Origin of the sequence: Acinetobacter sp. YH12241, assembly GCF_013417535.1 — a bacterium.
Lineage (GTDB): Bacteria > Pseudomonadota > Gammaproteobacteria > Pseudomonadales > Moraxellaceae > Acinetobacter.
Window position 1 is genome coordinate 1 of sequence record NZ_VPDQ01000019.1, and the last position, 50,904, is coordinate 50,904.

Here is a 50,904-nt window from a genome sequence, read left to right on the forward strand (position 1 = left end):
TGAAATACGGTATTCTGATGGGACAAAACCTGAATCCTGGTCGTTAAAGTGTTTGTTTGCACTCATATTTTAACTGTTAGGACTCAGGTTTTTTTATTTAAAGCAAACTATGGGACAGCAGTGATCTTTCGATTCCTTTTTTTATTGCTGAGCAGTTTAGCGCTGCTGGATGACTTTTTTACTTTTCAGCTCTTCCATTTCAGCAGGGCTTAAATACTGGCTCAAGATGGCGTCGGTATCTTCACCCAGACACGGTGGTGCTTTTTTATATTCTACCGGGGTCTTGGAAAGTTTAATCGGCGAACCAATCGAGGTGTAATCGTCACGTAGAGTATGCGGCATATGAATGACCATTTCACGCGCCAGAACCTGTTCTTCTTCCAAAGCCTGTTTCAGGTTATTGATCATGCCCACTGGGACTTTGACTGCATGAATCAGATCTACCCAGTGTTTTGCCGGTTGAGAGTAGAAATGAGCCTGTAAGAGAGTGGTGAGTTCTTCACGATGTGTAACCCGGCCTGAATTTTTCAAGAAACGCGGATCTTCTGCCACTTTGGTCAAACCCACGGCCTGACACAGCGCTTGAAATTGCAGGTCATTCCCACAAGCAATAATGAATTCACCTTCCTGTGCTTTAAACACCTGATAAGGCACAATATTGGCATGGGCATTTCCGAAGCGGCCAGGGACTTTACCTGAGGTCAGATAATTCATGGCTAGAACAGAGAGGGAAGCGACCTGGGTATCCAGCAGTGCCATATCAATATGCTGACCTTCACCAGTTTTTTCACGGGACAATAAAGCAGCTTGAATCGCAATTGCAGCATATAAGCCAGTGGTCAGATCAGCAAAGGCTAGACCTGCTTTTTGCGGACCACCCCCTGGAAGGTCATCACGTTCACCCGTAACACTCATCATACCGCCCATACCCTGAACAATGAAGTCATAGCCTGGTTCTTGCGCACGCGGGCCATTCTGGCCAAAGCCGGTAATTGAACAGTACACCAGACGCGGATTTATCTGGCTCAGACTTTCATAATCCAGACCATATCTTTTCAACGAACCCGCTTTATAGTTCTCAATCACTACATCACTCTGTTCTGCGAGTTTCTTGATAATGCGTTGACCTTCCGGAGTAGATAAATCTACGGCAACTGAATGTTTACCGCGATTGGCTGAAAGATAGTAAGCCGATTCATGGGTATCTTCCTGCTGATTATTTTTAAGCCAAGGTGGTCCCCAGATGCGTGTGTCATCTCCATGATCAGGCTTTTCAATTTTAATCACTTCCGCACCTAAGTCCGCCAGAATCTGGCTACACCAAGGACCAGCCAAAATCCGGCTTAAATCCAGTACACGAAAGCCTGTTAAAGCACCCATCGTTACGCTCCTTGTTCGATGTTATTTAGATTACATGTCATTTTAATAATCGCTTTAAAGCTATATGAAAATGGAAAAACAAGCAACTTTACGATACTTAATTTCGTCTAACAAAATAAAACATCTAAAATGATTGAAAAATCATCCTAACTTCTTTAGCCTGATGACGAGAATAAATACGATTCAAAAATAACAGGAAAGGGAAAAGTCTCGGGAATGAGACTATAAGAACAGGAGTAAGTACTGTGCTTTGAAAACGGATCGCGCTTAAAGCGCATGCATACAGAAGTGTGCATACACAAGATCAGAATGAAAAAACCTAAGGATAGGAATAGAGATTTAAATATGACGGAATTAGTAAGAGAACAACTTTTAGAAAGAGAACTCGCAAAGATAAAACCCACTACCAAACGAACCCAGCAGATTGCCTTTGTCTTTGCCTTTTTGGCACTCCTGGTCGATGGCGCGGACATGCTACTGCTGTCCTTCAGCTTAAACAGCCTGAAAGCAGAATTTGGTTTAAGTAATTTACAAGCCGGTACCTTGGGTAGTTTTACACTGGCGGGTATGGCGATTGGTGGTTTTATTGGTGGCTGGGCTTGTGACCGTTTAGGCCGGGTACGTACAGTCGTTATTTCAATTCTGATCTTTTCAGTATTAACTGCAGCCTTGGGCTTTACCCAAAACTATGAACAGTTCGCGGTACTACGTTTCCTGTCTGCGTTTGGGATCGGGTCTTTATATATTGCAGCCAGTACCCTGATGGCTGAATATGTACCAACCAAATACCGGACTACAATTTTAGGTACCTTACAGGCAGGTTGGACGGTCGGCTATATCGTAGCTACTGTATTGGCAGGTTGGATTATTCCTGAATATGGCTGGCGTACACTGTTTTTTGTCGCGATTATCCCATCCGTCATGGCGATTTTTATCCAGAAACTGGTTCCTGAACCAGAATCGTGGCAGCGTGCAAGATTACTGCGTTTATATGCACCCGCTGAAGAAACCACCAAACAACCTGTTAAGAAAAGTACCGTTAAAGAAATCTTTGCAGATCCTGCGAATCGTAAAATGTTTATTTTATGGATTTTTACGGCTGGGTTCCTGCAGTTTGGCTATTACGGTGTAAATAACTGGATGCCGGCTTATCTAGAATCTGAATTACACATGAACTTTAAATCAATGGCGGGCTATATGATCGGGACTTATGTCGCCATGATTTTTGGTAAAGTTCTGGCCGGTTTTGCTGCAGACCGTTTAGGTCGACGCGCCGTTTTCTCTTTTGGCGCGATTGGTACGGCGATTTTTCTACCCGTAATTGTGCTGTTCAACACCCCAGATAATATTGCCTATCTGCTAATTTTCTTTGGTTTCCTATATGGTATTCCATATGCAATTAACGCAACTTATATGACTGAAAGCTTTGCGACGTCAATCCGCGGTACAGCAGTCGGTGGTGCTTATAATGCAGGGCGTATTGGGGCCATGTTTGCGCCTGCGATTATTGGCGCAGCAGCGAGTGGTGGTTCAATTGGCTTGGGCTTCCTGATTATGGGCGGTGCCTATTTCTTGTGTGGTGCAGTGTCTGGGATCTTTATCAAAGATCGTCAATATGACCCACAAAAAGCATAATGATCATTTTAAACAATGATGTTAAAAATGAGCCTCATAAGGGCTCATTTTTTATCTATTTAATTTAAAAATAAGATTTCTATTTTTTATTGGTCCGACTCTTTTTGCAGATGAATACTTTTCAGACCATCATTTACTTTATTGAGTAAATGAATCAGGGTAATCACATCATCAAAAGCCAGTTTATTTAAGGCTTGTCCATAAAACTCAAAAAAATCATCCTGCAGGCTATCCCAGGTCTGAAAACCTTCCGTGGTAAGCGCAACAATTTTGGCACGTCGATCCTGTTCATTGATAACACGCTCTACCAGTCCATCACGTTCCAGTCGTTTTAAGACGGCATCCAGATTTTGTCGGCTTACACCCAGATATTCGGTCAGATCTGAAAAAGACATACCAGACTTAACTTTAGGACGAGACAGGGCACCGAGCACCGCCCAATGCACGGGAGATATTTTTAGCTCATTTAAGCATTTTCGATCCAGACTGTTTCCCACCTGAAACAGCCGGAAAAACAGCCGGTTATGAGCGGAATATAAGGATTGATCATATTTTTTTGACAAAGTATCACTCACTATATGCAACATCCTCAAAACTGAAATAGCCAAACGGCGCAAAGTATAACCTATCGCTTTTTCGCATAAATCAGTTTCTTTTATAATTTGTTTTAAAAATCATAGTGTTTTAGCAGAAATCTGCATCTTTAAATCCTGAACTAAGCGATTAAATCATTTAAAAATATCTTTCTTGATATTCACAGTTTCAGTTTGTTCTCTAGCTGAATATCAAGGCAGTCATCTAGCAATCTAAAGAAATAAAACATCCTTCATGAAACAGAAACAGCTTAGTAATATGCTGGGACTAGATATGGGTTACTCTAAAGATAAAAGTCAATATAGGTCAATACATTGAATAAATAAAATTATTAACTAATTGTTATTTAAATATTTATAAAAATATAAATATTATTTTATGTAAATATATTGACATAAATTCAATCTCTTTCTATTTTAGATAAAACACACCGAATTAGAACAACAGCTGATTAAATTCGACAACGAATAGCGTAGGGATAAAACAATGAAAGGATTAAAAGATAAGGTCGTGATTGTAACAGGCGGTGCTGGCGGAATTGGTTCTGCAACCTGCCGACGTCTGGCTGAAGAAGGCGCAAAAGTTGCCATTTTTGATATGAATCTGGAAGCTGCCGAGAAGCTGGCAAATGAAATTAATCAATACGGTCAGGCGTTAGTAATTCAGTGTGATATTACCCAAAGTGACGTCGTTGAACAGGCAGTCCAAAAAACGGAAACTGAATTAGGCCCGATCGATGGACTAGTGAATAATGCTGGTTGGGACATTTTTAAACCCTTCATTAAAAGCACCCCAGACGAATGGCAGAAACTGATCCAGATCAATCTGGTCGGTATGCTGAATATGCACTTTGCTGTGCTGAAAGGCATGGTCGAACGTAATTCCGGCAGCATTGTTAATATTGCCTCAGATGCAGCCCGTGTCGGTTCTTCGGGCGAAGCTGTCTATGCCGCCTGTAAGGGAGGTTTGCTATCTTTCTCCAAAACTCTGGCACGCGAACATTCACGCCACAACATCAAAATTAATGTGATTTGCCCAGGCCCAACAGACACCGCTTTACTTGCAGGCGTGACTGAGGGTGCATCGAATCCCGAAAAATTACGTGAAGCCTTTGTTCGTGCCATTCCACTGGGCCGTTTGGGTCAACCGGATGATTTAGCCTCTGCGATTGCCTTTTTCTTGAGCAAAGATGCCAGCTTTATTACCGGACAGGTGCTTAGTGTCTCTGGTGGCCTGACCATGAACGGTTAAAGCATCAAATTAATCGACAATAAATTAGATAGATAAAAACAGTACAGGACGTAATGAATATGAATTTTGAAGATATCTTATATGAAGTAAAAAACGGTGTGGCCTGGATCACAATTAACCGCCCAGAAAAAATGAATGCTTTTCGTGGTACAACCTGTGACGAACTGATTAAGGCCTTAAACAAGGCTGGTTATGACCGTAATATTGGTGCGATTGTATTGGCGGGTGCCGGTGAAAAAGCGTTTTGTACTGGTGGCGACCAGTCTGCACATGATGGCAATTATGACGGTCGCGGTACGATTGGTTTACCGATGGAAGAATTGCATACCGCCATTCGTGATGTCCCAAAACCGGTAATTGCGCGCGTACAAGGTTATGCGATTGGGGGAGGTAATGTACTGGCCACGATTTGTGATCTGACGATCTGTTCAGATAAAGCAATCTTTGGTCAGGTCGGACCAAAAATGGGTTCAGTCGATCCAGGTTATGGCACAGCATTTTTAGCACGCGTCGTGGGTGAGAAGAAAGCCCGTGAAATCTGGTACATGTGCCGCCGTTATTCTGGTCAGGAAGCGGTTGAAATTGGATTGGCCAATAAATGTGTACCAGCAGATCAACTCGATGCAGAAGTTCAGGCATGGGGCGAAGAAATCTGTCAGCGTAGTCCGACCGCAATCGCGATTGCCAAACGCAGTTTCAATATGGATACCGCACATCAGGCAGGGATCGCTGGCATGGGCATGTATGCGCTAAAACTTTATTACGATACTGAAGAGTCTCGTGAAGGCGTGAATGCATTGAAGGAAAAACGTCAGCCTGAATTCCGTAAGTATGCTAAATAAGGAGACTGATCAATGAAAAAGAATCCTTATATCACCGAAGATCTAGAACTTTTAGCTGAAACGGCAGAAAAATTTGCCCAGAAATATGTGGCTCCCGGTTTTCTGGAGCGTGATCAAAGCCGAGTCTTTGATCGTGATCTGGTGAAAAAAATGGGGGAAATGGGCTTTATAGCCCCCGAACTCCCTGAACAATACGGTGGTCAGGGTATGGGCCGACTGGCAGCAGGGATTATCCATGAAGCCATTGCCAAGGCTGATTTAAGTTTTTCCTATATCAATCTGCTTGCATCGTTAAATGGCCAGATTCTGGCAGAACATGGCCAACCTGAAGTGGTGGAGCCGTGGTTAAAAAAACTGACAGCTGGTGAAGCGATTTTTTCAATTGCGTTGACCGAGCCGCGTGGTGGTTCAGATGCTGCCAACTTACGTTTAAAGATTGAACGTGATGGCGACGAATATGTGATTAACGGCGAAAAGACCTCAATTTCTGCGGCCGATCAGGCAGATGCTTCGGTGGTTTTCGGTCGCACTGGCACCCATGAAGATGGTGCACATGGCGTGACAGCGCTCTTGGTTCCAATGAACTTACCAGGCATCAGCACCACACGTTTTGACTGTCACGGCCAGCGTGCGATTGGTCGCGGTTCGATCTTCTTTGACAATGTCCGTGTACCAGTAAATCATCGTCTGGGCAATGAAAATAAAGGTTTCGTTCAGGTTATGCAGGGCTTTGATTTCTCGCGTGCCCTGATTGGTCTGCAAGTTTTGGCGGTTGCACGCGTCAGTCTGGATGAGGCTTGGGAATATGCTGCGCAACGTGAAGCTTTTGGTCAGCCATTGACTGCTTTCCAGGGTGTTTCCCATCCGTTAGCAGAATATGAAACGCAGGTTGAAGCTGCGCGCTTACTTTGTCTGCAAACATTATGGTTGAAAGACAACCATCTGCCACATACCTCTGAAGCAGGCATGTGTAAATGGTGGGGGCCGAAACTGGCCTATGATGTGATTCATCAATGCCTGCTGACTTTTGGTCATGCCGGTTATGATCGTGGTGTGATGGAACAGCGCATGCGTGATGTACTGGGCTTCCAGATTGGCGATGGCACAGCACAGATCATGAAAACAATTATCGCTCGGCATAAGGCAGGACGTAAGGCTGTACCAGCTTAAGGAAAGTATGCCCCCACCAAAATAAGACTATTATAAAAAATAAGGAGTAAGCGAATGGATTTCGATGCGGTTCTGATCCCGACAAGAAAAGAGGCCATGCTCAAACAGGGACACTGGCTCAATCAAACAATTCTCGATTTTTTACGCAGTGCGGTAGAAAAAAATCCGGACAAAACCGCTTTAGTGAGTTTTAAGGTCGAGAATCAAACTGAACAGACTTTCAGCTACCAGCAGATTTGGGACATGACCAACAAAATTGCGCTGGGCTTGAAACAGTTGGGTATTGAGAAAAATGATGTGGTGTCTTGCCAGTTGCCGAACTGGTGGGAATTTACCTTGCTGTATCTGGCTTGTAGCCGTATTGGCGCCGTATTGAATCCACTCATGCCGATATTCCGTGAACGTGAATTGGAATTCATGCTTAAACATGGTGAATCTAAAGTATTTGTTGTACCTAAAATCTTTCGTAATTTTGGCCATGAACAGTTGGCCAATCAGCTACACAACAAGCTGGACACCCTAAAACACGTAGTTGTAGTGAATGGGGATGGCGAGAATAATTTTGATCGCCTGTTACTGAATCATGGGCTAGAACAGAATGCTGCAGCCATTGCTGCGCTGGATGAGCTTGAGTCTAGCCCCGATGATATTACCCAACTGATCTTTACCTCGGGTACCACAGGTGAACCGAAAGGCGTGATGCATACGGCCAATACCTTATTTTCCAATATTGTGCCTTATGCAGAGCGACTGCATTTAACTGAAAATGATGTGGTGTTAATGGCGTCACCTATGGCGCACCAGACCGGTTTTATGTATGGTCTGATGATGCCGATTCAGCTCAATACCAAAGTGGTATTACAGGATGTTTGGGATGTCTCCAAAGCCGTGGATCTGATTCATCAGCATCAGGTGAATTTCACCATGGCTTCAACACCATTCCTGAATGACCTATCCAATACTGTGGCTGAACAACATGACAAAGTCGACTCACTGAAAATTTTCCTTTGTGCCGGTGCGCCAATTCCTGGACCACTGGTACAAAAAGCCCGGGAAATTTTAGGGGTTAAAGTGATTTCAGCTTGGGGGATGACCGAATGTGGTGCGGTCACTACTACCTGTCCAGAAGATGACGATGAACGTTCTTTTAATACTGATGGCATCGCCTTGCCGGGTGTAGACGTCAAAATTGTCGATAAAACAGAGAAGACCAAGCCGGTAAATGAGTCTGGTCGCTTGATGATTCGTGCTTGTTCCGGTTTTGGCGGTTATCTTAAACGTGCTCATTTAAATGATATCGATGCAGATGGCTGGTTTGATACGGGCGATATCGCCTATCAAGATGAGAAAGGTTATATCCGGATTTGTGGCCGTAAAAAGGATGTAATCATTCGTGGCGGTGAAAATATTCCGGTCGCAGAAATTGAATCACTTTTATATAAACATCCCAATGTGGCGGTGGTCGCTTTAGTGGCCTATGCAGATGAACGGCTAGGTGAGCGTGCCTGTGCGATTATTAAGTTAAAAGATCAAGCACAGTCTTTAAGTTTTAATGAGCTGGTGGATTTTCTGAAAACCCATAATCTGGCAATGCAATATATTCCAGAACGTTTGGAGATTTGGGACGAGATTCCGATGACGCCATCGGGGAAAATCCAGAAATTTAAACTCAGAGAATTACTGGCCCAGCATATTGCATCAACTGTGGCAGTAGCAAATTAGAACTGAGAATAAAACTGAACAAACCCTGATGTGACATCACATCAGGGTTTTTTACCAGCAAATAAGTAAATGAACAAAATTACTTATATCTGGATGAAATTATTTTAATAACTTTAACAGCGCCTCAGCCGTTGCGGCAGAAGATGCCGGATTCTGTCCGGTAATTAACAGGCCATCTTGCTGTACATGCACTTGCCAGTCCTCAGCCTTGGAATACTGTCCGCCTTTTTCTTTCAGCGTATCTTCAACTAAAAATGGCACGATATCAGTCAGGCCAACACCATCTTCTTCAGTGTTACTAAAGCCAGTTACTGATTTACCTTCGACGATAGGTCGGCCTTCTGCATTTTTAACATCGCGAAGCACACCCGGTGCATGACAGACAAGTGCCACAGGTTTATTGGCCTGTAGAGTCTGTTCAATTAAGGAAATAGAATTCTGGTCATTGGCCAGATCCCATAACGGTCCGTGACCACCCGGATAAAAGATCGCATCAAAATCCTGATTCAGCACATCACTTAATTTATGCGTATTGGCAAGAGCCTGCATGGCCACTTCATCTGCTTCAAAACGTTTGGTTGTTTCGGTTTGCGCATCAGGTTCATTGCTTTTTGGATCAAGTGGTGGCTGGCCACCGGCTGGAGAGGCCAACGTTACGTCTGCGCCTGCATCAATAAAAGTGTAATAAGGAGCAGCCAGTTCTTCGAGCCAGAATCCGGTTTTTTTACCCGTTTCGCCAAGTTGATCATGGGAGGTTAATACAATCAGAATTTTCATATTTTTCCTTAAAATTATCTTGAATGATTTGATGGAATAACAAAACAGAGGAAAGAATCTGAATACCTAAGGCCATCAGACTTTTTCGATTGCTTAAAAATAAAAGGAATAAAATCTAGATAGTTGAATTGATGCTAAATCAATAGCATCACTTTCCTTGAACTTTGGATAGCTCAGTTTTTCTTTTTCTTGCCACCGCCGTCCTGCTTATTCACAGTCGACCAGGCAATACGCTCTGCTTCGTCTTCAGGGCGACCACGATCTTTTTCACTGTCTTCAATATGCTTAGCCTGTCGTTTTTGCTTTTCGGTATAAGCTGATTTATCACCTCTAGACATTTTACTATCCTCATCAGGTAGGGTCTGAAATCACTATAACAAGGGATTATTTTGGCGCGAGTAATCATCTGTCAGGATTTGTTTGAATTGTTTTATAGCTTTAAGATGAATTTTATAGATATCCATCAAATTCTGTTTTTCAAAGATTTTAAAACTAAAACGTATTAAATATTTTAGAAAAAAGTAGATAACAGCTAGAAAGGCTGTTATCTACTTTCAAACTTTGATTAGCCGTTAATAATACTGCCGCCATTTACATGAATGACCTGACCTGAAATATAGCTAGCTTCTTCACTGGCCAGAAATAAATAGGCAGGAGCGACTTCACTCGGTTGTCCCATACGTCCCATTGGTGTCTGTTTACCAAAATCTTCCAGTTGTTCTTCATCAAAGCTACTTGGAATGAGTGGTGTCCAGATTGGGCCTGGTGCAACACCATTCACACGAATTCCGGTTTTATTTTTCGCCAGATTGGTAGATAAGCTGCGGGTAAAAGAAGTAATCGCACCTTTGGTGCTTGAATAGTCTATCAGTGTGTCATGTCCATGATAGCTGGTGATACTGGTGGTATTGATAATACTGTCACCTGCCTGCATATGTGGAAGTACCGCCTGAGTCAGATGGAACATGGACAGGATATTGACATTGAAGGTCTTGAATAACTGGTCTGGAGAAATATCGGTAATACTGTCCTGCGGATACTGCACACCTGCATTATTTACCAGAATATTAATGGTTTTAAATTCCTGAAGGGTCTGCTCAACCATTTTCTTGATTTCATCAGGATGCTGTAAATCGCATTGAATCAGCAGACAACGGCGTCCTTCTGCTTCAACCATTTTTTTTGTATCAAGCGCATCCCGGTCTTCATCCAGATAGCAAATGGCAATATCAGCACCTTCGCGGGCAAACAATACTGATACAGAGCGACCGATCCCGCTGTCACCACCTGTAATGAGTGCTACTTTGCCTTTTAATTTATCGCTACCTTTATAATTTTCTTTAATGACTTCCGGGGTAGGATCCATTTTAGTCTGGTCACCCGGTTGATGGGCTTGGGTTTCAGTTGAAGCTGGAGTTTCAGGATAGTTATTCATATTTTTTCCTTGATTGCTCTTGAGGAAAAAATATATTAGGAGCTTTTAGTTGGGATTGAATTAGACTCAACATTTCATAACAGAACCTGTGCAAGATTTAGCATTTATACATTTAGCTTAAATTGACACTTTAGAACTGCCTGTTTTAGTTATTTAAAGTCGACTTCTAGAATGAAATATCGGGTTTCTTTTTAAGGAAAAGAGCGATAAGCAGGAATATACCTTCAGTGGATTACAGAAGAGTTAAGTCGATTTAGGAACCAATCTGCAAAATAAAACCAATAACTTATTTACAACCAAATAAATCTAAAATATACAGCTAGATAAGCTACAAGTATTTCTTTACAACTGCGCTTTTAACCAGAATGGAGAAGCACATTGCGCGCTATCCGCTATAAATATATTGTCCTGATCCTTTTACTTTTGCTCGTTGCATTTGGCGTATTTCGCTGGTGGCAAGGGCCACAAGTCACAGGTTATACCTTAGAGCCGATGCCGCTGGTGCAATCAGTGGTTGCCACCGGGCAGGTCATCACCGTTTCACGTGCTCAAGTCGGTAGTGAAGTAACCGGCGTGGTACTAGAACGTCGGGTCAAGGAAGGCGATCGGGTCAAACCGGGCGATTTGCTGGTTGTACTTAAATCGGATGAACTGGCAGCCCAAGTTCGTCAGGCAGAAGTCGCATTGAATGAACTGGCAACCAATCGCCGTCCACAAGCCTCAGCAGAATTGGCTTCAGCAAAAGCTCAGCTGGAACAGGCCAGCCGTGAAGCGACGCGCCGTCGCAATGCCGAAGCAGGCATCCTTTCGGCAGAAGAAATTGAACAGGCTGTAGAGGCAGAAAGGGTAGCACGCAATAATTATGAAACTGTGCGTTTAAAAGCAGCTGCACTGGCACCTGGTCAGGTAGAAGAGGCTTCATTACGTGAGCAGCTTTCGGTGGCACAGGCTCAACTGGCTAAAACTAAAATCCGGGCAACTGTTGCTGGAACGGTGCTGACCCGTGATGTTGAGCCTGGCGATCTGGTTCAGCCAGGACGTACCTTATTTACCATTGCAATGGATGGCAATACCGAAATCCGTGTACCACTGGATGAACGTAATCTGTCACGACTGGCGTTGTCCCAGAAAGCGGCTGCAATTGCCGATGCTTACCCGGATAAACCTTTCCCAGCCCGGATTAATTTTATTGCACCGAGTATCGATCCTCAACGCGGCACGGTAGAAGTGCGTCTATCGGTTGATCCGGTACCTGATTTCCTGCGTCAGGATATGACGGTATCGGTTAATGTCGAGACAGGTCGCCGTGATCGTACCTTAGCGATTCCGAATGATGCGCTAGGGAAAGTACAGGGCGATCAGGCCACCGTATTACTGGTACGTGATAGCAAAATCCAGCGACAAAAAGTGCAACTGGGTCTGCGCGGACTTGCCATGTCTGAAGTGATTTCCGGTTTAAAAGCGGGTGATCAGGTATTGTCAGATGCAACTTCAACTTTAAAAGATGGCACACGAGTTCGATTTAAGCCCGAAGAAATCAACTATGCCGACCAGAATAATGATGCCAGCAATAAAAATGAATTACCGGTGAAATTCGAGTGAAAAAATTACTAGGGCGTCTCTGGATTGAATGGAAGATCGCAATCAGTTTTTTGCGAGAAGGCCGAATGCAGTCTCTGATGATTACAGTGGGTGTTGCTGTAGGGGTGTCTGTGATTGTTTTTATCTCGGCACTGATACAGGGCTTGCAGTCTAATATCATCGAAAGGACTTTAGGGACACAGGCACATATCCGTTTATTGTCTCCCGATGAAGTGAACCAAGTTATACCCGCACCCGCAGGCACTGTGCAGCTGGTTCTAGAAGATAAACGGACCCAAAGACTACGCTCTATCAATAATTGGCAAGAGGTCGTGACGACCTTGGATCAGGTGCCTTTATTGACAGCTGTTTCTCCAGTAGTTTCTGGACCTGCATTCGCACAGCGCGGTGAAGCTCAGGAATCGGTTGCGCTGGTGGGCATGGATCCAGAACGTTATCAGAAAATAATTCCACTCAAAGAATATATGATCAGTGGGCAGTTACGTGTCGGTGCAGATGATGTAATGATTGGCAGTCAGCTGGCTAAAGATCTGGGTGTACAGGTGGGTAGCAAATTACGATTAGACACCGGTCAGGACAACAGTACTGTCGTAAATATTTCCGGAATTTTCGAACTTGGAGTACGTGAGCTGGATTCGCGCTATGTCTATATGGATTTAAAACAGGCACAGTCCTTACTCAGCCTGCCAGGCGGGATCACTGTAATCGACCTGACGGTAGAAGATATTTTTGAAGCAGAAAATATTGCAACGCAGGTCGGGCGTTTGACTTCCTTACAGGCAGAAAGCTGGATTAAAACCAATGGTCAGTTAATGAATGCCATCTCAGCGCAGAGCCTTTCCACCAATATGATTATTATTTTTGTGGCCATATCCGTTGCTTTTGGTATTGCTAGCGTCTTGTCAGTCAGTGTCGTACAACGGACTCGTGAAATTGGCATTTTAAGGGCGACAGGGGCTACACAAAGACAAATCCTGCGCGTTTTCCTGTTTCAGGGCGCAATTTTTGGCTTGTTGGGGTCTATTATCGGCAGTGCAGTCAGTTATTTACTGGTCTGGATCTTTAATGAATTTGGCCCAGGCCTGTTCTATATTCCAATTTCAATCAATCTGCTATTGCTGGCTTTATTGCTGGCCACATTGACTGGTGTAGTGGCAGCGGCTATACCATCCCGTCGTGCTGCGGCACTTGATCCTGTGGAGGCAATTCGTCATGTCTGATTCATCGAATGAAGTCTTGCGGCTGGAAGCACTACGTAAATCTTATAATATTGGTCAGCCTAATGAAGTCGAAGTTCTGCATGGCATTGATTTGTGTATTGAACGTAGTGACTTTGCAGCACTAATTGGTCCTTCAGGCTCGGGGAAAAGTACTTTATTGAATATTCTGGGTCTATTGGACCAGCCAACTAGCGGTGAACTATATCTGCTTGGTCAACCCACCAGCCGTATGGATGACGCTGCACGTACCGCATTACGCGGCAGCAGTATTGGATTTGTATTTCAGTTTCACCATCTGATTCAAGCTTTTAATGCATTAGACAATGTCCTTATGCCGTTAATGATGGCGCATGGAAAGCCGGATCAAAAGGCTCTAGATCGTGCCCATGAACTACTGGCTGCAGTCGGACTGGAAAAATATGCACATCGAAAACCGAATGAGCTTTCCGGCGGGCAACAGCAACGTGTTGCAATCGCTCGAGCACTCATTACAGAACCCGCCTTGTTACTGGCCGATGAACCGACCGGGAACCTGGATACCCAGACCGCGTCTGAAGTTTTTGAACTGTTTCGTAAAGTAAATAAGGAACAGGGCTGTGCCATTTTGCTGGTGACTCATGATCCGCGCTTGTCTGTTAGTTGTGATCGCACCATCAAGTTAGTTGACGGCCTGATTCAAAGTGATACCAGAACAGCTCCAGCAGATATTCCTGAGAATTCTTAACTTTTAAATATTTTAAGAATTTGTATTCTCCAATTATGGATAAATAAAGATTTTTCTTATCACTTAAGCCTTGCAATAAAGCTGATATAAGGTTTGCATCAGGGTGAGTAATTTGGGGTCGGAAAGCTGATAGAAAATCTGCTTTCCTTCACGACGCGTGCTGACCATTTCGGCTTTTCGGAGCACCGTAAGTTGTTGTGAGAGAGTGGGTTGGTGAATATCTGTTTGTAGCTCAATCTGTTGCACATTCATTTCACTATCGACCAGTACACATAGAATTTTCAGTCGGTCAGAATTCGACAACACTTTTAAGCGTTCGCTTACCACATGAGCCTGAGAAAAATCAATACGTGTCTGAGTTTCATCTGCTGTCATATAAAAAACCTGTATTAGTCACACAATATTTAAAAACCGTCTTGATTAATATTTATAATTATATAATATAAAATTATATATTTTAAGTGGAATATGCTCATGCATGACTTTTTGGCAGCGTTTCTCGGTGGATTACTGCTTGGTCTTTCAGTGGTCGGCTATCTGTATGTGAATGGCCGTATTGCGGGCGTGAGTGGGTTGGTTGGGCAGGTACTTAATCGAAAGACAATTTTCAAAACTCCTGCGGTCTGGTTTTTAGCAGGACTATTTATAGTTCCATTTATCTACGGCGTATTGTTTCAGCCAGAAATTGAGCTGAATGCCAGCCCATGGATGATGGTCATTGCCGGTTTGCTGGTTGGTTTTGGTACACGTTTAGGTTCAGGTTGTACCAGTGGACATGGCATCTGTGGGATTAGCCGTCTGTCAAATCGCTCCTTTGTTGCGACCGGGTCTTTTATGCTGGCGGGATTTATCACGGTTTATGTTGTTCGTCATCTGGTTGGAGCTATCTAAATGAAAAATCTATTCGCTTTTCTATTTGGTGGCCTGTTTTCAGTCGGCTTAATGCTCTCAGGTATGTCTAATCCTGAAAAAGTTCTGGATTTTCTGGATCTGTTTGGGGATTGGGATGCCAGTCTTGCCTTTGTCATGATGGGGGCAATTCTGGTGGCTTTTATTCCTTTCCAGAAAGCTAAACATAATCCACATCCGACCACTTTATTTAATGAACCCATTGATTTACCAAAGAATCAAAAGATTGATCCTAAACTGCTGGCGGGTAGTTTATTATTTGGTATCGGTTGGGGAATTGCAGGCATTTGTCCGGCACCCAGTTTTACCCTGATTGGCTTGGGACATTATCAAGCCTTGTATTTTATTGCAGCTATGCTGCTTGGGGTCTGGATTCACCGTAAATGGGCAGGAGTATAAATATGACACAGCAGCCACACGTCAAAGCATTTTTTGATAAAAATACCAATACTTTTAGTTATGTGGTGAGCGATCCTCAAACTGCCCAATGTGCCATTATTGATAGCGTGCTGGATTACGATGCTGCGTCTGCCACCACATCGACCGAGCATGCCGATCAGATGATTGCCTATGTAAAATCACAAGGTTTGACCGTGGAATGGATTCTGGAAACTCATGTACATGCTGATCATCTGACAGCTGCCCCATATCTAAAACAGCAATTAGGTGGCAAGATTGCAATTAGTAAGAAAATTGCGCTGGTGCAGGAAACGTTTGCCAAGATATATCATCTGGACATGAAACAGATCAATGCGCATCAGCCTTTTGACTATCTGTTTGAGGATGGTGAGCATTTCAAGATTGGAGAACTGGAAGTTTATAATATTCCTACGCCAGGCCATACACCTGCCTGTTTAAGCTATGTGATTGGTGATGCCGTCTTTGTAGGGGATACACTGTTTATGCCGGACTATGGTACGGCTCGTTGTGATTTTCCAAATGGCAGTGCCTCGGTTTTATATGATTCTGTTCACAAGCTGTTTCAGCTCCCGGAAAGCACCCGTGTATTTTTGTGTCATGACTATTTGCCAGAGTCACGTCATGAATATCTATGTGAAACCACGATTCAGCAGCAAAAACAGCAAAACATTCATATCCGTGAAGGGATTAGCAGATCTGAATTTGTACAGATGCGTCAGCAGCGTGATGCAGGTTTAAGTATGCCGAAGCTGATTTTGCCTGCCATCCAGATCAATATGAATGGAGGGCAGTTTCCAATGCCAGAAGCCAATGGCGTGTCTTATTTGAAGCTGCCGCTAAATTATTTTAAAAAGTGATCAATTTATCAGGAACAAAATATTAATCTTTAAATTAAGCGCTTATAAAGTTTGCGAATTTTAATATTCCACCCTATGCTATTTGGGTTAACTCATTTTTATATTTTCAGGGTGCATCGTGCTCAGACAGTTCTTTAAACAGATCTGGTTTGTGATGCTTATGGTATTCGCCGTAAGCTGGAGCGGCATGTCGATTGCTTCAGCAAAAACGATGCATCTGGAAACGTCAGCCAAGCAGATGAGTTCCCATTGTAAGGAAATGGAAAAAATAGAGAAGTTACATCGCCAGCATCAAGCTATGCATGATTCTGCTCATGATATGAGTCAGGACATGGATTGCCACTCCGATTTAAATGAACACAAAGATGACTGTCTGGATTGTATTTATAGCTCTTGCCATAACCTGAGTAGCTGGATCGATGTGGAAATCTCGAAGTTAACACTCCCTGAGATTTACTCCTTAGAAACCAATTTTATCTCTAATTATCAAGCCAAGCACCTTGCCGGGTATTGGCAGGAAATACTGCGCCCACCTAAAGCTTAATCCTCGTTATTAATATTTCAAAAATCAAGGATTAAGTTATGTCGATTAAAATTAGTCAAAGCCTGTTATTGGGCTTAAGTTTAGTGATCTCGTCTTCATTATTTGCTGCTGTAAAAGAATACCAGCTGGTTATTGAAGAAGGTCCTGTTAATCTCACCGGTAAAACGGTACAACGTATTACAGTGAATGGAAAATTTCCTGCACCTTTACTGGAATTTGAGGAAGGTGATGAAGCTGTTATTCGCGTCAAAAACAAGCTAAAGAATAAAGAAAGCTCTCTGCATTGGCATGGTTTATTGCTACCCGGCCTGATGGATGGTGTCCCCGGTTTTAACGGGTTTCAGGGCATTGCACCTAATCAGGAATTTGTCTATCGCTTTAAAATTCGTCAGAGTGGAACCTACTGGTATCATGCCCATTCCAAGGGGCAGGAACAGGACGGCCTTTACGGCGCCTTTGTAATCTATCCCAAAAACCAGGCGGAAGTTCCTGCACATGAGCAGACCGAGCGTGATTATGTGGTCATGCTTTCAGAATTTCATGAGCAGTCCGGCCAGCAGATCATGAATAATTTAAAAAAATCTGCCGAGTATTATCAAAATCAGCGTGAAACTCTGAGCGATGTTTTTCAGCAAATCAAACGGGAAGGGCTTAAAGCCACCTGGAATGATCGCAAAATGTGGAACCAGATGCGCATGCTGAAAACCGATCTGTCTGATGTAACCGGCTATACCTTTTTGGTGAATGGAAAAACGCCTGAACAGAACTGGATAGGACAGTTTAAACCGAATGAAAAAGTGCGACTGCGTTTTATCAATGCCTCTGCCATGTCATTTTTTGATGTGCGTATTCCACAGTTGAAAATGACGGTGGTCAGTGCAGACGGACAGCCTGTCAAACCTGTAGTTGTCGATGAATTCCGCATTGGTGCCGCAGAAACCTATGATGTGATTGTGGAGCCCACTGCGGAACATTATCAGATTGAAGCTGAATCGATTGACCGTTCCGGTTTTGCGATTGGCAGCTTACAGAATGAATTAAAGCCAGTTAATCATGCCATACACAAACCTATATCCCGTCCTCGTGCCTTATTGACCATGGAAGATATGGGACATGGCAATATGCAGGGTGAAGCACACGAGCAGATGAATCATCAGAATCATGCTAGTCATGACATAAATGTTAAAAGGGATACTGAACATTCGATGATGGGACATAAGCAGCATGCATCAGCCAAAATTATCGAACAAGGAGAGGACAATCATACCGAGCATTCAGATACTTCATCCGCTATAGATCATGTGAATCACTCAAATATGACCGGGGATATGCAACATGAAAAAGATGCCAAAACTTTTACGCAGCAACCAGTTTACGGCTGGGCCAATGCCTCTACACCGGTAGGGCATAAAGCTTTGCAATATAGCGACCTCAAATCTTTAACTCCGCAAAAAGATATTCGCGACGCAGAAAGCGAATTGGTGATTCGTTTAGGCGGCACCATGGAACGGTATATCTGGACCATGAACGGCAAGAAATTTAATGAAGCAGAGCCGCTCAAAGTGAAATTTGGGGAACGGATCAGGCTGAAATTTATCAATGACAGTATGATGGCACATCCGATGCATTTACATGGCATGTTCATGCAGCTCGAAAATGGCCAGTCTGCAATAGATATGCCGAATAAACATACAGTGATTGTCCCACCTGGAAAAACCGTTACGACTTTGCTGACTGCAGATGAACTAGGTGAATGGGCGATTCATTGTCATCTGTTGTATCACATGACTGCCGGAATGATGAATAAACTGATTGTAGCAAATGTTCAGGAAAATGACGTTTCGACTCAGAATACTGTGCGGGAAGAGCATTCCCATCATCACATGACAAAACCAGTAGAAAAACAAGGAGATGCTCATGCACACCATTAATCTTTGTTTGAAGCCTGTTTTGGCTAGTGTATTGGCGTTGGGAAATATGACTGTTTTTGCCGAAGATATATCTCAACAGTATGCTGATCATTCGATGCATCATCAACAATCACTCCAATCGTCAGAGCACCATTTAACTTCAGTAGCACCGGAAATTACTGAAAATTTAATTCCAGATTCAGCTTCAACCTATTCCAGCGAACATGATCATCGCAAGGAACATGGAGGGCAAATTTATACGCGGGTCAAACTGGACAATAAATGGATCAAAAACTCAGAAGGTGAGGGAGGCTTACAGTCTGAGAATGAGCTTCGGATTGGCACGGATGAAAATAAACTGTTCATTAAACTCAAAGCTGACAAGCAGGAATCCAGAGCAACAGAATATGCAGTCCAAGCTCTGTATAGCCGGAATATTTCAGATTTCTGGGATGCTCAGGCGGGTCTTCGCTACCGTCAGGAAAATTTGGGTCAGCCTAATGCTGGGCAAAATATTGAACATGTAGATGCAATATTTGGATTCCATGGGTTGGCGCCGTATTTCTTTGAAACCAATGCACATCTGTATCTTGGTCAAGATGATTTTATCGGACTTGAGCTAGAAACAGAACGTGATCTGCTACTCACACAAAAACTGATTTTGCAGCCTTATGTTGAAGTTGACCTCATTTTGAAGGATAAAGCAGCCAATGCTAAAAAGACTGGAATAAGTCATGCGGCATTCGGTCTGGAAACTCGTTATGAGGTCAATAAAAAGATCATGCCTTACCTTGATATTGCTTATGAATATTCCAAGGGCAACGAGAAAACTTCATGGCAGGACGCATCTGATTCTGAACAGGGCGGGCGTTATGGAATCGGTTTAAGAATGATGTTCTAAACAGATATGTATGTAAGCTAATATTTATGAGGCGGGAAAATCATTTTCTCGCCTCATATACTCAGCTATATCTTATTCTTAAGGCCTCTATAAACTTTTATATTTTTCTTTGTTTTAAATTATTCATTTTCAGAATAAATATAAATACGATTGGACTTATAACAACCCAAAGTGCGATAAAGCTAATACTACTACTGAATTGAGTTCGTAAAAGGGACAATACCAACAGTAAAAGACTACCTGAGATCAATTTAACGATGACCGGATAACTCACCAGAAAAGAATATCGAGATTGTCTGGTTTTTAAAATCTGTTTTTCACTCACGGCATAAAAACCAAAACAGGCCATCCAGATCAATCCTACTATTGCCATCCATATCATGAAGAAGACTCCTGCTGTGCGGTTTTAAGCTTGGCCTGAATTTTATGAACGGCTTTTTGCTGGATAGGTGTAATTTTCTGATGTAGGAAGTAAGCGAGAAGTGCCAAGATCCAGAGCATCAGATCGATACGCAAAAACAGCCAATAGTTCGCAAAAGAATCCAGATAATGCTGGGACCACAAATAATACAGGTCGATGAGTGGAAGCATAAAAGCGGCACAGATGAGAATTTTAAGCTGCGTTTTCCATAAATGCTGTTGTGGCGTTAAACAGGCCAAGATAAAACTACTCAGCCAAATACTAAAGAAGATATAGATTTCATAATTTGTGGTGCCCACAGGAATGTGAATCAAACGGTTTGCATAAAGATAAGCCAGCATGGCAATAGGTAAACCAATTATAATGGTGATATTCAGACGATTCACCAGATAATATCCAAAGTGAAAACGATCCGATTTTTTCTGCATCTGTCGTTTCAGGCTCCAGAGCAATAATCCGGAAGCGATCATGGCACAGCCTAATATGCCTGAGAAAAATAGGGCGAAACGTAAAACAGGTTCGGCAAAACGTGCCATATGCAAACCATATACTCCAGCATTCAGGGTAGCAATTGCACTGTCATTACGGGTGTTTTCAAGCAATTTGCCTGTCGTCGCATTTAATACGAGTTGTGCCTGATTGCGGGTAATAGAATGATCTTTCAATTCGGTTAAGGTAATCTTTGCCAGTTGGGTATTCGGCTGCTTCACGGTAATATTGTCAAATTCTGATTTTCCCCAGTGCTGCTGCGCCGTAGTGATAAAATGTTGAATCGGTAACATCTCCGTTTTAATGGGCACAGCAGAGGGAGCAAGCACATTTTTGGTTCGGATTTCTTCAAAATATTGAAATGGATTTTCTGGATATAGCTGCTTCATGCCAGAAGGCAAAACAATATAAAAGAAAATAGCCAGTCCAGTAAAAGTCATAGTTAAAAAGAACGGTAGCGCAATGACGGAACTGACATTATGAAAATCCAGATAGGAACGTTGTCCTTTAAAAGCTCTCAGAGTAAAGAAGTCGGTCAGAATTTTTTTATGAGTAATGATTCCGGAAATCAGGGTCATCAACATGATGAATGCAGCAATGGTGACAATCAGACGGCCAATGGTATAAGGTACGCCATATAGCTGAAAATGAAAGTTATAGAAAAAATCTCCGCCCTGTGTAGCCGAAAGCGTTAATTCCTTACCTGTCATAGCATCCAGGGTTTTAAGTTGATAAGCACCCTCTGCAGTTTGCCAATAAATTTTATTAACCGGTAAATCCTGATTTGCTACCCCGATATACCAGTTCTGTGCATCAGGTGCATGTTGCTGTAAATAGCTATAAGCAGTTTTTAAAGCTGTTTCCTGGTTCACCTGCATCATGACAAATTGTGGCTGCATCCACATTGTAATTTCATGGCGATAATAGGTAACCGCACCTGTTAAAAAGATCGCGAAGAGGAGCCAGCCAAAACTTAAACCTAGCCATGAATGTAGCCATGCCATAGATTGACGGACAGATTTATGCATGGTTTAACCTATGAAGCGGGAAATGACAAATAAAACAATGAGAGGAATCAGGCTATAGACTGAAAGTGTTTTAAGACTTTGGATACAGAAGATTCCAATCACAAAACAGACATAAAAAATGAGGGCAATAAAGGCAGCCAGATAAACCGATTCAGCTTTGGGTAAACTCGCCTGTAAAAAATAGGCCAGATCGAGAGCAATCAGATAACTACATAAATAACCAATACCAAAGCTCATGCCTAATCGATACAGGATAGCAAGTGGCTGAAGGGTAGAAATCATGGAAAGGCCTTTATATGAATCTGTATAAATAAATATTGAGGCAACTTAATGCACGAAGCTTAAGGTAGTGACCAGGTACTGTTTCTTATACACTTGCTGATTCAATTTTCCTGTCTTGTCTACTTCTTGACTCACCTCTAGTACATATTGACCCTTCCATGGCGTAGCAATATTAATTTGGCCATGCTTGTTGGTCGTATAGTTTTTAAGCCAGTGCTGTGGGGAATAGACAGTCACTTTGACATCCGCAGCGGGTTTACCCTGATACATGACTGTAAAAGTATTACTGTTCGGTTGAACCGGTACGATATCCAGCTCTGAGTCTGCTTTCAGGTTTTGTCTGCCGGATTTCGCGTGATAGCTGAGTAAGGACTCCCCATAGATCAGTTCATGATAGAGCTCTACATCTGCTTGATCTTTTGTAGAGTAGACCAGATGATCCTGGTGTAGTTGGGGACTAAATTGTTTTTTAGTCTGAATCGCTTTTGCTTGGCTGAATGACTTTAAGGCACCTTCTTGAGTCTCTTTGAGCTGTTCACTATATTCACCAAAAAATGCATGTGTTTTTGCATCTGAAGCACGTTCTAGCCAAAGCATATGGGCCTGAGTAGAAAGGGCCATTGACAGTCCAATTGTCAAAGTAATGATTTTTTTCATGAATTCTACCTGATTATTGTTTACATATAAGAAAATGAGCTCCGAATATTCTTTCAAAGCTCAAGCGAAAAATTAATATTTGAATTTTACGGCCACACTGTAATTTGCCGGTGCACCATAGAAGCCTTGCTGATTCGGGAAATTAAATAAGTATTTTTCATTGGTCAGATTGTTCCCGTTGGCCTGCAAAGTAATGTGATCATTGAGTTCATAACTGGCCATCAGATTCACAAGCGCATATGCATCCTGTTTGATAATGCCTGCTTGTTGGGTAACAACACCCTCTGTAGCAGCTTCAGGAACTTCTAGATAAGTTTTATCCTGCCATTGCACACCAAGGCCCAGTTTCAGTTTTGGAATCTGTGGCACCTGATAGGTGGTCAGAAGATTAAAAGACTGATTAGGATTAAAGGTACGGGCATCACCACCGTTGATCAGATCTTTAAGACTAAACTGAGTATAGCCAAAGCTTAGGTTTAAATGGTCGGTCAGCTGTCCAGCGAGGCCAAACTCGTAGCCTTGGGAACGCAGGTCACTGACCTGAGTTGTGCGTAAAGTCGGTATACCATCAGAATCACGAAGCGGATAATTACTTTGCTCCGTTCTGAACACGGCCATAGTGGCGGTAAGCTTGTCATCTAGCCAAGAACCTTTTACTCCGACTTCATAGCTTTCACCTTCGATCGGTTTGTTAATACTGCCATCATCTGCTTTGGTGGTTTGCGGACGGAAGATCGAGGTATAACTCAGATAGCCTGTATATTCAGGACTAAAGTTATAGGTCAGACCGGCATAGGGTAAAACTTTATCTTCATCATAAACAGTGTCTTTTCCATAACTACTGCCCCTGCTTTCAGCCTGAACATAGTTGGCACCTAAAAGCAGTTTCAGATCATCATTCAGATGCAGTCGGGTTGCAGCATAAAGGCTCTGGTTCTTCTGCCGGATATGCATTTCCCCACTGGTTTTTGACATATCCCAAACTGGTTCGGGCGGCGTAAAACTGGATAGATCTGTGGTCAGCGGATTGACAAAGCTGCCTGCATAACCTAACTCATTCAGATTGTTTTCAGCCCAGATATAGCCAAAAGATGCCTCATGTTGTTGTCCCCAAAGTGGATAGGTGCCACTAAAACTCAGACTGGCCTGCTGTTCCTTGTTGTCATCAATATACATACCGGGGTATAAGAAAATACCTGAAGTACCGTCAGCACCAGGTTTACCGGACAGGAATAAAAGTTTTGAATCCCGGTCAGTCCGTTTTTCCTCATAACTCAGTTTAGCTTTCCAATCAGCGCCAAGTTGTTGTTCGATCTCGGCAAAATAGTTTTTAATATTACTGTCCCAGTAGGCCCAGTCCGGACTGTAATTATAATTTCTTGAATAGCTTAACTGTTCACCTTCAGTATTGATTAAAGGATTGGAACCCCAATTGACACCATTGGGATTATGATTCGTTTCGGTATAACCAGCAGTTATTAAGGTCGAATCAGTCAGGTCAGCCTCAACCACGGCACCAATGCCATTTTTTTCGAGTTCATAGTGATCCAGATAACTATCACCTGTCTGCTGATAGCCAAATACTCGGCCTCTGATTTTTCCATCCTGTGTCAGGGGAGAGGAAACATCTGCTTCATAACGTTGGGTATTCCATGAACCATAACTGGTATTAAACGCGGCCTGAAGTTCCTGAGTAGGGCGTTTTCTAATCATATTAATGGTAGCGCCCGGATCGCCAATACCATTATTTAAGGCATTTGCACCTTTAACGATCTCTATACGGTCAAATAAAAAGCTGTCTGGATTGTCATTATTGTAGTTATAGCCTTCAAGCGGAATCCCAACGCCGTCTACCAATACGTTTGAGATTTCAAAACCACGTGATAGATAGGAAGTTCGTTCGGTCTCCTGGTTACTTACAATGATCCCCGGTGAGTTGCGGAGTACATCACGGGTATTATCCAGTGCAAAGTCATCTAATTGTTGACGCGTCACTACATTCACTGTTTGTGGCGTTTCCTTAAGAGGAATATTTAGTTTAGAAGCTGTTGCAGAATTTTGAATAATATAGCTTTTAGTCTGTTCAGAGCTTTCTGTTGTTTGTGCTGCATCAGTGACTATCGTGATGGTAGGAAGTTGCTGACTATTTTCTGCAAAACTTTGCTGTGTCATCAATATGGCAAAACTGAGCAAAGATAGCTTGAAAGTTGGATGATTGGTATAAAACATTTTAATGAATGTAAATGATAATAATTATCGCTAATGTTATTGATTAGATATTTTTAAATCAATCTAAATACAATAGGAAATTTAAATTAAAAATTACTCATTGATAGAGGAATACTTTGCAGTTAAAGCAGATTAAAAGAAGAAGGGGTTAAGATTTTGCTTAAAATAAAAACGATTTATTTTAGTAAAATAATATGTAAATTATTGACTTCATATTAATTTTTTAAATTTATAAAATATATTCGTTAAATTTTTTTCATGTAGAGAATGAGATTAATGCTCAAATATAAAAAGAAAAATGAAATAAAAAAAAGCCATCACATTGATGGCTTTTTATAAATGATATTGATCAATAAGTTTTATAAGGCAAGAACTTGCCAGACAATACGACATTGACGCGGTCGCCATTCGGATTTTCTTCGCGTTGAATATCCATACTAAAATCAATCGCGCTCATAATACCGTCACCAAATTCTTCATGAATCAGTTCTTTAATGGTAGAACCATATACATTCACCACTTCATACCAACGATAAATTAAAGGATCGGTCGGTACGCTGGTTGGCAGGGAACCTTTATATGGCACGATCTGTAGCCATGCAACGGCTTCATCACTTAAGCCAAAAATCTGACCAATCTTTTCTGCTTGCTCTTTATTAAACGCCATCTGACCTAAACATGCAGCGGTTACCCATTCTTTAGAAAGACCAATCTCTTTGGCAACATCTGACCACTTAATTGACTTTAAAACTTTCGCTGAAATGATCATGTCAGTTACTTGTTGACGATGGGTAATCATAATCCTCTCCAAATTATTCTCAAATGAATGTATGCAGAACGGATAATGCAGATATCATGCCAATAGCATTTTAGAGTTCATGCTAAATAAAAAATGAATATTTAAGCGATTATTAATTATTTATGGCACAGCTTTTGCTTCTATTTCGATATACATGGCAACGACGCCATTCACCATTACCTGTTCTAATATTCAAGGCAACGGCGCCTAAGGTCTTCAGTGATCTTAGGCGTCTTTTTTTCGAAAAACAGGTCCGTATATTGAAAAAGAGGACGACAACATGGCATATCTTGCTCCTGCGGAGTTTGCAAAAAAAGTAGTAGATGCGGGTGAATCCAAGCTTCATATGGCAACCCGTGATGTTTTGATTCGTGCCTTTATGGCAGGTGCGATTTTGGCCTTGGCAGCCGTATTTGCAATTACGATTGCAGTGCAAACTGGTGTGCCATTGATTGGCGCATTACTGTTTCCTGTTGGCTTCTGCATGTTGTATTTATTGGGCTATGACTTGCTGACTGGGGTATTTGTATTGACACCGCTGGCATGGCTGGATAAACGTCCTGGCGTAACCTGGGCACGCATTTTAAAAAACTGGGGACTGGTATTTTTAGGTAACTTTACTGGGTGTTTAGTCGTTGCAGTACTGATGGCTGCTGTTTATACCATGGGCTTTGCGACTGATCCGAATCCAGTCGGTGAAAAGATTTCTCATATTGGTGAAGACCGGACCTTAGGTTATGCGGCTTATGGTTTCTCAGGCTGGATGACTATTTTTATTCGCGGCATGCTGTGTAACTGGATGGTGTCTTTAGGGGTGATTGGCGCAATGATGTCAACTACGGTGAGTGGCAAGTTCATCGCAATGTGGATGCCAGTGATGCTGTTCTTTGCCATGGGCTTTGAACATTCAGTAGTAAACATGTTCCTGTTCCCATTTGCCATGATGATGGGTGGTGACTTCTCGATTGCAGATTATTTCCTGTGGAATGAATTACCGGTTGCTTTAGGTAATCTGGTCGGTGGTTTAGCCTTAACAGGTCTGGCACTTTATACCACACACGTACGTACTGGCGCGAAAAAAGAATTCTAATAATGAATCATTTTTAAAGGGATCAATATGATCCCTTTTTTGAGTTTTAAGTATGAAAAAAACATTAAAAGTCGCTATTGGACAATATTCTACGGCTGGTATTAAAGATCAGAATCAGGATTTTTATGGCATCTTTTTACCAGAAGGTCATGTACTGAAGCAAAAAGGTATAGCTTGTGCGATTGCCGACGGGATCGGCAGTAGCAATGTCAGTCACATTGCCGCAGAAACAGCCGTCAGCAGTTTTCTCTCAGATTATTATTCGACTTCGGATGCCTGGAGCACCCAGACTTCAGCAGCACGGGTGATTCGCGCCACAAATTCATGGTTATATGCACAAACTCAACAAAGTCAGGGACGTTTCGATAAAGATCGGGGCTATGTCTGTACCTTATCCGCACTTATTTTAAAGCAGCATCAGGCGCATATTTTTCACGTCGGTGACAGTCGTATTTATCGAATCCGAGATGGTGAAATTGAATTATTAACCCATGATCATCGCGTCTGTCTGTCTTCGACAGAACATTATCTCAGTCGTGCCTTAGGGGTGGATTATCGTATTGAAATTGATTATCAAAGCCTTGAACTAAAAGAAAAAGATGTCTTTCTACTCATGACTGATGGGGTTTATGAGTTTGTTACAGACCAACAATTATTAGATTTCACCTTAGCAGCAGATCACTTAAATCAGCTTGCCAAATTCCTGGTTGAACAGGCTTTAAAACAGGGCAGTGATGATAATTTAAGTCTTCAAGTGCTCCGTATTGAGCAGTTGCCTGAACCAGATCAGTTTTATATGCACCAGGATTATGTCTTTCCACCCCAGCTCAGCAAAGGTGAAGCATTTGAAGGCTATGCCATTGACAAAATCCTGCACCAAAATCACCGCAGTTGCCTGTATTTGGCACACGATCATGATCGGCAACCGCTAGTGATTAAAACTCTGGCAGTAGATTTACAACAAGATGAACAGGCTGTTGAACAGTTTCAACTTGAAGACTGGGTTTCAAAGCGTCTTAAGCACGAAAATCTGCTGCAATGTTATACGCATCAATCAGAGAAAAAATATTTATTCCAGAGTTATGAATATTTGCAGGGAGAAACCTTAGATCGCTGGCTGCATCAACAGAAAAAGCCTTTGCAGATGGAAGATATTCTCCCTATTTTGCAGCAAACAGCATTGGCCTTAAATGCAATGCACCGACTGGAAATGTTGCATCAAGATGTACGTCCTGAAAATGTTATGGTCTTAAACGTTGATAATACACTTAAAGTCAAACTGATTGATTATGGTTCAACTGCTGTACGAGGTTTAGTCGAAATTAATCCTAAACATGTGAATCGGCCACTTGGTACCTTGGCATTTATGGCACCTGAATATTTCATTGAACATTCACCATCCGTGCAGTCTGATCAATTTTCTTTGGCGGCAATGGCTTATTATTTACTGACTAAACAGCTTCCTTATGGTACAGATTTGGCTCGTTGTAATACGCTGAAGCAGCTAAAGAAAGTTCAATATCATTCCATTCAAAAATATCGGCCGGATTTACCACTCTGGTTAGACCAGATTCTAAAAAAGGCACTGAATATCGAGCCGATGCATCGTTATGAGGCATTGACTAAATTGATCCATGATCTGGAACACCCATCCAAGGAATTATTAAAATCCAAAGCTCCTACCATGATTGAACGTGATCCTTTACGTTTCTGGCAAATCAGTTGTGCTGTATTAGGACTTTTACTTTTATTAAGTATTGCATGGCCATTTATTTAAGAAGGTTGGAGTGAATATAAGTAAAAAAATTAGACAGCGTTCTATGCTTTAGGCAACTTGCGTCACTAGTATATTTACGGCAATCAATCCACAACCAGAAACTACAAGAACTATATCATTACGATTTCAACCACCTTTTAAAATGGGAGAGATAAAAACAAAAAGCAAGGAAATACCATGGCGGCTCAATTTCTCCTATCAGCCTTAAGTACCGTAATCATATTGGCATTTACCGGCTGTACAGTTTCATCCAAAACACCTGTAACAGATAGTTATGGCGCTCAGCCGTCTTTACCTGAACCAAAATCAAGACTGTTTCCGGTCGTCAACATTGCCCCTGCAAAAGGTTGGCCTGAAGGTGTCATGCCGACGCCAGCACCAGGTTTAAAAGTGCAAGCATTCGCACAAGGCCTTCAACACCCGCGCTGGTTATATGTATTGCCGAATGGAGATGTACTGGTAGCTGAAACTGATGCTCCACCTAAGCCTGAAGACAGTAAAGGGATTAAAGGTAAAATCATGAAAATGGTGATGAGAAGAGCAGGATCATCCTATCCAAGCGCCAACCGTATTAGCCTGCTGCGTGACAGTAATCAAGACGGCATTGCTGACCAGAAAACGGTATTTCTGCAAAATTTAAACTCGCCGTTTGGAATGACCTTAGTGGGTAATATGCTTTATGTCGCAAATACAGATGCTTTAGTGCGATTCTCTTATCAGCCAGGTATGACCCAGATCAAAGAAAAAGGAACTAATGTATTAGACTTGCCTGCAGGCCCTTTAAATCATCACTGGACGAAAAATGTTATTGCCAATCCTGCAGGCACGAAGCTCTACATTACGGTAGGCTCCAATAGTAATGTGGCTGAAAATGGCATAGCTCAGGAAGAAGGACGCGCCCTGATCATGGAATTGGACCTTTCTACAGGTCAAGCCCGGCCGTTTGCTACAGGCCTGCGTAATCCCAATGGCATGGACTGGCAGCCTCAGAGTGGAGCCTTATGGACTGTAGTGAATGAGCGTGATGAGCTGGGCAATGATCTGGTTCCTGATTATATGACCTCAGTAAAAGATGGCGCTTTTTATGGCTGGCCTTATAGTTATTATGGCCAGCATGTGGATACCCGGGTAAAACCGCAAAAGCCTGAACTGGTCGCGAAAGCAATTAAGCCAGATTATGCATTGGGGAATCATACTGCATCACTGAGTCTGACATTTTATAAGGCTAATTTAATATCCCAATATCGTGATGGTGCACTCATTGGCCAGCATGGTTCCTGGAATAGGAAACCTCATAGTGGTTATAAAGTTATTTTTGTGCCATTTCAAAATGGTCAGCCTTCTGGTCAGCCTCAAGAGGTTCTGACCGGATTTTTAAGCAAAAATGGAGATGCATTTGGTCGGCCTGTGGGTGTAGCTACAGATGCTCAAGGCGCAATATTAGTTGCTGATGATGTAGGGAACGTGATTTGGCGAGTATCACCGAATCAATAAATAAGTAGATGCTAATAAAATAAAAGCCTTATAGTCTCTCCCAAAACTATAAGGCTTAGCGGCTGTAGTCTCTACTTTTATCACTTGCCATCCCAGTAAGTTCGCTGTCTTTCGACTTTATTATCATTGTAATGCGATTATTATCAGCTTTCCTTGCTGACTCTTTATGTGAAACATAATGTCAAAAATTGAGGAAACAGGATATAGAGTATTTGCTCCAATCGATGTAAGCTTAAACTTACAAAAAAATAATATATTTATACAAAAGTTAACATTATGTGAACTTTCCTATATTTTACAAAGGGTTTTATGACTAAAAATAATTTAATTGTAGTAGATAAATAATGTTAAAAAATCATCTTTAAGGTTTTAAACAGCATTAAAATTAAAAGATATGATTTAAGAATCATCTTTTGCTTCAGGTTTGGCAGACAGGGTTCCATGTTATAGAAGATACTTATGAACACTTTAACTAAGGTAATTGATGGATCTGATTTCTCTGCCATATATGTGGTTGGGGATCTGCATGGTTGTTATAGCTTGCTCATGCAAGAATTAGAGAAAGTTCATTTTAATTTTGAGAAAGATCTACTGATTTGTACCGGAGATCTGGTCGATCGTGGTAATGAAAACCTGGAATGCGTTTCATTGCTAAGTCAGCCCTGGTTTTATTGTGTTCGCGGCAATCATGAGGAAATGTGTATCAAGGGCCGTGACGATGCATGGATTCAAGATATGCATGCGCAGAATGGTGGTGAGTGGTTCTATCTTTTATCAACCGAAAAGCAGGATGAACTCAGTGAAATTTTTTCGGTACTTCCTTTGGCCATTGAACTAAACCTAAAACATAAAAAGATTGGCATTTTGCACGCAGATATTGCGCTTAATGACTGGAATATATTTAAAAAGAAAATTGCAAAAGGTGAAAGTAGAATTCCAGGCTTAACTTCAGCATATACCAATGCACTTTGGGGTAGAGGGAGAATTCGCAATCATTCTTATCGCTATGGAACCGTTAAAAATATCGATGAGATCTATCTGGGTCATACGATTGTAAAAGAACATATCCAAATTGATAATTGCCACTATATTGATGTAGGTTCTTCTTATACGAAGAAGTTGTGTGTTGTTAAAATAAATGATGCAAACTAGGTGCTACAGCAAGAGCCAATTGAAAGACACATCAATAATTTTTACCTTTAAAATTAAATTGATAGCTCATTTTTATAAAAGGCGATCTACATTAATTTTTGAATGAGAAACTGTATTTTGTTCTATTTAATTTTGAGTAAGTATTCATACAATTAATTCATCTATAGTGAATTTCTCTCATCTTTTACTGAATTTATATCGTTTTACTCATCTCTAGATTCACGTTTAAATGAAGTTATACAGAAATTTGGCTTTATTTAAAAATTTAGGATAGTGAATCTCCATGGATAATCAATTTACATGCTCAATCAAGCGCATCCGTTTCGATGAAAATTATCAACCAGCAGACAACACACGTTTAACCACAAACTTTGCCAATCTGGCACGTGGTGAAAGTCGACAGGAAAATCTGCGCAGAACTCTGGCCATGATTAATCAGCGTTTTAATTCATTAGCGACAAGTGATAATCCTAAAGGCGACCGTTATTCCCTTGAAATTGACATTATCTCTGCGGAACTTGATGTCGAAGGCCATGGTCAGACTTTCCCATTTATCGAGATGCTGAAAAGTACCGTCATTGATCATAAAACCAATGAGCGCATTGAAGGCATGATTGGCAACAGCTTTTCATCTTATGTACGTGATTATGACTTTAGCGTTGTATTGCCATCCATCAGCGATAAAACTGATGCAAAGCTTGACGACTTTGGTGATTTGCACGGCAAACTTTATCAGCATTTAATTCATTCAGATGTGTTTAAAGCCGAGTTTAAGAAACAGCCGGTGATTTGCCTGAGTGTATCTACCACGAAAACCTATTACCGTACTGCACATGTGCATCCTGTACTCGGTGTGGAATATAAAAATGATGATTATTCACGTACAGATGCATACTTTAAGAAGATGGGCTTAAGCGTTCGCTATTTCAAACCTGAACATGGCAATGCGCCGTTGGCATTCTATTTTGCCGGTGACTTATTGCGTGATTACACGGACTTCGAACTTATCAGTGCGATCAGTACTATGGAAAGTTTCCAGAAGATTTATCGTCCTGAAATTTACAACACCAATTCGCCTGCAGGTTTGATCTATCAACCAAGCCTGAATTATCAGGATTATTCGTTGACACAAATCGTTTACGACCGTGTGGAGCGTAGTCAATTAGCAGTTAAGCAGGGCAAATGGACAGAAGAAAATTTTATTAAGCCGTATAAAGACATTCTTGAAAAGTGGGCCGCAAATTTTACTGTAGATAATGCTCATCAAGAGCATACTGCCTGAATGAAGAAATAAATTAACGAATATAGAGATAGAAGATTAGACATGAGCATTTTACTCCCAACATCTACAGCTGGCAGCTTGCCGAAACCGTCTTGGCTTGCCGAACCTGAGCAACTTTGGTCACCCTGGAAACTGGAAGGCGAGCAGCTCCTTGAAGCCAAGCGAGATGCTTTGAGCTTGTCCCTACATGAGCAACTACAGGCAGGCATTGATATCGTCAGTGATGGCGAACAAACCCGTCAGCACTTCGTGACCACCTTTATTGAACATCTGGAAGGTGTGGATTTCGAAAAGCGTGAGACGGTGCGTATTCGAAATCGCTATGATGCGAGTGTGCCATCCGTCGTGGGTGCTGTCGCTCGCAAGAAACCTGTATTTGTAGATGATGCCAAGTTCTTGCGTAGTCAAACTAAGCAGCCAATCAAATGGGCGTTGCCGGGTCCAATGACCATGATCGATACGCTTTATGATGCTCATTATAAGAGCCGTGAAAAACTGGCTTGGGAATTTGCAAAAATCCTGAATCAGGAAGCACTTGAACTCGAAGCAGCAGGTGTAGATATCATCCAGTTTGATGAGCCTGCATTTAATGTATTTTTTGATGAAGTAAATGACTGGGGCATTGCCACATTAGAACGAGCGCTTGAAGGTCTGAAATGTGAAACAGCAGTACACATCTGCTATGGTTACGGTATCAAAGCCAATACGGACTGGAAGAAAACCTTGGGTTCGGAATGGCGCCAATACGAAGCAGTGTTTCCGAAACTGCAAAAGTCTAAGATCGACATTGTTTCACTTGAATGCCAAAACTCTCATGTACCAATGGATCTGATTGAATTGATTCGTGGCAAAAAAGTCATGGTCGGCGCCATAGATGTCGCAACCAATCAAATTGAAACACCAGAACAGGTTGCAGATACTTTACGAAAGGCGCTTCAGTTCGTGGATGCTGACAAGCTGTATCCTTCAACCAACTGTGGTATGGCACCTTTATCGCGTCAAGTCGCACAAGGCAAACTGAATGCTTTAAGTGCTGGCGCAGCTATTGTTCGTCAAGAACTGACAGCCTGAGTATTCATTTGTCTTAAGAGCTGTATAAGGAATACATGTACTTTTACCGCTCTTCATCAAAGCGATAGTCAATTAGGGATTTAAGAGATGATTGAAGCGACTGACTTTAGAAATGCCATGTCCTTACTCACCACAGCAGTGAATGTCATTACAACCTCGGGTGAGACAGGAATGCATGGTTTTACGGCATCTGCAGTATGCAGCGTGACTGATACACCACCGACATTGCTGGTCTGTATGAATCAGTCATCTCGTTCACATGTGCATTTTATTGAGAACAAAATTTTGTCAGTGAACGTCTTAGGTCCACAGCACGAACAGATTTCTAATGCATTCGCATCCAGCAAATTCAGTTCTGAACGAAGATTTCAATTAGGTTCTTGGACAATACTAAAAACAGGCTCACCTGTACTAGGCGATGCATTAGTGAGTTTTGACTGTGAAATCGAGAATATCCAGCAAGTAGGGACACATAGTATCTTTATGTGTCGAGTGGTTGCGATTCAACGGAGCGAACAAGATCAGAGCCTGGTGTATTTTAATCGTACTTACCATTCGGTTGGACAGTTAGAATTTGCTTGAATGAAAATGAGAAAAATGACAATAAGATAATGTGGATTTTCTCATTTTTAAGATTTGTATCGAATTTAACAAATCAAAAGCAATCGATATTCACCCTCATTTTCAACCGGAGCCCGATGTACACAAGGTAGGGCTCTTTGGGCTGGATGATCGACTGCCAATCGCCAAAGATGTCCCTGACCTAAATTTACAGGTTTTGCATTAGGCTTAGGTTGATAATGCAGATCAAAGAAATACTCTTCCAGAAAACCTTCAAATCCGGCTTCTGGGCCATCATATAATTCTTTCAGCTTTGCCCTGATTTCTGGAATCAGAATCTTTTGTTCCACCTGATCATTAGGCAAGATATCGCTTGCAGCACCATGATAGGTACATAAGAAAGTATCTGTTTCAATCGGAGAGCGATCGACATGGAATGAATAGACATCTGTAGTAATGAAATCGAGCTCATTATCCCGTTCATAGCATTTGAGCAGATTGAGTGAAGGGGAAGCGCCGTAGTCAGTCAGTAGCTGTATATCTTCTAAGATAATCTTTCTTGCCAGATGACCGCTTTCTGACAGCTGGAGTTTCATAAGATCATCAATTGAAACTTCAGTCATATTTTCCTGTAAATGAAGCTTATTCACGATCTCGGCAAAATCACCCGCTAAATTTCTAGACCAGCAAATCGCATTCATCGCACCCTTAAAATCCGAATTAACGAGTTCTGAAAAGTTTGAGACTACACGAATTTGTTTATTGCCTGAAAATTGATTATGCATGCTTAAGTGAAATGACTTATGAACTATGCCTAATATTACCCTTAGATTCCTCAAAATAACTTTATGAGCTCATAAAAAAAGAGATTTTAAAACCTAAAATCTCTTTCCTTTCACAGTATCTTAATTTTCAGCTTGTGCTTTGGCTGTAATATTACTTTTATAGATAAAAAATAGTGCAACAGCTAATAGGGCAATTGCTGCTAGTCTGGATCCATCTAAATGAATCACCGGATTATTCAACCATCCAAAATGATCGATGAGCAGACTCATTAATAACTGGCCACTAATGACGGCGACAGTGGTGGCAGCAGCGCCCAGTCTAGGCATAGCAAATACAATCGTAAGCATATAGGCCACGCCAAAAAATGCACCTGTTAATTGCCATCTTGGTGCGGTAAATAAATTCAATGCATGGTTGGGTTCAAGAAAGAAAGCGATTAAAAAGCTGATCAGAGCGCCTAAGACAAATGTCAGCCATGAGCTTTCCAGTACACCAACTTTAGCACCTAGACGACCATTAATTGAAGATTGAGCACATAAAACTGCTCCGCCAAAAATAACGACTAATAACATTATATAAATCATGGAGAAGCTTCCTTATTGAATAAGCCATAATGCAGCTAAAATAGCTACCAGCGCGCCAATACGATATTTGTCTACAGCCCATTTATGGCTACCTAACAAACCCCAGTGATCAATAATAAGACTGGTTGCAACCTGGCCAAACAGGATGCCCACCATGGTCAGGCCAACGCCAATATGAGGTGTCGCTACAGTTAAAGCCACTACATATATAGGGCCTAATATACCGCCAGTCAGTTGCCACCGTGGCTGCTTGAACATGAGAGAAAGCTTTGGACGGCTGAAGATCAACCCCAAGGTTAAGAGCAGTGATCCGATCGCGAAAATTCCCAAGGTCGCCCAGAAATGCCCAATTTCTTCCCCGAGTGGACCCAGTAAACCCGCTTCAACAGATAACCCCATACCTGCAAGAACGACTAATGGGAAAATCCACAACTGTTTCATATATGCTTTCCAAAGGAAGAAAGCAACGAATTATATTCTCTTATTTAAAAGCTACAATTCCGCAATTTTTCAAAACATAATTGCTATTATGACAATAATAAAATGATTGAATTAAATTCAGGGATAGATCAAGTATGCAACTCAATGCATTACGCTATTTTGTGATGGTGGCAACGACAGGCAGTTTTTCAGCTACGGCAAAGCATTTTCAGGTTCCATCTTCCTCAGTATCTCGTTTTATTTCCAAACTTGAACAGGAAATTGGGCAACAACTTTTTTATCGTAATACACGCTCTGTTCGGCTAACTGACATAGGAGAAAAGTACTTTGTGCAAATTAAGGAAGTGCTTGATACGCTAGATCTGGCCAATGAAGAAATTTCTGGTAAAAATGCGATCAGAGGGTTAATTCGTATCAATACAGCGGTTGCGTTGGGAAGGCTACATATATCGCGTATAGTGAATAAATTGCATGATAGCTATCCGGATCTTTCAGTCGAGCTGATCTTGACGGATACTTTTATTGATCCTGTACAAGAAGGCGTAGACATTGCGATAAGGATTGGCTCATTACAAGATTCAGCATTAATTGCACGCAAGGTCTGTGATCAACAATATGTGCTGTGTGCGAGTCCTGCATATCTTGGAAAGTATGGAACTCCACATTCCCCACACGAGATTCAGAATCATCAATGTCTGGTATATAAGGGCGTTTCCGGAAGCCAACGCTGGTATTTCCGTCAGCAAGAGCATGACACTCCGGTTTTAATTGAGCCACAAGGGCCTTTAAGAAGTAATAATGCAGAAGTCCTGGTAGATGCGGCATTGGAAGGACGGGGGATTGTATTATTTCCAACCTGGATTTTTACGGAAGACTATTTCAAAACCCATAAACTGGTTCAACTTCTTCCTGACTGGATCAGTACAGTAGAGCCTTATTCTATAGGGATTCATCTGGTTTCTCCTGAAAACAGAATTCGTTCGCAAAAGGTTAGAACTGTGCTTGATTTCATTTTAAAAGAAATTGGAGATCCGCCGTACTGGGATAATATTCTTAAGTTTTAAAATTTTTATGATCCAATTATAAAAAGCTTAATTGGTTTCTTAGTTATCTTTTTTGATCAAGAAGGATTCTAAGGAAGAGCTAAGATGAAAAGCATAAAATGGAAGAACTTATATGATTTCAAATTTCTAACTTTAGATTTTATCTACGCATTGCAATTGTAAAATTCTTAAATTTCCTTAAATGTATCTGCATTATTGCTATAAATCCAAAATTAAAATAAAAAAGCCTATCTCATTCGAAATAGGCTTTTTTACCTCTGAGGAATCTTCTCACCATTTAATTCAGTAAGAATACTATGGCTTAAAGACTGATAATCATATTATGAGAATATGAATAGTTTTTCAAACATAATTTAAATTTTATTTGATTAAATTATTACGAATATCACTGGTGCTTTCAGGATGGTGGAGGAACTTATTTTCAATAATCTGTGCTTTCTCCTGAAGAATTTGTACTAATTTTTCCAGATTTACGAAATCAAATCTATTCTTTGAAGCTAATAAAGTAAGCGCTAAGGGCGGTTCTTTAAGAGAGAATTTAACTGGTACAGACAAACCTGCAACTTGAGGATCAAGTTCACCACTAGAATAATAATACCCCTGTTTTTTGATCTTTCTCATTTGTTCCAGAAAAGCGGTTTCATTCTGCACAAATCCTACTTCTGCAAATGCATCTGCATAACGTTGGTAATAGTCAAGCAACGCTTGTTTCGGTAAATGTGCCATGATGACTTTTGAAGATGAACCTACATAGACAGGACGTGGACAACCGCGTCCGAATGAAAGCAGATGTGCATTTTTAAAGACTTCGTCATGTAAGTCGATACAAGAATCGTAATTGAGATGAGTCAATATACAAGAGAACTCAGTCCGTTCGACGATTTCCTGCATAAAGGGAATGCTGATCTGAACCAAAGGATCAGTTTTTCTTGAAATATAATCCAGAACAGCAATTTTCGAACCCAGCGTATAGTCACCGGATGTGCCACTGATTCGCTGTAATAATTCAGCCGATACCAATTCTTTTAAATAGCGATAACTGGTAGGTTTGGAGAGGTTTAATTCTTCACTGATGATATCTACATTAATCACTGAACGTGATAACGAAAATAGATCGAGAACCGTAAGAATTTTTCCAAAACTTGCTTGCGCCATAAAAAAAACCTGAAGTGCTGACTATTGAAAAAGGTGATGACTCACTTTAGCTTAAAAGAGGGTAGTAGAGGCAACTATTTACCTAAAATTCTCGGATAATGAGGATATAGGAAGAAAAGAGATAAATATTCAGCTTAACGGCCTATGCAATGATAAAAATCATACTTATTCTCATATAGAGATATTTTTATTGACAATAAAGCGTTTATTTGAAAAAATTACTTACACAAATATCCAATGATGAATAATTAAGCAAAGCATTATCTTTTGCTTTTTATATTTTCATCAGACAGTTTCAGTTTAATCAGCTGAATATTCTAATTTTATAGACTTTCAACAAGTAAAAATTTTGTCACTAAGTTCTTTGGGCTTGGTGGGCAGGTTATTTGCTTTAGAAAATAAAATAAGCTCTTAGAGAGAAACCATGCTGCTTATAAAATCTTTACTCGCATTTCGTCCAAATAAAATGGACTGGATTTTTGCGACTAAAACGTTTGTGGCTGGTATTTTGGCGCTCTACGTTGCGTTGAGTTTGGATCTTGCTTATCCGATTTGGGCTATTGGCACAGTTTTCGTTATTGCCAATCCTTATACGGGAATGACCGCTTCAAAAAGTATCTATCGTGTACTAGGTACTTTATTAGGCGCAATTGTGGCAGTTGCAGTTATTCCTTGGCTAATCAATACCCCGTGGTTGTTTACGCTGTTTTTATCCTGTTGGGTTGGTCTTTGCTTATATTTCTCTCTGCTTGATCGTACACCGCGCAGTTATATACTGATGCTGGCTGGATATACGACAGTCATCATCTGCTTTAATATCATTTACTTTATTGATACTGCTTCATTATTTGATATGGCGGTAGGACGCTTTTTGGAAATTACTATTGGCGTCGTTTGCAGCGCGATTGTGACGACGACCATATTTCCAATGCATATTGGCCCCGCAGTGAAAAGTCGTGTCAGTAAAACCTTAGCGGATACTCAGCAGATTTTTAATAAAATTCTATTGGAACCACGTCAAGATCAGAACTATACAAAAGCTTTAAGCCAATTGGCTGCAGATATTGCAGATATTCATGTCATGGCTGTGCATTTAAGCTATGAAAAGTCAGCTCTACAAGGAATGACCAAACCACTGCAGGAAATGCTGAACCAGATCACAATGCTGGTGAGTAATTTGGTGGCGATGTCTGAACGCATGCAACAGTTAGACTTCATTGATACAGGATATCGCCAGTCATTAGCAGATTTACATTCCAAAATTAATACATATCTAACAGATGAACATCTATTGAAAGAGTCTGAATTGAATCAGCTTCCTACTGATTTTGAAATAGATTTCCTAAAAATTTTTGAACATTCAAAAGATGATCAAATTGTAATATTGAAAAGCTTGAAAATGGATATCCGTCATTTCATTCAGAATATCCATGCAATTAAGTTGATCTGGCAGCGAATCCAACAGGGGGATACTTCACTGCCTGAAATGATTGTTCCACTTACTACAAACTATCCAACTTTACATCGTGATCATGGCGTAGCAGTGCGGGGCGGGGTTTCTGCATGCCTCACAGTTTTTATTGCTACTGCCTTTTGGATCTTAAGCGGCTGGAAAGCAGGATTTATGCTGGCTGAAATGGCTGCAATTAGTGCTTGTATATTAACGGCGCTGGATAATCCGGTGCCTGCATTGAAGCTGTTTATTCGTAGTAGCTTATATGCTTCGATCGTGATCTTCATATATGCCTATGGAATTTTTCCAAATATTATAGAATTCTGGCAGTTAGCACTTGTACTTGCACCATTCTGCATATATTGCCTGATGCTTTTTTTGCATCCACCCTTGGTTGGAATTGGTTTGCCGTTGTTGATGGGTACGATCATGGGGCTGAATTTTCAGAACCGTTATACCCTGAATCAAATTTCTTTCTTCGATGCAGCGATTGGTACAGTGATCGGGCCAATCATCGCTGTATTTATTATCCATATGATCCGTGCAATGTCGCCAGATATAACCGTACAGCGCATTTTGGCTATTCATAATCGAGCCATTCGTCAGGCACTGTATATTCCTTATGGGGTACGGTTCCGTATTCATTTACGTACAATGATTGACCGCATCGGGGTATTAAATACTAAAGCAGTAGAATCTGAAGATCTGAAAAATAAAATCAATCAAGCACTCATTGAATCCAGCGCCATCGTGGATCTGGCACGGTTACAGGAACTCATACTCAAGTTACCTGAACAGCAGCTTTTGACCCGGCAACTCGAAGATCTTCAAATACAGCTGGATGAATATTTTCGTGCCAAAGAAATTGGACAAAATTATGATGCTGCCTTCACACAGTTAATTAACAACATACAGGCTCTAGAAGCAGATCTCATCATGCAGGAACATACAGATGTTGTAGAACGGCTGCATATTTCACTCAACAATATTCGTAGCAGCTTATGTCATATCAAGACACCGCCAAGATATGCAGGCACAGGAGATTAATACATGGGAGAGCTGAATATCTATGGTGTGTATGTGCCGATTTTATTGATTCAAGCTGTGATTGCCTATGTACTGCTCAGAATCTTGATGAAGTGGCTAGATAAACTAGTCGCAAATGACTGGATCATCATACCGAATATTTTCTATTTATGCACTTACGTACTTTTGCTGGGCGCCGTCCATTGGGCAGGCTTATTACTATGAGGTCTGATATTAAAATGATTGAGGAAAACCGTATATGACATCTGTCAATTTACGCAAATATTTGCGACCTGTACTTTTGACGGTAGTGGCTGTTCTCGCCATTTTAGTGATTCGACATATCTGGAATTATTATAATTCTGAGCCATGGACGAGGGACGGGCGTGTACGTGGTGATGTAATTCAGGTGTCATCAGATATTTCAGGCCTGGTCACAGAAGTACTGGTGCAAGATAACCAGACTATTAAGAAAGGGCAGCCTCTATTTAAAATTGATGTTGAACGTCAAGAACTGGAAGTTGAAGAGACTCGTGCGGATCTTGCGAAAGCAAAAGCAGGTTTAGCACAAGCTGAGGCTGAACTGGCAAATGCTAAAGCCAATGTAGTGAAATCCCAGGCGAGTATTCATCTGGCAGACAAGAATGCGATGCGTTATTCAAGTTTAATGGATGGTGCTATTTCAAAACAGGAACAGGATCAGATTTTTGCTGCACGAGATGAATCACATGCCGAGCATGAGCAATCCTTAGCTGCAATCGAACAGGCCAAAGCGAATATCGAACAGCAAAAGGCATTAATACAAGTCGCTGAAAATAACCTCAATCTCGCGCAACTTAATTTACATCGTTCAGAAGTTGTTGCTCCGGCAAATGGGACATTATCAAATTTTGAATTAAAAGAAGGGAACTATGTCAAAGTTGGCCAAGCGGTTGCAGCATTACTAGATCGCAAACAGCTCTATGTAGTGGGTTATTTTGAAGAAACAAAACTAGATAAAATTTACGTAGGGGCACCTGCCACCATTCAGCTGATGGGTGATTCGCAAAAACTTAAGGGCCATGTGCAAGGTATTGCCTCGGGGATTGAAGATCGCGAACGTACTGCTGGTTCAGGTCTTTTAGCGAATGTGAATCCAACCTTTAGCTGGGTACGTTTAGCCCAACGCGTCCCTGTTAAGATTATTCTGGATGAGTTACCTAAGAATGAACTTGCCTTTGTTGCAGGGCGAACAGCAACAGTGCATATAGAAAAGCAAGAAAAATAAACTGTCCTGTAATTCAATAACACAAGGTTCTTGACGAAAAGAGAACCTTGTTATGAATCCTGATTTAAAAAGATCAAATAGCTATATAAAAATAGTAATAATAAGAAGTATGTAATTTGACCATTAAATTACCTTGTCATTACATTTTTATTGACCATTTGTTCAAATTTTTATATTTTCATATGGAATTTTTTTAAGCAGGAGGAAATTTTTATTATGAATGATGTAAGGCTTTTATATGTAAGTAAGTTCAAAGATGAGAGATATTCTACCTCTGAACTTTATAATATTTTAACAGAAGCCTTAGAATTTAATGAGTTACACAAAATCTTTGGCGCACTCTATTTCGGTAATAATTATTTTGTCCAGTGTTTGGAAGGCACTGAAGAAAGTGTAAAAGACCTTTTCTATAATCGAATAGTTAAAGATCCACGCCATAAGAACTGTGAAATTCTTTCTTATGAACTAATCGACTTCTATCTTTTCTCTAGTTGGCACATGAAGTATGCCAATGTTCATAATGATCTCATTGAGTTCTTTATCAAGAATCATCATGATGGATTTAACCCTTATCTCCTGGATTCAGATACTATTCCTGCTTTTATAGAATTACTCAGACAGCACGAAGATGATTTATACAAAGCCCAAGTGATGGCTTAGTCAAATTAAGATGTAACATGTGATATGTTAATTTAAAAAAATTGCTATATTACATGTTATATTTATAATTTTAAGTTATTGAAATTTATAGAATAATTAAATTTTTAGTTTTAAAAAATAGAGATGGTTAACCGTCTCTATTTTTTAATAGATTTAAAATTCCGAGGCAACTTAAATAAATTCCAGCACTTTAAGTCTCAATATTTAAAATATTTCCTGATTACATATTTCTATTCTTGAAATAAAATCGAGAGGCATAGTTAGTCTTTCAGCCGTTATTGTTTCGAAATGAACCCAGATAGCTGCGTCTCTATTCTCAAAACTAATACTTACAAGCTTAACCAAGTCATAGGGTTCAACATTGTGAGTCAAGATAATATTATAAAAGTGATCTGAGCGTACGTAAGAGATAAGCATTTGATGAATAGCTACTTGTTCATCGCTACTTAGCTCACTATATTTACTTAGTTCAGGTAAATCATGTTGTCTGTTCACTTTAGTCCTTATCAATCTTCAAGTTTTTTTATAGAGGACCAGAATTTTATCAATTTAGACAGGGCAGCATTTAGTTGTTTTGTATAAATAATTGAACTTTTTATGAATGATGCTGAACAACAACGCTAGCCAGATTAAAGCGCACACTATAATTAAAACTGTAACTATAAGAGCGTAGAAAACAATGTCTCAAATAAAAATTTATGCTTTAAATAAAACAATCGAACTACATAGAATAGAACTGAGTAAAGCTATTCATCAAGCTTTAGTCAAAGAGCTAAATTGTCCCGAGAAAAGATTTTTCAACGATTTATACCTTATAGAGTCTGAAAATTTTATTTACTCAAAGGATCGATCCAGATCTTAGATCATTATCGAGATTTGAATGTTTGAAGGAAGAACAAAGAGACCAAGAGAGTATTTATTTAGGCTTTATTTAAAAATATAAGTCATTTATGTGGGATTAAATCCAATGATATTGAAATAACTATATTTGAAACTCCTAAAGAAAACTGGGGTATTCGAGGAAAAATTGCGGATGAGCTTCATCTAGGTTATGAGGTAAATATTTAGGTAATTTATATAAAGAAAACCTTCAAACTAATCTTAATATCTACGTTTAACACGACTAGGATGAAAAAGACATATTAACTAATTGGTGAGTGCTACATACAGAAATAGGCCATATGCATAATATCCTATTTAACATAATATACATTATACGAAATGTATTATATATTAGCTTCAAATAGAAATGTCCGCCTTAGATTCGCACTTATTGCTTATCTTAGCGGACATTCACATGTGAACATGAATCTTGAATAAATTAAGAAAGCTTAAATCAGATTTAAATTAAAACTCTTTTGTCACGCTTAACCCAGCACTCCAGTTACGACCTTCTGCAGGTTCATAGAAACGACCATTGCTTTCGTTGACAATGACTGAGCCTGAATAATCCTTATCAAACAGATTATCTACGCGTGCAAACGTTTTTACAGACAAATCTTTGACATTCCAGTTATAGCCTACATTAGCCCCAGCCACTGTATAACTTGGTGCATATTGTGAGTTAATGTCGTTAACATAAATTCGGTCTGAGTAACGTACATCGAGACCTGCATTAAAACCATTTTCAGGTTTCCAGCCTAGACTGATAAAAGCCTGATTTTTAGCAATCCCGGGAATATAGTTTCCTGCAGCAACTCTAGATACTACAACTTCTCCCTTGTCATCAAAAAGCTCTGGTATATCTGCATCAAAAGTTGCATCGATATAGCTATAGCTGGCTTGAGCTGCCAGATCACGCCAGAGGTCTTTACTCCAAGATAGCTCTAATCCTTTTCTTAGAGTTTTATCTGCATTACGAAACGTTGAGCGCCCGCCATCACTTCCCGCAGAAACAATGTCATTTTTGGTTTGAGTCTGAAATGCTGCTAAGGTCATATCACCGAAGCGATTCGCAGATTTTAATCCCAGTTCATAAGTTTCACTTTCAGCCGCTTTTAAGCTTAATACATCATTGCTGCCATCAGCCGGATAAGCCATTTCGGTAAATGTTGGTGTTTCAAAACCTTGTGCAAAGCTTGTATAAGTCACTAATTCAGGAAGAATTTTCCAACTTAATGCAACTGAAGGCAGTACTTGCTCATAAGTCGTTTTACCTGAATTATCGCCATTGCTTAGGTAACGGTCTTCAGATTTAAAATGCACATTGCTATAACGCAAACCAGCATCTAAAGTCCAATCTGGCGCAAAGTTATAAGATGCTTGAATATAAGGATCTGCATTCCAAAGCGTATTATCTTCATTACGACGGAGTTCACCTTTAATGCCTAAAGTATTGCCGACAAAGTTTTGATAGCCTTTGCGGTCTTCGGTCATACCATCTACAGCCACACCAGCAATCAATTTAGTGTTTTGTAAAATATCTGTTCCGGTCCAGCGAAGATCTGCTCCATAAAACTGACGATCAAAATCAATGACACCACCAGCATGATTTGGGCCACTTTGTGCTGTACTTGGAATAGATTGATATTGAGTGACTTCACGCTGCCCCCAATACGCCATACCGTACAATTCATGCTGATCATTGATCGGCTTGTTCCAGGTTAATCCAGTTTGAAATTGCTCAATTTCTTTACGTGCATTATATAGCAGTACATTTGCTGCCACCTGTTTAGGATTTGCTCGCCATTGTTCACGTGTTAAACCACCTGGATCATCTGCTGTAATTTTGACATAGTTATTGACCCAGTTAATTTTAGAGCCATCGTCCAGATCCCAAGTCAGCTTGGCATTGTTCAGTACTTTATGTGCACCACTATGATCACGGAAACCATCGGTATCAAAATAAGATGAACTGATGATATAGCTTGGTTCAGAAGCATTTTCTGAACCACCTTGTAGCACCAGGTTCGTTTGGCCTTTATTCTGACTGCCACCCGAATATCCCAAAGTGACTGAATCAGGTCCCTGCCCTTCACGGCTTTGTGTCAGGATGGTTCCGCCAGAAGAATTACCATATAGCGAAGAAAATGGCCCACTCAGCACTTCAATATGATCCAAGCTATTCAGGTCAATATTCGAGGTTTGCCCCTGCCCATCCGGCATAGTCGCAGGAATACCGTCTACATATAAACGTACTCCTCGCACACCGAAAGTCGAACGTGCACCGAAGCCCCGCATTGATATCTGTAAATCCTGAGCATAATTTTCGCGGTTATTCAGCTGCAAACCCGGCACCCCTTTTAAGGTTTCAGACAGGTTTACATTTAAGCTATTTTGTTGTTCCTGATTCAGATAATAGGCAGATGCCGGTGTTTCTAGAATGGTACGGTCTGTACGGGTTGCTTCAACCACAATGGGAGCCAGTCGCTGTACCTCTGTAACCGGTTCTTCCGCATAAATTCCTTGACTGATACAAGCAATCAGACAGGATAAAGTCGATTTCATCGGCAACCGCGTGGTATGAAGATGCATAGCTAATATTCCTGATATCTGGCATTCACTCATGCCATGGGAGTTCAAACGTTTTAAAAGTGTCTTATTAATTTTGAAGACTCAGCATCTGCATAAGATCAAACTGAATACTTGCAGGAAAGCCGAGCTAAAGGTTCATGATTTTCTAATCAAGCTTTATTGTCATAACAGCCTGTATTTTGCATAAAAAAGCCTGACGAATCAGGCTTTTTTACTTAACTATAAAACTTCATTATTTATTGTCAGGTAGTGCATAGGCAACCAAAGAATCACCCATTTTGGTACCGAAGGAACCGTGACCACCCGCCATAATCACAACATACTGCTTACCATTGGCTTCATAAGTCATTGGCGTCGCTTGACCACCTGCAGGTAGACGACCTTTCCACAGCTCATCACCATTAGTTACATTGATCGCACGAATGTAGTTGTCTTGAGTTGCACCAACAAACATCACATTACCCGCAGTCGAGATTGGACCACCTAACATCGGTACACCCATTTTGAATGGAGGCAATGGAATACCTGGCATACTGTCACGGATGGTACCAATACGACGTTTCCAAGCGATCTCATGATTGGTCAGGTCAACACCAGCCACATAACCCCATGCAGGTTGCTTACATGGCAAGCCGAATGGAGACAGGAAGGCACTGATTTCTACGCCATAAGGCACGCCATACATTGGTTGTACGCCCGCTTCTGTACCTGCACCTTTGGCAGTTTGCTCACGGTTAGGATCAGCAGGAATTAAGCGAGTCACGAATGGCAAACCAATTGGATTGGTCAATGCAATTTGACGATCTGGGTTGACTGACATACCGCCCCATTCGAATACACCGAGGTTACCTGGGAACACCAACGTACCATTTTCAGATGGAGGTGTATAAATACCGTCATAGTTTAATTTCTTGAACGATACACGACACATCAACTGGTCAAACATAGTGGCACCCCACATGTCTTTATCAGTCAATTTATCTTTAGGTGCCAGGTTAAAGTCAGAGAATGGTTGAGTTTTTGAATACCACTCGCCTTTAGTTTGCGGACCGCGTTTTACTGACTGAGGTACTGGTTTTTCAGTAATCGAAACGATCGCTTCACCTGTACGACGGTCTAACACAAAGGCATTACCGGTTTTGGTCAGCACATAGATCGCTGGAACCATGTTCCCGTTTTTGTCTTTGATATCAGTCAATGTCGGTTGAGCTGGTACATCCATATCCCAAAGGTCATGATGGGTCGTCTGGAAGTTCCAGATCAATTTACCAGTTGACGCATTCAGTGCCAGCATAGAGTTTGCATAACGCTCGTCTAGCTCAGTACGGTGACCACCGTAGATATCCGGTGTGCCTACACCTGTTGGTACATAGACGATATCCAACTGTGCATCATAAGCCAATGGTGCCCATGCGTTTGGTGAGTTATTTACGAATTTTTGACCAGGAGCTGGAATCGCGTTTGGATCTTCTGCGCCAGTATCAAATACCCATAATAATTCACCGGTATTTATGTCATAACCACGGATTACACCTGAAGGTTCTTCAGTCGAGTAGTTATCCGTTGTTGAACCCGCGATAATGATGGTTGTACCTGTGATCACTGGAGGTGAAGTCGGGTTATAACCGCCTGGATATGGAAATGGCATGTCTTTTTGCAGATCAACTTCACCATTGTTACCAAAGTCAGAACATACTTTACCAGTAGTCGCATTCACTGCGACCAGACGTCCATCATTGACCGGTAAGATCACTTTCTGAGGACATTCAGCAGAAGTTGTTGAACGTGCAGCCAGGCTGCTTTCAAAACCTGCAGTATTGTTCGCATCATAATAAGATACGCCACGACAAGTTAAATGCTGGAAGGTATTGTCCGCTTTCAGTTTAGGATCGAAGCGCCATTTTTCCTTACCAGTCGCAGGATCAAGTGCAATCAGATATTGGTGAGTTGAACACATGAACAGGTTGTTCCCCACTTTAATTGGAGTCACCTGATTGGTGGTTTCACCAGAGTCTTTATCTGTTTTAGTATCGCCAGTACGGAATTCCCAAGCCAGTTCAAGATCTTTTACGTTTTCAGAATTGATCTGTTTTAATGGAGAATAACGTAAACCTGACTGAGTACGACCATAAGCAGGCCAGTCTTCATCGGCAATACCTGGAATAGATTGATGGACTGCAGGTTGCTGTGATGTTAATTCGCCACGGATTTCCTGTGGGTCATTAAATACAGAATAAATCATGACAGCAATCGTAATTGCCAGCGAGCCAGTCAGCGCCATTTTTGCAGCTTTGCTGTCACCAAAACCACGAGTCACTGCAGGAATCAGCAGGGCCAGACCGAATAGGCCTAAAATATCCAGACGTGGTGCCAGTGCAAAGAAGTCTGAACCCACTTCCCAAAGCCCCCATACCACTGTACCAAGGACCAATACTGCATAAACAATAAGAGCTGTGCTTTTACGTTTTTGTAATAACACGGCTGTCGCCAGGAAGAACAGACCGGCAATGATGTAGTACCAAGACCCACCAAGTGTTGCCAGATATATTCCTCCAAATAGCAGAACCAAACCGAAAATGGCAGCAATAGCTGCCAGAATCGTTTTCAGTACTGAACCTGAAGACGAAGTATTCATATTGAACACCTTTTTTTTGATTTCTTGAACGTCTAAGCACTTAAGCGGCATAGACACCATATTGTTAAGTTCTTAGTTATAAATACATGAATACTTGGAGTATCAGTTCATCAATGCCCCAAAGTAATGGAAGAATCAATTGTGTATTTGCAACTAAAAACTCCGATTAGAACGACGTATTAAACTTGATTCCGCCTACCCAGACATTTTCACCGTCTTTATATGCGCCGACATGATGGACATATTGCAGGTTTGGACGGATGGTTAGCCAGTTAGTTGCATGAATGCCGTAATAGATTTCCGCATCGACTTCTTCACTACGGTTACCCAATACATCATTGTTCATATTGATGCGTGCAACACCCAAAGCGATTTCATCCTGTGGGCGGGCATTCATCGCACCTTTGTAGACAAGACCGACATTTTGCATATCACTAACTTGGTTGGTTTTAGAGTCATGAACAGTGACGTTCACGAAACCGCTTAAACCTCGTGATGTATCCCCTTGATGTGAAGTCAGCTGTTGCTTAGCTACAATCCACCCCCCGTGATGATGACCATTTTGGGTTTGTTCATCTTGTGGAGTCACGCCATCAAATATTTTGGCATCAGCGGTACTGTAGTAATAACCGGCACGATATTCACCTGGCAGTTTTTGCTCACCCAGTTTCGGTGTCCAGACCACTTCTGCAGGAATGATCGCGCCTTTAGATCCGTCTGTGCTCAGGTTAAAGCCTTTGCCGCGTTCCAGATTCTCAGGGTTATATTCATAGACACCGACCTGGGTATAAACTTCCGGGGTAACGTTATATTTAACCCGCGCAGCCCATTGAGAAACCGGCCAGTTATACCATTGATCCCCTACCCAGTTACCCACTTGTGAACCGCACAATGCCAGATTCTGGAAGTCACAATCAAAACTGTTAAAGTCTTCACCTTCACCAAAACGTCCGACTTTTACATCCAGTTTTTGATCCAAGAATTGTTTCTTGATCCAGAAATCTGTTAGACGCCAAGTTTGACCGCGACCCCATACTTCCTGAACTGAACTTAAATGTCCTGTAAGCGCATCAGAAGTATTCGAAAGGTTGCGACCATCACGATGAGTTACTGTAATTTGTGCTTCAGTGTCTTGCCAGCCAGCAATTTTTTCCAGATCCAGATGAGCACCCAGGTTTAACTGACCTGTATATTCTGTGCCATGGCTATTTGAGCGTTTCGCGTCAAGTAAAGTCGCCATTTCACCTGTATATCCAAAGCTAAAATCATAGCCCTGCTCTTGAAGCTGGATACGTTGACCATTCCAGTCACCCAACATCCACGGACTTTCTGCACTAAATGCATCAGCGGCCTGAGTAGTTGTATTTGCCAATAGCAATCCAACTAAGGATGTATAGACAGCCTTAGATAAGGGAGAAATAGACATTAAATGCTTCACCTTAATCACGTTTTTACTAAATATAGTACACTCATTTAATTTTTTAGTTTCAAATAATGAAGGAAAAGTATTAATAATGTTATGAAGTTTAGCTAATCTAATTCTTTTGTTAATTTTAATTTAAGAAAATTTTAAATTTTAAATTCAATAATTTAAGATAAAATAAATATAATATTAATAAAAATAATACTACCTATAAATATTTTTTCTACATCAGTTCTTTTGTACAAAAATTTACCAATTCGAATTGCGTAATAAAAAAATATTTGGTCTTTTGCTCATTTTATATACTAAAACTTGATGGTCATTGCCGTTCTATTCTTGGGTTTCTTAGCGAGGAAAATTGAGAAAAAACTAGATCTATATAGGTACTTAAACCCATTAAATAAGATAAAGAGTGATATCTGCTAAATAAAGTTTAAATATATGTAAAAATTATAATTATTGGCTATTCATATTAGATTATAGATGTATATCTTGTTTAATTCTTTCTATCAATAACCCGAATCCTGCTTAAGCCGATGACTTCATAATTTGAATTGTTGGCTTATTTTTATGGATCAGTTGACATGCACACAAGGACGCGTAAATCCCTCCTAGAAATCCATGAACACTACGTGCTTTGCTTGTCACTAAATTGTACTGACCTTTCAATAAACTGAATAAAGTCTCTATCTTATTGCGCTGTTTTAAGTG

Annotated in this window: 46 protein-coding genes and 2 pseudogenes; 27 read left to right on the forward strand and 21 right to left on the reverse strand. The window is 41.0% G+C overall.

Features of this window, described 5'->3' with window-relative positions:
• Positions 1-156: 156 nt before the first annotated feature.
• Positions 157-1,380, reverse strand: a complete 1,224-nt coding sequence (locus FTV18_RS10930; protein ID WP_159123583.1) for a CaiB/BaiF CoA-transferase family protein — start codon at positions 1,378-1,380, stop codon at positions 157-159.
• A gap of 345 nt (positions 1,381-1,725) precedes the next feature.
• Between FTV18_RS10930 and FTV18_RS10935 the strand changes: the two genes are divergently transcribed.
• Entirely contained in the window at positions 1,726-3,015 is a 1,290-nt protein-coding gene (locus FTV18_RS10935) for an MFS transporter (protein WP_180018075.1), read from the forward strand.
• Positions 3,016-3,101: 86 nt separating this feature from the next.
• Here FTV18_RS10935 and FTV18_RS10940 read toward each other — a convergent pair whose 3' ends face one another.
• Positions 3,102-3,590 (reverse strand): MarR family winged helix-turn-helix transcriptional regulator, encoded by a 489-nt coding sequence (locus FTV18_RS10940; protein ID WP_034706362.1) that lies wholly within the window; start codon positions 3,588-3,590, stop codon positions 3,102-3,104.
• 505 nt (positions 3,591-4,095) lie between these two features.
• Between FTV18_RS10940 and FTV18_RS10945 the strand changes: the two genes are divergently transcribed.
• Genes FTV18_RS10945 through aliA form a run of 4 tightly spaced genes read left to right on the forward strand, consistent with a single transcriptional unit; the run spans position 4,096 to position 8,594 of the window.
• Complete coding sequence (locus FTV18_RS10945) at positions 4,096-4,860, forward strand: glucose 1-dehydrogenase (protein ID WP_180018078.1); 765 nt, start codon at positions 4,096-4,098, stop codon at positions 4,858-4,860.
• Positions 4,861-4,919: 59 nt separating this feature from the next.
• Positions 4,920-5,702: a 2-ketocyclohexanecarboxyl-CoA hydrolase gene (gene badI, locus FTV18_RS10950; protein ID WP_166138718.1), complete on the forward strand. Its 783-nt coding sequence runs from the start codon at positions 4,920-4,922 to the stop codon at positions 5,700-5,702.
• A gap of 12 nt (positions 5,703-5,714) precedes the next feature.
• On the forward strand, positions 5,715-6,872 hold the full coding sequence (aliB, locus tag FTV18_RS10955; RefSeq protein WP_180002000.1) for a cyclohexanecarboxyl-CoA dehydrogenase: 1,158 nt from the start codon (positions 5,715-5,717) through the stop codon (positions 6,870-6,872).
• Between the two features lie 54 nt (positions 6,873-6,926).
• On the forward strand, positions 6,927-8,594 hold the full coding sequence (gene aliA, locus FTV18_RS10960) for a cyclohexanecarboxylate-CoA ligase (protein ID WP_180018080.1): 1,668 nt from the start codon (positions 6,927-6,929) through the stop codon (positions 8,592-8,594).
• Between the two features lie 99 nt (positions 8,595-8,693).
• On the opposite strand, the gene FTV18_RS10965 is transcribed toward aliA, so the two are convergent.
• The 3 genes from FTV18_RS10965 to FTV18_RS10975 all read right to left on the reverse strand — a co-directional run bounded on the left by FTV18_RS10965 (position 8,694) and on the right by FTV18_RS10975 (position 10,806).
• Complete coding sequence (locus FTV18_RS10965) at positions 8,694-9,371, reverse strand: type 1 glutamine amidotransferase domain-containing protein (RefSeq protein ID WP_179993040.1); 678 nt, start codon at positions 9,369-9,371, stop codon at positions 8,694-8,696.
• A 173-nt stretch (positions 9,372-9,544) separates the two neighbouring features.
• Entirely contained in the window at positions 9,545-9,709 is a 165-nt protein-coding gene (locus tag FTV18_RS10970) for a hypothetical protein (protein WP_166138732.1), read from the reverse strand.
• A gap of 227 nt (positions 9,710-9,936) precedes the next feature.
• Positions 9,937-10,806: an SDR family oxidoreductase gene (locus FTV18_RS10975; RefSeq protein WP_034706266.1), complete on the reverse strand. Its 870-nt coding sequence runs from the start codon at positions 10,804-10,806 to the stop codon at positions 9,937-9,939.
• A gap of 378 nt (positions 10,807-11,184) precedes the next feature.
• On the opposite strand from FTV18_RS10975, the gene FTV18_RS10980 reads away from it, so the two are divergent.
• The 3 genes from FTV18_RS10980 to FTV18_RS10990 are packed head-to-tail and all read left to right on the forward strand — an operon-like array spanning position 11,185 to position 14,352.
• The gene (locus FTV18_RS10980) at positions 11,185-12,408 is read left to right on the forward strand and encodes an efflux RND transporter periplasmic adaptor subunit (protein ID WP_180018082.1); all 1,224 of its coding nucleotides are present in this window, start codon (positions 11,185-11,187) and stop codon (positions 12,406-12,408) included.
• A complete protein-coding gene (locus FTV18_RS10985) occupies positions 12,405-13,628 on the forward strand; it encodes an ABC transporter permease (RefSeq protein WP_180018084.1) in 1,224 nt (407 codons plus the stop codon). The genes FTV18_RS10980 and FTV18_RS10985 overlap by 4 nt, the downstream gene beginning before the upstream one ends.
• Positions 13,621-14,352 carry an ABC transporter ATP-binding protein gene (locus FTV18_RS10990; RefSeq protein ID WP_180018085.1) on the forward strand — a complete coding sequence of 244 codons (732 nt, stop codon included), beginning with the start codon at positions 13,621-13,623 and terminating at the stop codon, positions 14,350-14,352. The genes FTV18_RS10985 and FTV18_RS10990 overlap by 8 nt, the downstream gene beginning before the upstream one ends.
• Before the next feature lie 63 nt (positions 14,353-14,415).
• On the opposite strand, the gene FTV18_RS10995 is transcribed toward FTV18_RS10990, so the two are convergent.
• The gene (locus tag FTV18_RS10995; protein ID WP_004785741.1) at positions 14,416-14,727 is read right to left on the reverse strand and encodes a metalloregulator ArsR/SmtB family transcription factor; all 312 of its coding nucleotides are present in this window, start codon (positions 14,725-14,727) and stop codon (positions 14,416-14,418) included.
• Positions 14,728-14,826: 99 nt separating this feature from the next.
• Here FTV18_RS10995 and FTV18_RS11000 point away from each other — a divergent pair, with 99 nt between their 5' ends.
• From FTV18_RS11000 to FTV18_RS11025, 6 genes are all read left to right on the forward strand, one after another.
• Positions 14,827-15,243: a YeeE/YedE family protein gene (locus tag FTV18_RS11000; RefSeq protein WP_034170880.1), complete on the forward strand. Its 417-nt coding sequence runs from the start codon at positions 14,827-14,829 to the stop codon at positions 15,241-15,243.
• Complete coding sequence (locus FTV18_RS11005; RefSeq protein WP_125278655.1) at positions 15,244-15,660, forward strand: DUF6691 family protein; 417 nt, start codon at positions 15,244-15,246, stop codon at positions 15,658-15,660.
• Positions 15,661-15,662: 2 nt separating this feature from the next.
• On the forward strand, positions 15,663-16,538 hold the full coding sequence (locus FTV18_RS11010; RefSeq protein WP_180018088.1) for an MBL fold metallo-hydrolase: 876 nt from the start codon (positions 15,663-15,665) through the stop codon (positions 16,536-16,538).
• Between the two features lie 118 nt (positions 16,539-16,656).
• Positions 16,657-17,082: a hypothetical protein gene (locus tag FTV18_RS11015; RefSeq protein ID WP_180018090.1), complete on the forward strand. Its 426-nt coding sequence runs from the start codon at positions 16,657-16,659 to the stop codon at positions 17,080-17,082.
• A 38-nt stretch (positions 17,083-17,120) separates the two neighbouring features.
• Complete coding sequence (locus FTV18_RS11020) at positions 17,121-19,013, forward strand: copper resistance system multicopper oxidase (RefSeq protein ID WP_180018092.1); 1,893 nt, start codon at positions 17,121-17,123, stop codon at positions 19,011-19,013.
• A complete protein-coding gene (locus FTV18_RS11025; RefSeq protein ID WP_166138833.1) occupies positions 19,000-19,893 on the forward strand; it encodes a copper resistance protein B in 894 nt (297 codons plus the stop codon). Before FTV18_RS11020 ends, FTV18_RS11025 begins: the two co-directional genes overlap by 14 nt.
• 97 nt (positions 19,894-19,990) lie before the next feature.
• On the opposite strand, the gene FTV18_RS15815 is transcribed toward FTV18_RS11025, so the two are convergent.
• The 6 genes from FTV18_RS15815 to cynS form a co-directional block, all read right to left on the reverse strand.
• Positions 19,991-20,275: a hypothetical protein gene (locus tag FTV18_RS15815; RefSeq protein ID WP_166138836.1), complete on the reverse strand. Its 285-nt coding sequence runs from the start codon at positions 20,273-20,275 to the stop codon at positions 19,991-19,993.
• On the reverse strand, positions 20,272-21,831 hold the full coding sequence (locus FTV18_RS11030) for a PepSY domain-containing protein (RefSeq protein ID WP_180018094.1): 1,560 nt from the start codon (positions 21,829-21,831) through the stop codon (positions 20,272-20,274). The genes FTV18_RS15815 and FTV18_RS11030 overlap by 4 nt, the downstream gene beginning before the upstream one ends.
• A gap of 3 nt (positions 21,832-21,834) precedes the next feature.
• On the reverse strand, positions 21,835-22,113 hold the full coding sequence (locus FTV18_RS11035) for a hypothetical protein (RefSeq protein WP_166138842.1): 279 nt from the start codon (positions 22,111-22,113) through the stop codon (positions 21,835-21,837).
• Positions 22,114-22,158: 45 nt separating this feature from the next.
• On the reverse strand, positions 22,159-22,770 hold the full coding sequence (locus FTV18_RS11040) for a DUF4198 domain-containing protein (protein ID WP_166138845.1): 612 nt from the start codon (positions 22,768-22,770) through the stop codon (positions 22,159-22,161).
• A 72-nt stretch (positions 22,771-22,842) separates the two neighbouring features.
• On the reverse strand, positions 22,843-24,999 hold the full coding sequence (locus FTV18_RS11045) for a TonB-dependent siderophore receptor (protein ID WP_180018097.1): 2,157 nt from the start codon (positions 24,997-24,999) through the stop codon (positions 22,843-22,845).
• A gap of 349 nt (positions 25,000-25,348) precedes the next feature.
• On the reverse strand, positions 25,349-25,798 hold the full coding sequence (cynS, locus tag FTV18_RS11050) for a cyanase (RefSeq protein ID WP_004785763.1): 450 nt from the start codon (positions 25,796-25,798) through the stop codon (positions 25,349-25,351).
• Positions 25,799-26,078: 280 nt separating this feature from the next.
• On the opposite strand from cynS, the gene FTV18_RS11055 reads away from it, so the two are divergent.
• The 7 genes from FTV18_RS11055 to FTV18_RS11085 all read left to right on the forward strand — a co-directional run bounded on the left by FTV18_RS11055 (position 26,079) and on the right by FTV18_RS11085 (position 34,246).
• A complete protein-coding gene (locus FTV18_RS11055; RefSeq protein WP_104426134.1) occupies positions 26,079-26,888 on the forward strand; it encodes a formate/nitrite transporter family protein in 810 nt (269 codons plus the stop codon).
• 52 nt (positions 26,889-26,940) lie between these two features.
• Complete coding sequence (locus FTV18_RS11060) at positions 26,941-28,665, forward strand: bifunctional protein-serine/threonine kinase/phosphatase (RefSeq protein ID WP_180018099.1); 1,725 nt, start codon at positions 26,941-26,943, stop codon at positions 28,663-28,665.
• 177 nt (positions 28,666-28,842) lie between these two features.
• Positions 28,843-30,159, forward strand: a complete 1,317-nt coding sequence (locus FTV18_RS11065) for a sorbosone dehydrogenase family protein (protein WP_180018101.1) — start codon at positions 28,843-28,845, stop codon at positions 30,157-30,159.
• Positions 30,160-30,618: 459 nt separating this feature from the next.
• Complete coding sequence (locus tag FTV18_RS11070; RefSeq protein ID WP_180018103.1) at positions 30,619-31,311, forward strand: metallophosphoesterase; 693 nt, start codon at positions 30,619-30,621, stop codon at positions 31,309-31,311.
• A 283-nt stretch (positions 31,312-31,594) separates the two neighbouring features.
• Positions 31,595-32,593, forward strand: a complete 999-nt coding sequence (locus FTV18_RS11075) for a putative oxygenase MesX (protein WP_180018105.1) — start codon at positions 31,595-31,597, stop codon at positions 32,591-32,593.
• A gap of 42 nt (positions 32,594-32,635) precedes the next feature.
• Positions 32,636-33,664 (forward strand): methionine synthase, encoded by a 1,029-nt coding sequence (locus FTV18_RS11080; RefSeq protein ID WP_179993025.1) that lies wholly within the window; start codon positions 32,636-32,638, stop codon positions 33,662-33,664.
• 87 nt (positions 33,665-33,751) lie between these two features.
• Positions 33,752-34,246, forward strand: coding sequence for a flavin reductase (locus FTV18_RS11085; RefSeq protein ID WP_159123555.1), 495 nt, complete (start codon positions 33,752-33,754; stop codon positions 34,244-34,246).
• A 65-nt stretch (positions 34,247-34,311) separates the two neighbouring features.
• On the opposite strand, the gene FTV18_RS11090 is transcribed toward FTV18_RS11085, so the two are convergent.
• The 3 genes from FTV18_RS11090 to FTV18_RS11100 all read right to left on the reverse strand — a co-directional run bounded on the left by FTV18_RS11090 (position 34,312) and on the right by FTV18_RS11100 (position 36,036).
• On the reverse strand, positions 34,312-35,010 hold the full coding sequence (locus FTV18_RS11090; RefSeq protein WP_166137214.1) for a DUF1826 domain-containing protein: 699 nt from the start codon (positions 35,008-35,010) through the stop codon (positions 34,312-34,314).
• Between the two features lie 120 nt (positions 35,011-35,130).
• Positions 35,131-35,595 carry a DMT family transporter gene (locus FTV18_RS11095; RefSeq protein ID WP_180018107.1) on the reverse strand — a complete coding sequence of 155 codons (465 nt, stop codon included), beginning with the start codon at positions 35,593-35,595 and terminating at the stop codon, positions 35,131-35,133.
• Between the two features lie 12 nt (positions 35,596-35,607).
• On the reverse strand, positions 35,608-36,036 hold the full coding sequence (locus FTV18_RS11100) for a DMT family transporter (protein ID WP_180018109.1): 429 nt from the start codon (positions 36,034-36,036) through the stop codon (positions 35,608-35,610).
• Between the two features lie 134 nt (positions 36,037-36,170).
• Between FTV18_RS11100 and FTV18_RS11105 the strand changes: the two genes are divergently transcribed.
• Positions 36,171-37,100 carry a LysR family transcriptional regulator gene (locus FTV18_RS11105; RefSeq protein ID WP_180018111.1) on the forward strand — a complete coding sequence of 310 codons (930 nt, stop codon included), beginning with the start codon at positions 36,171-36,173 and terminating at the stop codon, positions 37,098-37,100.
• Between the two features lie 360 nt (positions 37,101-37,460).
• Here FTV18_RS11105 and FTV18_RS11110 read toward each other — a convergent pair whose 3' ends face one another.
• Positions 37,461-38,255, reverse strand: coding sequence for an IclR family transcriptional regulator (locus tag FTV18_RS11110; RefSeq protein WP_034170898.1), 795 nt, complete (start codon positions 38,253-38,255; stop codon positions 37,461-37,463).
• Positions 38,256-38,679: 424 nt separating this feature from the next.
• Here FTV18_RS11110 and FTV18_RS11115 point away from each other — a divergent pair, with 424 nt between their 5' ends.
• The 4 genes from FTV18_RS11115 (at position 38,680) to FTV18_RS11130 (ending at position 42,661) form a co-directional block, all read left to right on the forward strand.
• Positions 38,680-40,755, forward strand: a complete 2,076-nt coding sequence (locus tag FTV18_RS11115; protein ID WP_180018113.1) for an FUSC family protein — start codon at positions 38,680-38,682, stop codon at positions 40,753-40,755.
• Positions 40,756-40,758: 3 nt separating this feature from the next.
• Positions 40,759-40,959, forward strand: a complete 201-nt coding sequence (locus FTV18_RS11120; protein WP_180018116.1) for a DUF1656 domain-containing protein — start codon at positions 40,759-40,761, stop codon at positions 40,957-40,959.
• A gap of 34 nt (positions 40,960-40,993) precedes the next feature.
• Positions 40,994-42,001 carry an HlyD family secretion protein gene (locus tag FTV18_RS11125; protein WP_180018118.1) on the forward strand — a complete coding sequence of 336 codons (1,008 nt, stop codon included), beginning with the start codon at positions 40,994-40,996 and terminating at the stop codon, positions 41,999-42,001.
• A gap of 216 nt (positions 42,002-42,217) precedes the next feature.
• Positions 42,218-42,661 carry a BLUF domain-containing protein gene (locus FTV18_RS11130; RefSeq protein ID WP_180013747.1) on the forward strand — a complete coding sequence of 148 codons (444 nt, stop codon included), beginning with the start codon at positions 42,218-42,220 and terminating at the stop codon, positions 42,659-42,661.
• 204 nt (positions 42,662-42,865) lie between these two features.
• Here FTV18_RS11130 and FTV18_RS11135 read toward each other — a convergent pair whose 3' ends face one another.
• Complete coding sequence (locus FTV18_RS11135; RefSeq protein WP_004785797.1) at positions 42,866-43,156, reverse strand: hypothetical protein; 291 nt, start codon at positions 43,154-43,156, stop codon at positions 42,866-42,868.
• Positions 43,157-43,340: 184 nt separating this feature from the next.
• Here FTV18_RS11135 and FTV18_RS11140 point away from each other — a divergent pair.
• A pseudogene (locus FTV18_RS11140) lies at positions 43,341-43,729 on the forward strand (tautomerase family protein).
• Positions 43,730-44,008: 279 nt separating this feature from the next.
• Here FTV18_RS11140 and FTV18_RS11145 read toward each other — a convergent pair.
• The 4 genes and pseudogenes from FTV18_RS11145 to FTV18_RS11160 all read right to left on the reverse strand — a co-directional run.
• Positions 44,009-46,135 carry a TonB-dependent receptor gene (locus FTV18_RS11145; protein ID WP_180018120.1) on the reverse strand — a complete coding sequence of 709 codons (2,127 nt, stop codon included), beginning with the start codon at positions 46,133-46,135 and terminating at the stop codon, positions 44,009-44,011.
• A 232-nt stretch (positions 46,136-46,367) separates the two neighbouring features.
• Complete coding sequence (locus FTV18_RS11150; RefSeq protein ID WP_180018122.1) at positions 46,368-48,770, reverse strand: glucose/quinate/shikimate family membrane-bound PQQ-dependent dehydrogenase; 2,403 nt, start codon at positions 48,768-48,770, stop codon at positions 46,368-46,370.
• Positions 48,771-48,936: 166 nt separating this feature from the next.
• Positions 48,937-50,196 (reverse strand): carbohydrate porin, encoded by a 1,260-nt coding sequence (locus FTV18_RS11155; protein ID WP_159124557.1) that lies wholly within the window; start codon positions 50,194-50,196, stop codon positions 48,937-48,939.
• A 525-nt stretch (positions 50,197-50,721) separates the two neighbouring features.
• A pseudogene (locus tag FTV18_RS11160) lies at positions 50,722-50,904 on the reverse strand (IS982 family transposase); the annotation flags it as partial.

Bases quoted from the DNA above. Each gene is read 5' to 3' on its own strand.
- FTV18_RS10930 (WP_159123583.1), bottom strand. From the start codon at position 1,380: ATGGGTGCTTTAACAGGCTTTCGTGTACTGGATTTAAGCCGGATTTTG.
- FTV18_RS10935 (WP_180018075.1), top strand. From the start codon at position 1,726: ATGACGGAATTAGTAAGAGAACAACTTTTAGAAAGAGAACTCGCAAAG.
- FTV18_RS10945 (WP_180018078.1), top strand. From the start codon at position 4,096: ATGAAAGGATTAAAAGATAAGGTCGTGATTGTAACAGGCGGTGCTGGC.
- badI (WP_166138718.1), top strand. From the start codon at position 4,920: ATGAATTTTGAAGATATCTTATATGAAGTAAAAAACGGTGTGGCCTGG.
- aliB (WP_180002000.1), top strand. From the start codon at position 5,715: ATGAAAAAGAATCCTTATATCACCGAAGATCTAGAACTTTTAGCTGAA.
- aliA (WP_180018080.1), top strand. From the start codon at position 6,927: ATGGATTTCGATGCGGTTCTGATCCCGACAAGAAAAGAGGCCATGCTC.
- FTV18_RS10965 (WP_179993040.1), bottom strand. From the start codon at position 9,371: ATGAAAATTCTGATTGTATTAACCTCCCATGATCAACTTGGCGAAACG.
- FTV18_RS10970 (WP_166138732.1), bottom strand. From the start codon at position 9,709: ATGTCTAGAGGTGATAAATCAGCTTATACCGAAAAGCAAAAACGACAG.
- FTV18_RS10975 (WP_034706266.1), bottom strand. From the start codon at position 10,806: ATGAATAACTATCCTGAAACTCCAGCTTCAACTGAAACCCAAGCCCAT.
- FTV18_RS10990 (WP_180018085.1), top strand. From the start codon at position 13,621: ATGTCTGATTCATCGAATGAAGTCTTGCGGCTGGAAGCACTACGTAAA.
- FTV18_RS10995 (WP_004785741.1), bottom strand. From the start codon at position 14,727: ATGACAGCAGATGAAACTCAGACACGTATTGATTTTTCTCAGGCTCAT.
- FTV18_RS11000 (WP_034170880.1), top strand. From the start codon at position 14,827: ATGCATGACTTTTTGGCAGCGTTTCTCGGTGGATTACTGCTTGGTCTT.
- FTV18_RS11005 (WP_125278655.1), top strand. From the start codon at position 15,244: ATGAAAAATCTATTCGCTTTTCTATTTGGTGGCCTGTTTTCAGTCGGC.
- FTV18_RS11010 (WP_180018088.1), top strand. From the start codon at position 15,663: ATGACACAGCAGCCACACGTCAAAGCATTTTTTGATAAAAATACCAAT.
- FTV18_RS11020 (WP_180018092.1), top strand. From the start codon at position 17,121: ATGTCGATTAAAATTAGTCAAAGCCTGTTATTGGGCTTAAGTTTAGTG.
- FTV18_RS11025 (WP_166138833.1), top strand. From the start codon at position 19,000: ATGCACACCATTAATCTTTGTTTGAAGCCTGTTTTGGCTAGTGTATTG.
- FTV18_RS15815 (WP_166138836.1), bottom strand. From the start codon at position 20,275: ATGATATGGATGGCAATAGTAGGATTGATCTGGATGGCCTGTTTTGGT.
- FTV18_RS11030 (WP_180018094.1), bottom strand. From the start codon at position 21,831: ATGCATAAATCTGTCCGTCAATCTATGGCATGGCTACATTCATGGCTA.
- FTV18_RS11035 (WP_166138842.1), bottom strand. From the start codon at position 22,113: ATGATTTCTACCCTTCAGCCACTTGCTATCCTGTATCGATTAGGCATG.
- FTV18_RS11040 (WP_166138845.1), bottom strand. From the start codon at position 22,770: ATGAAAAAAATCATTACTTTGACAATTGGACTGTCAATGGCCCTTTCT.
- FTV18_RS11045 (WP_180018097.1), bottom strand. From the start codon at position 24,999: ATGTTTTATACCAATCATCCAACTTTCAAGCTATCTTTGCTCAGTTTT.
- cynS (WP_004785763.1), bottom strand. From the start codon at position 25,798: ATGATTACCCATCGTCAACAAGTAACTGACATGATCATTTCAGCGAAA.
- FTV18_RS11055 (WP_104426134.1), top strand. From the start codon at position 26,079: ATGGCATATCTTGCTCCTGCGGAGTTTGCAAAAAAAGTAGTAGATGCG.
- FTV18_RS11060 (WP_180018099.1), top strand. From the start codon at position 26,941: ATGAAAAAAACATTAAAAGTCGCTATTGGACAATATTCTACGGCTGGT.
- FTV18_RS11065 (WP_180018101.1), top strand. From the start codon at position 28,843: ATGGCGGCTCAATTTCTCCTATCAGCCTTAAGTACCGTAATCATATTG.
- FTV18_RS11070 (WP_180018103.1), top strand. From the start codon at position 30,619: ATGAACACTTTAACTAAGGTAATTGATGGATCTGATTTCTCTGCCATA.
- FTV18_RS11075 (WP_180018105.1), top strand. From the start codon at position 31,595: ATGGATAATCAATTTACATGCTCAATCAAGCGCATCCGTTTCGATGAA.
- FTV18_RS11080 (WP_179993025.1), top strand. From the start codon at position 32,636: ATGAGCATTTTACTCCCAACATCTACAGCTGGCAGCTTGCCGAAACCG.
- FTV18_RS11085 (WP_159123555.1), top strand. From the start codon at position 33,752: ATGATTGAAGCGACTGACTTTAGAAATGCCATGTCCTTACTCACCACA.
- FTV18_RS11090 (WP_166137214.1), bottom strand. From the start codon at position 35,010: ATGCATAATCAATTTTCAGGCAATAAACAAATTCGTGTAGTCTCAAAC.
- FTV18_RS11095 (WP_180018107.1), bottom strand. From the start codon at position 35,595: ATGATTTATATAATGTTATTAGTCGTTATTTTTGGCGGAGCAGTTTTA.
- FTV18_RS11100 (WP_180018109.1), bottom strand. From the start codon at position 36,036: ATGAAACAGTTGTGGATTTTCCCATTAGTCGTTCTTGCAGGTATGGGG.
- FTV18_RS11105 (WP_180018111.1), top strand. From the start codon at position 36,171: ATGCAACTCAATGCATTACGCTATTTTGTGATGGTGGCAACGACAGGC.
- FTV18_RS11110 (WP_034170898.1), bottom strand. From the start codon at position 38,255: ATGGCGCAAGCAAGTTTTGGAAAAATTCTTACGGTTCTCGATCTATTT.
- FTV18_RS11115 (WP_180018113.1), top strand. From the start codon at position 38,680: ATGCTGCTTATAAAATCTTTACTCGCATTTCGTCCAAATAAAATGGAC.
- FTV18_RS11120 (WP_180018116.1), top strand. From the start codon at position 40,759: ATGGGAGAGCTGAATATCTATGGTGTGTATGTGCCGATTTTATTGATT.
- FTV18_RS11125 (WP_180018118.1), top strand. From the start codon at position 40,994: ATGACATCTGTCAATTTACGCAAATATTTGCGACCTGTACTTTTGACG.
- FTV18_RS11130 (WP_180013747.1), top strand. From the start codon at position 42,218: ATGAATGATGTAAGGCTTTTATATGTAAGTAAGTTCAAAGATGAGAGA.
- FTV18_RS11145 (WP_180018120.1), bottom strand. From the start codon at position 46,135: ATGCATCTTCATACCACGCGGTTGCCGATGAAATCGACTTTATCCTGT.
- FTV18_RS11150 (WP_180018122.1), bottom strand. From the start codon at position 48,770: ATGAATACTTCGTCTTCAGGTTCAGTACTGAAAACGATTCTGGCAGCT.
- FTV18_RS11155 (WP_159124557.1), bottom strand. From the start codon at position 50,196: ATGTCTATTTCTCCCTTATCTAAGGCTGTCTATACATCCTTAGTTGGA.